At 39.3% G+C, this 57,671-nt stretch carries 49 protein-coding genes, 1 other RNA gene and 1 pseudogene (1 of these 51 running past the window's edge); 30 read left to right on the top strand and 21 right to left on the bottom strand.

Going from position 1 to position 57,671, the window contains the following annotated elements; translation table 11 throughout:
- Positions 1–436, top strand: the 3' portion of a protein-coding gene (gene cadC, locus AACV33_RS17275) for a lysine decarboxylation/transport transcriptional activator CadC (protein WP_065611553.1). Its footprint begins 1,193 nt before the window's first position; only the last 436 of its 1,629 coding nucleotides appear in the window; its start codon lies beyond the left edge, outside the window; its stop codon occupies positions 434–436.
- Positions 437–512: 76 nt separating this feature from the next.
- Here cadC and AACV33_RS17270 read toward each other — a convergent pair whose 3' ends face one another.
- On the bottom strand, positions 513–1,982 hold the full coding sequence (locus tag AACV33_RS17270; protein WP_065611554.1) for an alanine/glycine:cation symporter family protein: 1,470 nt from the start codon (positions 1,980–1,982) through the stop codon (positions 513–515).
- A 660-nt stretch (positions 1,983–2,642) separates the two neighbouring features.
- On the opposite strand from AACV33_RS17270, the gene cadB reads away from it, so the two are divergent.
- The 3 genes from cadB (at position 2,643) to pdxY (ending at position 7,192) form a co-directional block, all read left to right on the top strand.
- Positions 2,643–3,989, top strand: coding sequence for a cadaverine/lysine antiporter (gene cadB, locus AACV33_RS17265; RefSeq protein ID WP_017021310.1), 1,347 nt, complete (start codon positions 2,643–2,645; stop codon positions 3,987–3,989).
- A gap of 118 nt (positions 3,990–4,107) precedes the next feature.
- Positions 4,108–6,246 (top strand): lysine decarboxylase CadA, encoded by a 2,139-nt coding sequence (locus AACV33_RS17260; RefSeq protein WP_017021309.1) that lies wholly within the window; start codon positions 4,108–4,110, stop codon positions 6,244–6,246.
- Between the two features lie 76 nt (positions 6,247–6,322).
- On the top strand, positions 6,323–7,192 hold the full coding sequence (gene pdxY / locus AACV33_RS17255; RefSeq protein WP_182699459.1) for a pyridoxal kinase PdxY: 870 nt from the start codon (positions 6,323–6,325) through the stop codon (positions 7,190–7,192).
- A 71-nt stretch (positions 7,193–7,263) separates the two neighbouring features.
- Here pdxY and AACV33_RS17250 read toward each other — a convergent pair whose 3' ends face one another.
- Both AACV33_RS17250 and AACV33_RS17245 read right to left on the bottom strand, forming a co-directional pair.
- Positions 7,264–7,470 (bottom strand): hypothetical protein, encoded by a 207-nt coding sequence (locus AACV33_RS17250; protein WP_182699458.1) that lies wholly within the window; start codon positions 7,468–7,470, stop codon positions 7,264–7,266.
- Between the two features lie 75 nt (positions 7,471–7,545).
- Positions 7,546–7,923: a rhodanese-like domain-containing protein gene (locus AACV33_RS17245; protein ID WP_017021306.1), complete on the bottom strand. Its 378-nt coding sequence runs from the start codon at positions 7,921–7,923 to the stop codon at positions 7,546–7,548.
- 200 nt (positions 7,924–8,123) lie between these two features.
- On the opposite strand from AACV33_RS17245, the gene AACV33_RS17240 reads away from it, so the two are divergent.
- Entirely contained in the window at positions 8,124–9,302 is a 1,179-nt protein-coding gene (locus AACV33_RS17240) for a MalY/PatB family protein (RefSeq protein WP_182699457.1), read from the top strand.
- A gap of 131 nt (positions 9,303–9,433) precedes the next feature.
- On the opposite strand, the gene AACV33_RS17235 is transcribed toward AACV33_RS17240, so the two are convergent.
- The gene (locus tag AACV33_RS17235) at positions 9,434–10,753 is read right to left on the bottom strand and encodes a CoA-disulfide reductase (protein ID WP_182699456.1); all 1,320 of its coding nucleotides are present in this window, start codon (positions 10,751–10,753) and stop codon (positions 9,434–9,436) included.
- A 95-nt stretch (positions 10,754–10,848) separates the two neighbouring features.
- Complete coding sequence (locus AACV33_RS17230) at positions 10,849–12,261, bottom strand: cation:dicarboxylate symporter family transporter (protein ID WP_182699455.1); 1,413 nt, start codon at positions 12,259–12,261, stop codon at positions 10,849–10,851.
- 277 nt (positions 12,262–12,538) lie between these two features.
- Between AACV33_RS17230 and sigZ the strand changes: the two genes are divergently transcribed.
- The 6 genes from sigZ (at position 12,539) to AACV33_RS17200 (ending at position 21,686) form a co-directional block, all read left to right on the top strand.
- Positions 12,539–13,087, top strand: coding sequence for an RNA polymerase sigma factor SigZ (gene sigZ / locus AACV33_RS17225; RefSeq protein WP_017021302.1), 549 nt, complete (start codon positions 12,539–12,541; stop codon positions 13,085–13,087).
- A 155-nt stretch (positions 13,088–13,242) separates the two neighbouring features.
- Positions 13,243–14,841, top strand: coding sequence for a glutamate--cysteine ligase (gshA, locus tag AACV33_RS17220; RefSeq protein ID WP_182699454.1), 1,599 nt, complete (start codon positions 13,243–13,245; stop codon positions 14,839–14,841).
- A 4-nt stretch (positions 14,842–14,845) separates the two neighbouring features.
- On the top strand, positions 14,846–16,645 hold the full coding sequence (locus tag AACV33_RS17215) for an ABC transporter ATP-binding protein (protein WP_182699453.1): 1,800 nt from the start codon (positions 14,846–14,848) through the stop codon (positions 16,643–16,645).
- A complete protein-coding gene (locus AACV33_RS17210) occupies positions 16,638–18,455 on the top strand; it encodes an ABC transporter ATP-binding protein (RefSeq protein ID WP_182699452.1) in 1,818 nt (605 codons plus the stop codon). The genes AACV33_RS17215 and AACV33_RS17210 overlap by 8 nt, the downstream gene beginning before the upstream one ends.
- Positions 18,456–18,480: 25 nt before the next feature.
- Complete coding sequence (locus AACV33_RS17205) at positions 18,481–19,938, top strand: glutathione synthase (protein ID WP_182699451.1); 1,458 nt, start codon at positions 18,481–18,483, stop codon at positions 19,936–19,938.
- Positions 19,939–20,300: 362 nt separating this feature from the next.
- Complete coding sequence (locus AACV33_RS17200) at positions 20,301–21,686, top strand: cytochrome-c peroxidase (protein WP_182699450.1); 1,386 nt, start codon at positions 20,301–20,303, stop codon at positions 21,684–21,686.
- 41 nt (positions 21,687–21,727) lie between these two features.
- Here AACV33_RS17200 and AACV33_RS17195 read toward each other — a convergent pair whose 3' ends face one another.
- Positions 21,728–22,801, bottom strand: coding sequence for a hypothetical protein (locus tag AACV33_RS17195; protein ID WP_182699449.1), 1,074 nt, complete (start codon positions 22,799–22,801; stop codon positions 21,728–21,730).
- Positions 22,801–23,850, bottom strand: a complete 1,050-nt coding sequence (locus tag AACV33_RS17190; protein ID WP_017021294.1) for a hypothetical protein — start codon at positions 23,848–23,850, stop codon at positions 22,801–22,803. The genes AACV33_RS17195 and AACV33_RS17190 overlap by 1 nt, the downstream gene beginning before the upstream one ends.
- Before the next feature lie 404 nt (positions 23,851–24,254).
- On the opposite strand from AACV33_RS17190, the gene AACV33_RS17185 reads away from it, so the two are divergent.
- Both AACV33_RS17185 and AACV33_RS17180 read left to right on the top strand, forming a co-directional pair.
- Positions 24,255–24,884 (top strand): magnesium transporter, encoded by a 630-nt coding sequence (locus tag AACV33_RS17185; RefSeq protein WP_083199008.1) that lies wholly within the window; start codon positions 24,255–24,257, stop codon positions 24,882–24,884.
- A 178-nt stretch (positions 24,885–25,062) separates the two neighbouring features.
- A complete protein-coding gene (locus tag AACV33_RS17180) occupies positions 25,063–25,389 on the top strand; it encodes a winged helix-turn-helix transcriptional regulator (protein WP_182699448.1) in 327 nt (108 codons plus the stop codon).
- Positions 25,390–25,439: 50 nt separating this feature from the next.
- On the opposite strand, the gene AACV33_RS17175 is transcribed toward AACV33_RS17180, so the two are convergent.
- The gene (locus tag AACV33_RS17175) at positions 25,440–25,859 is read right to left on the bottom strand and encodes a DUF4437 domain-containing protein (protein ID WP_017021291.1); all 420 of its coding nucleotides are present in this window, start codon (positions 25,857–25,859) and stop codon (positions 25,440–25,442) included.
- A complete protein-coding gene (locus AACV33_RS17170) occupies positions 25,856–26,755 on the bottom strand; it encodes a haloalkane dehalogenase (RefSeq protein WP_182699447.1) in 900 nt (299 codons plus the stop codon). Before AACV33_RS17170 ends, AACV33_RS17175 begins: the two co-directional genes overlap by 4 nt.
- 172 nt (positions 26,756–26,927) lie before the next feature.
- Here AACV33_RS17170 and AACV33_RS17165 point away from each other — a divergent pair, with 172 nt between their 5' ends.
- Complete coding sequence (locus AACV33_RS17165) at positions 26,928–27,449, top strand: MarR family winged helix-turn-helix transcriptional regulator (protein ID WP_182699446.1); 522 nt, start codon at positions 26,928–26,930, stop codon at positions 27,447–27,449.
- A gap of 279 nt (positions 27,450–27,728) precedes the next feature.
- Here AACV33_RS17165 and ssrA read toward each other — a convergent pair.
- Both ssrA and smpB read right to left on the bottom strand, forming a co-directional pair.
- Positions 27,729–28,095, bottom strand: a transfer-messenger RNA (tmRNA) gene (ssrA, locus tag AACV33_RS17160).
- A 73-nt stretch (positions 28,096–28,168) separates the two neighbouring features.
- Positions 28,169–28,654, bottom strand: coding sequence for an SsrA-binding protein SmpB (gene smpB, locus AACV33_RS17155; RefSeq protein ID WP_012550958.1), 486 nt, complete (start codon positions 28,652–28,654; stop codon positions 28,169–28,171).
- Between the two features lie 101 nt (positions 28,655–28,755).
- On the opposite strand from smpB, the gene AACV33_RS17150 reads away from it, so the two are divergent.
- Together AACV33_RS17150 and AACV33_RS17145 are read left to right on the top strand one after the other, a co-directional pair.
- Complete coding sequence (locus tag AACV33_RS17150) at positions 28,756–29,193, top strand: SRPBCC family protein (RefSeq protein ID WP_012550957.1); 438 nt, start codon at positions 28,756–28,758, stop codon at positions 29,191–29,193.
- Entirely contained in the window at positions 29,180–29,491 is a 312-nt protein-coding gene (locus AACV33_RS17145; protein ID WP_017021288.1) for an RnfH family protein, read from the top strand. The genes AACV33_RS17150 and AACV33_RS17145 overlap by 14 nt, the downstream gene beginning before the upstream one ends.
- Before the next feature lie 87 nt (positions 29,492–29,578).
- Here the strand turns inward: AACV33_RS17145 and bamE are convergent, their stop codons facing one another.
- The 3 genes from bamE to nadK all read right to left on the bottom strand — a co-directional run bounded on the left by bamE (position 29,579) and on the right by nadK (position 32,866).
- Entirely contained in the window at positions 29,579–29,935 is a 357-nt protein-coding gene (gene bamE / locus AACV33_RS17140) for an outer membrane protein assembly factor BamE (RefSeq protein ID WP_012550955.1), read from the bottom strand.
- 251 nt (positions 29,936–30,186) lie between these two features.
- A complete protein-coding gene (gene recN, locus AACV33_RS17135) occupies positions 30,187–31,854 on the bottom strand; it encodes a DNA repair protein RecN (RefSeq protein WP_182699445.1) in 1,668 nt (555 codons plus the stop codon).
- A gap of 127 nt (positions 31,855–31,981) precedes the next feature.
- The gene (nadK, locus tag AACV33_RS17130) at positions 31,982–32,866 is read right to left on the bottom strand and encodes an NAD(+) kinase (protein WP_026025380.1); all 885 of its coding nucleotides are present in this window, start codon (positions 32,864–32,866) and stop codon (positions 31,982–31,984) included.
- A 174-nt stretch (positions 32,867–33,040) separates the two neighbouring features.
- On the opposite strand from nadK, the gene grpE reads away from it, so the two are divergent.
- The 4 genes from grpE to dnaJ all read left to right on the top strand — a co-directional run bounded on the left by grpE (position 33,041) and on the right by dnaJ (position 38,383).
- Complete coding sequence (grpE, locus tag AACV33_RS17125) at positions 33,041–33,625, top strand: nucleotide exchange factor GrpE (protein WP_026025379.1); 585 nt, start codon at positions 33,041–33,043, stop codon at positions 33,623–33,625.
- A 233-nt stretch (positions 33,626–33,858) separates the two neighbouring features.
- Entirely contained in the window at positions 33,859–34,794 is a 936-nt protein-coding gene (locus AACV33_RS17120; RefSeq protein ID WP_255458478.1) for a hypothetical protein, read from the top strand.
- 264 nt (positions 34,795–35,058) lie between these two features.
- Positions 35,059–36,960, top strand: a complete 1,902-nt coding sequence (gene dnaK / locus AACV33_RS17115; protein WP_012550950.1) for a molecular chaperone DnaK — start codon at positions 35,059–35,061, stop codon at positions 36,958–36,960.
- A 283-nt stretch (positions 36,961–37,243) separates the two neighbouring features.
- Complete coding sequence (dnaJ, locus tag AACV33_RS17110; protein ID WP_182699443.1) at positions 37,244–38,383, top strand: molecular chaperone DnaJ; 1,140 nt, start codon at positions 37,244–37,246, stop codon at positions 38,381–38,383.
- Between the two features lie 68 nt (positions 38,384–38,451).
- Here dnaJ and AACV33_RS17105 read toward each other — a convergent pair.
- Positions 38,452–38,853, bottom strand: a pseudogene (locus tag AACV33_RS17105) (carbohydrate porin); the annotation flags it as partial.
- A 140-nt stretch (positions 38,854–38,993) separates the two neighbouring features.
- On the opposite strand from AACV33_RS17105, the gene AACV33_RS17100 reads away from it, so the two are divergent.
- Complete coding sequence (locus AACV33_RS17100) at positions 38,994–40,055, top strand: DUF3541 domain-containing protein (protein WP_065611606.1); 1,062 nt, start codon at positions 38,994–38,996, stop codon at positions 40,053–40,055.
- Between the two features lie 85 nt (positions 40,056–40,140).
- Here the strand turns inward: AACV33_RS17100 and AACV33_RS17095 are convergent, their stop codons facing one another.
- The 5 genes from AACV33_RS17095 to AACV33_RS17075 form a co-directional block, all read right to left on the bottom strand.
- Complete coding sequence (locus tag AACV33_RS17095) at positions 40,141–40,395, bottom strand: YfhL family 4Fe-4S dicluster ferredoxin (protein WP_012550947.1); 255 nt, start codon at positions 40,393–40,395, stop codon at positions 40,141–40,143.
- 3 nt (positions 40,396–40,398) lie between these two features.
- The gene (gene trhP, locus AACV33_RS17090) at positions 40,399–41,787 is read right to left on the bottom strand and encodes a prephenate-dependent tRNA uridine(34) hydroxylase TrhP (RefSeq protein WP_017021256.1); all 1,389 of its coding nucleotides are present in this window, start codon (positions 41,785–41,787) and stop codon (positions 40,399–40,401) included.
- A gap of 150 nt (positions 41,788–41,937) precedes the next feature.
- Positions 41,938–42,948, bottom strand: coding sequence for a LacI family DNA-binding transcriptional regulator (locus AACV33_RS17085; protein ID WP_017021255.1), 1,011 nt, complete (start codon positions 42,946–42,948; stop codon positions 41,938–41,940).
- 167 nt (positions 42,949–43,115) lie between these two features.
- On the bottom strand, positions 43,116–44,132 hold the full coding sequence (locus tag AACV33_RS17080) for a nuclear transport factor 2 family protein (protein ID WP_017021254.1): 1,017 nt from the start codon (positions 44,130–44,132) through the stop codon (positions 43,116–43,118).
- A 71-nt stretch (positions 44,133–44,203) separates the two neighbouring features.
- The gene (locus AACV33_RS17075; protein ID WP_182699441.1) at positions 44,204–45,499 is read right to left on the bottom strand and encodes an MFS transporter; all 1,296 of its coding nucleotides are present in this window, start codon (positions 45,497–45,499) and stop codon (positions 44,204–44,206) included.
- Between the two features lie 327 nt (positions 45,500–45,826).
- On the opposite strand from AACV33_RS17075, the gene AACV33_RS17070 reads away from it, so the two are divergent.
- Positions 45,827–47,374 (top strand): sodium:solute symporter family transporter, encoded by a 1,548-nt coding sequence (locus AACV33_RS17070; RefSeq protein ID WP_182699440.1) that lies wholly within the window; start codon positions 45,827–45,829, stop codon positions 47,372–47,374.
- Between the two features lie 72 nt (positions 47,375–47,446).
- Here AACV33_RS17070 and rdgC read toward each other — a convergent pair whose 3' ends face one another.
- The gene (gene rdgC, locus AACV33_RS17065; protein ID WP_026025370.1) at positions 47,447–48,358 is read right to left on the bottom strand and encodes a recombination-associated protein RdgC; all 912 of its coding nucleotides are present in this window, start codon (positions 48,356–48,358) and stop codon (positions 47,447–47,449) included.
- Between the two features lie 216 nt (positions 48,359–48,574).
- On the opposite strand from rdgC, the gene phoB reads away from it, so the two are divergent.
- From phoB to AACV33_RS17025, 8 genes are all read left to right on the top strand, one after another.
- Positions 48,575–49,267 (top strand): phosphate regulon transcriptional regulator PhoB, encoded by a 693-nt coding sequence (phoB, locus tag AACV33_RS17060; protein ID WP_182699439.1) that lies wholly within the window; start codon positions 48,575–48,577, stop codon positions 49,265–49,267.
- Between the two features lie 30 nt (positions 49,268–49,297).
- Complete coding sequence (gene phoR / locus AACV33_RS17055) at positions 49,298–50,596, top strand: phosphate regulon sensor histidine kinase PhoR (RefSeq protein WP_012550940.1); 1,299 nt, start codon at positions 49,298–49,300, stop codon at positions 50,594–50,596.
- 6 nt (positions 50,597–50,602) lie between these two features.
- Positions 50,603–51,592: a PstS family phosphate ABC transporter substrate-binding protein gene (locus tag AACV33_RS17050; protein WP_017021250.1), complete on the top strand. Its 990-nt coding sequence runs from the start codon at positions 50,603–50,605 to the stop codon at positions 51,590–51,592.
- A 94-nt stretch (positions 51,593–51,686) separates the two neighbouring features.
- Positions 51,687–53,894 (top strand): ABC transporter permease subunit, encoded by a 2,208-nt coding sequence (locus tag AACV33_RS17045; RefSeq protein WP_182699438.1) that lies wholly within the window; start codon positions 51,687–51,689, stop codon positions 53,892–53,894.
- A gap of 10 nt (positions 53,895–53,904) precedes the next feature.
- On the top strand, positions 53,905–55,434 hold the full coding sequence (gene pstA, locus AACV33_RS17040) for a phosphate ABC transporter permease PstA (RefSeq protein WP_220488524.1): 1,530 nt from the start codon (positions 53,905–53,907) through the stop codon (positions 55,432–55,434).
- 4 nt (positions 55,435–55,438) lie between these two features.
- Positions 55,439–56,257: a phosphate ABC transporter ATP-binding protein PstB gene (gene pstB, locus AACV33_RS17035; protein WP_012550936.1), complete on the top strand. Its 819-nt coding sequence runs from the start codon at positions 55,439–55,441 to the stop codon at positions 56,255–56,257.
- 35 nt (positions 56,258–56,292) lie between these two features.
- Complete coding sequence (gene phoU / locus AACV33_RS17030; protein WP_017021247.1) at positions 56,293–56,991, top strand: phosphate signaling complex protein PhoU; 699 nt, start codon at positions 56,293–56,295, stop codon at positions 56,989–56,991.
- 167 nt (positions 56,992–57,158) lie between these two features.
- The coding region (locus tag AACV33_RS17025) for a VC2662 family protein (protein ID WP_182699437.1) at positions 57,159–57,671 on the top strand (513 nt) is incomplete at its 3' end.

The following is a 57,671-nucleotide window of genomic DNA, read 5'->3' as shown; positions in this document are numbered from 1 at the left end:
ATATATTGCTTATAATGCATTTTCAGCACTTAACCCTGAGCTTGAATTGAACGATAACACCATGAAAATTGATAATTTAAGTCAAGATTTGGTGGAAAAATACGGGGTTGCAACAGACGAAATATGGCCTGCGCGTATTTATGAAGCATTAGCAATGAATGCCATTAAACAAGATGATAAAGAAGCGGCTCAAAAATACCTTTCGCTTGCTTTTGCGCGCAGAGAGTCCGCTTTCTCATACATTCTTGAAGGAAAGCTTGCAGAGCTGAATGGGAATTTAGATAAAGCGGGGGACGCTTATAGTCGAGCGTTCTTTATGGATACGTCTCTAGAAACGTACATGTTAAGTGAGAACTTAGCGTTTTACAGTGATCTAGAAACCGTGGCTTATTTTATGTATAGAGCCGTAAAGCCGAGTGAAGTTCGTTTAATGTAAATGACAAATAATGGATAACAAAAAGCCCGTAGTACTCAGTACTACGGGCTTTTTTATTTACGAGAGAATAAAGTATTTACACCTTCTTTTTCTCTGGATGCCATGCTGTGTCGACGTTATCCAGTTGAGGAAACTTAGTGCGATCAAATTCAGGTATTTTACCTGCTTTTAATTGCGTTTCGTAATCTTTGATAACGTTAATTGCCAATTTAGACAAAAAGATGAGCGCGACAATATTGATTAATGCCATCATGCCCATTGATGCGTCAGCTAAGTTCCATACCACAGGTAAAGAAGCCACTGAGCCAAACATCACCATTGCTAATACACATAGGCGGAAACCAAATAGGCCTTTCTTAGAGTTACCGTTTAAGAACATTACGTTGGTTTCAGCGTAGCTGTAGTTCGCAATGATAGACGTAAAGCAGAACAATAAGATAGCAAGAGCCATGAAGTAACTTGTCCAGCTACCTAGCTCATTGGTTAGCGCTTGTTGTAGAAGGCTGATACCTGTTGCTGCATTTGGTTGATCCATTACGCCAGAAAGCATAATCATCGCCGCAGAAGCGGTACAGATAACAATCGTATCAACAAATACACCTAGCATTTGCACAAAACCTTGTGATGCAGGGTGGTTAGGGTTTGGCGTTGCACTTGCTGCGATGTTCGCTGCTGAACCCATACCCGCTTCGTTCGAGAATAAACCACGAGCGATACCAGATTGCATAGCTTGCGCGATAGTATAAGCAACACCACCTGCTGCGGCTTCTTGCCAACCGAATGCACTTTTAACGATAAGCGTTAATACTGCTGGAACTTCAGTGATGTTCATTACCACAACGATTAAAGCAATCGCAAGGTAACCAACCGCCATTACGGGTACGATTTTTGATGATGCCGTTGCAACACGACGTAAGCCGCCCATGATGAAGAACGCAGATACCGCTACGATAACCACACCCATGATCGTTTTATCAAAACCAAATGAATGACTAAGTGCATCGGTAATGGTGTTTGCTTGAACAGCATTGAAGACTAAACCAAAAGCGATGATTAAAAAGATAGAGAAAAGTGTACCCATCCAGCGTTGGCCTAGGCCTTTTTCCATGTAGTATGCTGGGCCGCCACGGTATTGACCATCAACATCTTTTACTTTGTAGACTTGAGCTAGAGTTGATTCGATGAATGCGGTTGCCATTCCAAATAAGGCGATAAGCCACATCCAGAAGATAGCACCAGGGCCACCAACGGTTAATGCCACTGCCACACCTGCCATGTTACCCGTTCCCACGCGAGCTGCCATAGAGGTACAAAATACTTGATAAGAGCTGATGCCGTTTTCGACTTCTTTGTCGTTACGTAGAATTTGAATTGAATGACCAAGTTGACGTATTTGAATGAAACCAAGACGTAGTGTGAAGTAAACACCAACACCAACCAGAAGATAGACGAGAACTTGTCCCCAAAGAATGCCGTTGATAGTGCCAATGACAGACATTAATGCCTCGTTCATTGACTCAATTAGCGTTGAATCTGTGCTTGTCATGAAATTTCCTTATTATTAATCGTTAATTTATCTTTCCTGAATTAAAGGGGAGCAAAAGCCACTCTTTAAGAAATATAAGTAACTTTGTTATAGAATTGTATAAAATATCGTTTGCTAAGGATTCGCGGCGATTAATATAGTGTAGGGAGCTTTGTTTAGTCAATAATAATGAAACAATACACCCATCTTTTTTTACTATTGAGGTTAAAGATTTACAAAAAAACGTTTGTATTTCGTCGTTAATTAACACCTTCTTTTTATATGGGTACTGTTTAATCCGCTGTCTCTCTTCTTACTCCTTTCGTATCTTCCTTATATCCGAACATTATCATTCTTGATGAATTTATATTTTTTATAAAACTCAAATTAAATATAAACAACACTTAATTAAGTTGTTGATTACAAATGCTTATAATGGTTTTTGTGTTTATGTAAAAAGATAAACTTCCTTATGTTTTCATCATTATTTTATTGATAATTTTATCCTGATTTTTTTTATTGTCTTTGGGCGTAATCTTCATCTCAACATTACAGCGAGATGTTGTTCTTATACCCAAATGAGTTTTTATAATTTGGTTTAAATAACGTCTCCTCTTTTTAATGAACATTTAAGTATAACGGGCACGAAAAAAGGCCCATTCGATAATCCCTGGAGATATGATGGAATCGAATACCAAAAAAATTGGCTTAATTGCCTGTACTGGCGTTGTTGCCGGCAACATGATGGGGAGCGGTATTGCACTATTACCTTCTTCATTAGCAGCTGTTGGCTCAATTTCAATTTTTAGTTGGATCATTTGTTTAGTTGGTGCGTTGAGTTTGGCATTTGTTTTTGCTCGCTTAGCAACAAAGAACCCACAAGAAGGTGGTCCAATCGCTTACGCTGGTGAAGTTGCTCCTGTGTTTGGTTTCCAAACTGGGGTTCTTTACTACCACGCAAACTGGATTGGTAACTTAGCCATCGCCATTACTGGTGTGTCTTATTTATCTGTTTTCTTCCCTGCTTTAAGTCATCCAATCCCTGCTGCAATAGCAACGGTTGCGTCTGTATGGATATTTACCTTTGTAAACTTACTCGGTGGTAGCTGGGTTAGTCGTCTTTGTACTCTAGGTCTAGGGCTTATCCTTATTCCGGTTGTTGGTACCGCTGTTGCTGGTTGGGGGCATTTTGATATGGCCATTTACAACCAAAACTGGAACGTATCATCAGGCACAAACAGTCATGCTGTTATCAGTGCGGTATTGATTTGTTTATGGTCATTTGTTGGTGTTGAATCAGCCGCTGTATCATCTGGTATGGTAAAAAATCCAAAACGCACGGTTCCTCTAGCAACCATGTTGGGTACAGCGATTGCGGGTATTATTTATATCCTATCGACTCAAGTTATTGGTGGTATGTTCCCTGCGTCTGAAGTAGCTGCATCAAGTGCACCTTTCGCACTGGCAACAACAGAAATCTTCGGTAGCTGGTCTGCTCCATTCGTTTCTGCATTTACTGCACTTGCGTGTTTCACTTCTCTTGGTTCTTGGATGATGTTAGTTGGTGAGGCCGGTAAACGTGCTGCTAACGATGGCAACTTCCCTAAAATCTATGGCGAAACTGATAAAAATGGCGTAGCGAAAAAAGGGCTTATCTTAGCATCGTTAAAAATGACAGCGCTAATGATTGTACTTACTGCGTTCAGTTCTCAATCTGCTCATACTGCTGACTTATTTAATCAGCTAACAACAGATGCCGTACTACTAACAATGCTTCCTTACTTCTACTCAAGCATTAACTTAATTCGCTTTGAAGGTATGACTACTCGTAGTGGCTTTACGATGATGTTCTCTGGCGTGGCTTGTGTGTTCTGTATGATTGCGCTTGCTGGTGCAGAAGGTGCAACACTGACTGCAACCTTTATCGTGTCACTGGTTATCCTTATGTTCTACGCAAAAAAAATGGGCTTGAAACAAGCAGAGCAAAATGCAGCAGCTGAAACAGAAGCCGCGATTGCAACCCATTAATGTCACTCGATAGCGTAACGATTTAACGCTACCAACTTACTTAATTTACCCCTATGGCGCTCCACTACCTCACCATCAAAAAGATGGGGAGCGCCTTGTTTCGTCTTGGAGATATAAAATGAATATTTTTGCTATCCTAAACCACTCAGGTGTTTTCTTTAAAGAAGAGCCAGTTCGCGAACTTCATGCTTCTTTAGAAAAAGCAGGCTACAAAGTTGTTTACCCAGTAGACGCACAAGATTTGTATAAAATGGTTGAAATGAACCCACGCATTTGTGGTGTGTTATTTGACTGGGATAAATACTCATTAGACCTATGTACTGAAATTAATGTCTTGAATGAAAAATTGCCTTTGTATGCCTTTGCAAACCAACATTCAACGTTAGATATTTCATTAACGGATTTACGTCTAAACCTTCATTTCTTCGAATATGCGTTAGGCATGGCCGATGATATCGCTCTGAAAATTAATCAAGCGACTGAAGAATACATAGATCAAATCATGCCTCCTTTTACTAAGGCACTATTCAAATACGTAGAAGAAGGTAAATATACGTTCTGTACTCCGGGTCACATGGGCGGTACTGCTTTCCAAAAAAGTCCAGCAGGCAGCATCTTTTATGATTTCTACGGTCCAAACGCATTTAAAGCGGATGTATCAATTTCAATGCCTGAACTAGGTTCATTGCTTGATCACTCTGGTCCTCATAAAGAAGCAGAAGAGTATATTGCTCGCACGTTTAATGCAGACAGCTCTTACATCGTAACGAACGGTACGTCTACTTCAAACAAAATTGTAGGTATGTTCTCTGCACCAGCAGGAAGCACAGTACTTGTTGACCGTAACTGTCACAAATCTTTGACTCATATGATGATGATGAGTGATGTAACACCTATCTACTTCCGTCCAACGCGTAACGCTTACGGTATTTTAGGTGGCATTCCTCAAAGTGAATTCACTCGTGAAGTGATTGAAGCAAAAGTAGCAGCAACACCAAACGCAACTATGCCTGGTTATGCGGTTATTACTAACTCTACTTACGATGGCTTGTTGTATAACACTCAATACATCAAAGAAACGCTAGACACTAAATTCATCCACTTCGACAGTGCTTGGGTTCCTTACACTAACTTCAACTCTATTTACGAAGGTAAATGTGGTATGAGTGGTGAAGCGATGCCGGGTAAAGTGTTCTATGAAACACAATCAACTCATAAATTATTGGCTGCGTTCTCTCAAGCATCAATGATCCATGTGAAAGGTGAGTTTGATAAAGAATCTTTCAACGAAGCCTTCATGATGCACACATCAACATCACCTCAATATGGTATTGTTGCATCAACAGAAATTGCTGCGGCGATGATGCGCGGTAATACAGGTAAGAAACTGATCCAAGACTCTATTGATCGTGCTATTCGTTTCCGTAAAGAGATCAAACGTCTAGAAAGTGAAAGTGACAGCTGGTTCTTTGATGTATGGCAACCAGAAAACATTGATACAACAGAATGTTGGAAACTGGATCCTAAAGATACATGGCATGGTTTTAAAGACATCGATGATGACCACATGTACCTTGATCCAATCAAAGTAACGCTATTAACTCCAGGAATGAACGAAAATAGCGAAATGAGTGAAACAGGTATCCCTGCTTCTATCGTTGCTAAATACTTAGATGAACACGGTATTGTAGTAGAGAAAACAGGTCCATATAACCTATTATTCTTGTTCTCTATCGGTATTGATAAATCAAAAGCAATGCAATTACTGCGTGCGTTAACTGACTTTAAACGTGGCTATGATCTAAACTTAACAGTGAAAAACTTCTTACCTTCACTGTACAACGAAGATCCAAGCTTCTACGAAGGCATGCGCATTCAAGAACTGGCACAAGGCATTCACGACCTTACTCGTAAATACCGTTTACCAGAATTGATGTTCAAAGCGTTTGATGTATTACCTGAACTAAAAGTAACGCCACACGCAGCATGGCAAGAAGAGCTACGCGGCAATGTGGAAGAAGTGAAACTGGAAGAAATAGTTGGTCGCGTAAGTGCCAATATGATCCTTCCTTATCCTCCAGGTGTTCCACTAGTACTTCCTGGTGAAATGGTAACAACAGAATCTCGTCCAGTACTTGATTTCTTAGAGATGCTATGTGCAATCGGCGCTCATTACCCAGGCTTTGAAACGGATATTCACGGTGTATATGCTCAAAAAGATGGCAGTTACACAGTGAAAGTATTAAAAGAAGATTAAGCCCTAGGGTTTTAAAGGATTATCGTTTATTTTAGGGCACGGAAGCCCTTACTCTATTTTAAATTATGGTGATGTTATGAAACGTATTCTTTCCATTCAGTCTCATGTGGTATTTGGTTGTGCAGGCAACAGTGCAGCGGTTTTTCCAATGCGAAGAATGGGAATGGAAGTGTGGCCAATTAACACGGTACAGTTTTCAAATCACACACAATATTTACAAGGCTGGAAAGGCATCGCTATGCCTGCGGGCCATATTTCAGAATTAGTTGATGGTCTATCAGCAATTGAAGCAACAAAAGTCTGTGATGCCGTATTAAGTGGTTACTTAGGATCAGCAGCACAAGGCCAAGAAATTATTACGGCTGTTAAAAAAATCAAACAAGACAATCCAAACGCGATTTACTTTTGTGATCCAGTAATGGGGCACCCTGAGAAAGGCTGTATTGTTGCACCAGAAGTCGAAGTATTTTTTAAAGAATCTGCATTAGCTTCAGCAGATATTATTGCACCAAATTTACTTGAGTTAGAAAGTTTATCTGGCATGTCTATTAATACCTTAGATCAAGTGATTGAAGCGAATAATCAACTGCTTGAAAAAGGCGTTAAGATGGTAGTGGTAAAACACTTGAGTCGTGCGGGAATTCAAAAAGATCGTTTTGAAATGCTATTAACCACCAAAGACGGCAGTTACCACGTTTCTCGTCCTTTATATGACTTTGATGCAAAGCGTCAGCCAGTAGGGGCAGGGGATTTAATCAGTGGTGTGATGCTGGCCAATTTGATGGCAGGCTATGCGCCAATTGAAGCATTTGAGCGTACCAATGCTGCGGTTGATTCTGTGATGAAAGAAACCTTCAATCGTGGAGCGTATGAGTTACAGCTTATAGCGTCACAAGAACAATTTAATGCGCCCAATATTACGGTAAAAGCGACGAAAGTAGCGTAATCCGTCATCTTCACAATGAATAGAAAATGCAAAGCCCTTTAATCTCTATCGTCAGTGATTAAAGGGCTTTTTTATTGTGTTGATTTCTTTTTAATTATTGAATAGATCAGATTGACCATAGAGGTGTGTAAATTCTTGTAGTGTTGAACCTGCATTATTTTTAATACAGCTCCCATGATTGCCGTATTACCTCGTTTATCTTGTAAGTATGCATTAGCGCCTTTTTTAACCGTAACTCGAGCAACAAAAAATGCCACGGATAGATTGAAACTAGACATTAAAAAAACCAACCTCTTTGTGATGTTGGGTTTTGTTTTATTAGGTGAATGATTATTTTTGTATTTAGATAACCGTTATTCTTCTTTTAACCAACCAAAGAACCCCTCAGTTAGATTTTTTACTGGTGATAACCCCATTTCAGAGGCCAGTTTTGCCGCATAAAGTGAGCGTAAACCATGAGCACAATAGAAAACATAGGTTTTATCTTGATTGAAAATCTTATTATGAGCAGGGCATTTCGGGTCAATTAAAAATTCTAACATTCCTCTTGGGCAAGTAAACGCCCCCGGGATCACGCCATGCTCTTCTCGTTCCGCGGCTTCTCGGACATCGACAAAGATATAGTTATCGTCTTGATATAATGCCTTAGCCTCTGCAATCGACATTTCTTCTACTGTTGAACGTGCTTCTTCATTTAACTCTTTAATGCCTTTTATTATTGTTTGTGACATGTTTTTTCTCTCTTAATTTCGCATTAATACAATGCTGTCATTAATGAATAGACGCAGTTAGTAAGAAAAAGATGCATTATTTTTTACTCTTTTTACGTAAATATTACGCTTTAAATAAGGGATAAAAAATAGTGCGTCTTTTTTTATGATTAAGCGTCTAAGTTATCGTAAAGATAAATTTTAATTGAGGATAACACCGCATGTTTACAGATACGCCTAAAAATAGTGACGCTCAGAATAAATTCATAAAATACGATTCTGATATGCTGAACCATATTTATAAAACAGAAGAAGTGACGCCATATTGGGTAGCGGATATGGACTTTCCTATTGCTAATCCCATCACGTTAGAATTACAACGTCTTGTTGATCGCGAAGTGTATGCGTATGAATTTAACTCATCTGCCGTGTTTAAGGCGATCTCAGATTGGAATAAGCGTCAGCACAATATCGAATTGAACCCTAAGACCTTTGTTCAAGTTCCTGGAGTGTTGAATGCCATTGCATTATTGATCCGTGAATGGTCAGAAGTAGGTGATGGAGTATTAATTCAAACCCCTGTTTATCATCAATTTAAGCGTTTAATTGAGTCGTCTGGTAGAAAAGCGATCAGCAATACGATGAAAATCGAAGGTGGTCACTATCGTATGGACTTTGATGATTTTGAAGAAAAATTACAAAGCGGTGATGTAAAAATGGTTCTGCTTTGTAACCCTCACAACCCAGTAGGGAGAGTATGGGAAAAGAGTGAATTACAACAATTAGTCGATATCGCTAAAAAATATGATGTCGTGATAATCAGTGATGAAATTCATGCGGATATCGTATTTTCGGGGCATAAATTTACCAGTATTGTTGAGTTTGGTTATGAAAAAAGTGTCTCGATTATCGGCTCACCAGCGAAAAATTTTGGCTTAAATAGTATCTCAAACGGGTATATTTATACTGACAATCAAGAGATGTTCGAGCAGATAAAAGCCACCGTCAATTCATTATCTTTAGATCATGGTAATGCGTTTACTACGTTTGCCACCATAGCGGCTTATGAAAAAGGACAAGCGTGGTTCGATGGCTTTTTAGCTTATACCGAAAATACCGTGAATTGGATTGTTAATTACCTTGAAGAGAATCTACATCAAGTACTGGCTTACAAACCAGAAGGGACAAACCAAATATGGTTTGATTTCTCAGGACTAAACTTGGAAGAAGAAGCATTAAAAACGCTTATCGTAAATAAAGCGAAGATGGGATTAACTCCGGGATCATGGTTTGGTGAGCCCGATGCAAATTTTTATCGAATGAATATCGCGTCTCCACTCGCTCAAATTCAAGCCTCTTTTATCTTATTGAAAAATGAAATCGATAAGTTAAATTCATAGAAAAAGCATTGATTTAGTATCTATAATAAAAACACTGAGCCAATAATGTTCGGTGTTTTTTTATGTAGTAATAAAATAAAAAAAACCACCAGTTTGACCTGATGGGGATATATAAAGGGATGTTAGTATCCCTATTTAGCTACGTTACCAGCAACATTGAGAGCATCCCACGTTCTTGCAAAAGGAGGCGCATAACTAAAGTCTAAATAGCCGAGTTGTTGTGTCGTCATTTTTGCGGTGATGGCCACCGCTAATGCATTTAGTCGACCAACTGCGCCTTTTTTACCGACTATCTCACCACCTAACAACACGTTTGATTCTGGGTGATAAACCAATTTAATCTTTATGTCTTCTTGACCCGGATAATAATCAGTTTGGTTTTTATCATTAATAACGGACGTATTCACTGATAAATGATGTTGCTTAGCTAGCCATTCAGATACTCCCGTACTCGCTAATTCGTAATCAAGTACCTTTAATGATGATGATCCTAAAAAGCCAGTTAAATAGGTTTCTTTACCAGATAATCTATCTGCCATCATGCGGGCTTGTTTATTTGCTGTTGTGGCTAAAGGAAGATAAACCGGCTTATCTAAGGAGAGGTGATGCACGCTAGCACAATCACCGACGGCGTAAATATTTGGATCTTGTGTTGCACCAAATTTATCGACCAATAAGGCACCGTTCCCAAGCTTTGGTAATTCAATAAATTCGGTATTTGGTTTGAATCCAAGTGCTAATATAATGATATCCGCGGTTATATCACCGTTATTAGTAGCAATGGTATAACTATTATGATTATCGCTAATGTAATTCACTTGAGTATTAAGTTGTAAGTTCGTACCTGTTTGTCGAATTGCTTCTTCTACGTTATGTATCATTTCTGGGCTGAATTGACGACTCAATATATGCTTTTCACGTTCAATTAAGGTGACGTTTTTTCCTAAGTCATGTGCTGCATCAAACATCTCTAAGCCAATAAACCCAGCACCGATAATTGTTATCTTCGGTTTGCTTAAATCTTGCATTGCTTTTTTTACAGCGATGCCATCTTCCATGCTCGTTAAGGTATAAACCTGTTTAGTATTGTATTGACCTAAATCTGGAATAATTGGTCGAGCGCCGGTGGCGATAATGAGTTGATCATAATGCAGTGATTGCTCTTTATTTTCGTGTCGCACAGTCACCATTTTATCGGTTTGGTTAAGGGCAATAACGTCAGTATTTAAACGAATATCTAAGCCAGATTCGATGGCTTGTTCAGGTGTTCGCGAGATCATTCGTTCAGTATCACTGAATTTGTTCGCGACAAAATAAGGTAAACCACAGGCACCGAAAGAGATATAGTCACGTTTTTCAACCACAATGACGTTGTCGTTGGGTTGATTTCTTTTGTATTTAGCCGCAAAGCTCATGCCGGCAGCACTGCCACCTAAAACAATAATATTCATGATTTTTTACCTGATTAAAATGTAAGGGCATTAAATTAAATGCCCTTATTGGTTAAGCGTTGAGTTGGTGAAAAAAGAGGAAGCGGTGGACGTGATTAGGCTGAAACTTCGCTTTCTTTCTGTATTGGTGTTGTGCTTTGAGCGTTATATTGCGTAGTGTTTAATGACCCATTACGTTTTGCTGTAATGACACCTGACAACATGGACCCCGAGATATTAAGTGCGGTTCTTGCCATATCTATAAGTGCTTCAATTGAGACAAGAATAGCAACAATCGTAATATCTAATCCCATAATGGTCAGTACTGCAACTGCTGCGAAAGTCGCGCCGCCGCCTACACCCGCAATACCAAAAGACGCAATTGCAATCACGGCAACAAGTTGAAGAATGAAGTTGAAGTCAACAGGGATCCCCATGACTTGAGCCGCCATAATTGCGAGCATGGCAGGGTAAATACCCGCACACCCATTTTGTCCAATACTGGTACCAAAAGTGGCAGACATATTTGCTGTTTCTTCATCGACACCAAGGCGCTGTGTTTGTGTTTCTACATTGAGTGGGATCGCCGCCATGCTTGAGCGAGATCCAAAACCAAAGACGAGAACTGGCCACGTTTTCTTCGCGAAGGTTTTTGGGGATAAACCAAATAAAGAAACCAACACGAGGTGAATACCAAACATAACAATAATAGCGCTATAACTTGCCAGTAAGAAACGACCCATTTCAGCTAAGGCAAACAGATCATTCGTCATCATAAAGGTGGTCATTAATGCGAACACACCATAAGGGGTGAGCTTTAGGATCTCTCGAACCATCGATAATACGACTTCTTTTGCTGCATTAATAAAATCGATAAAGCCTTGCACTTTTTCTGGTTTACGTTTCTTAACTTGAAGTACGCTAAAGCCTAGGAACATACCAAATAGCACGGTAGACAACGTTGACGTTTTTTCTGCACCAGTGAGCATTTCAAAAATGTTACTAGGAATAATAGATAGGAACAGTTCAGATAATCCATTATTGGTCATCAGCTCTTGAGTCGAAACCAAGTTATTATTTCGAGCTTCTATCGCGGAATTAGATCCCACGACACTAACCAAACTGTTTGCATCAATATTGAAGACATAGATGCTAGCGATACCTACTATGGCTGAAATAGCCACGGTAACAATGAGAACGCCAATGATTTTAGGCGCAATTTTTGATAATGATCCGTTTCCTTCAACATTCATAATTGAGGCGGTCATAGCAACAAAGACCAGTGGGATCACGATCATTTGCAGCAATTTAATGTAACCACTGCCAAAAATAGAAATGAGTTCAGAAAACTCTCCAGCAACCACGCTGTGATTGCCTAATGTAAGCTGAATCAGGCTACCAAAGACTAAGCCACCAATTAAGGCCGTTAATACTCGATAATTGAAACTCTTTTTGTGTTTTTTTAATTGGGATAGTAAGAAATAAAATCCTAAAAATGCAATGAATAATCCAATCAATGTAAGGCTCATATGAGACATCCTGATGTTTAATAAATAGATTTGGGTTACGATAATCAAAGTAACTGCGAATTATCAGTAACCGACGGGCCTATCGTAGAGAAAGCGTGAACAATAAATACTTTCTTTGCATGGCTAATATCAGAGAGACGCCGTGAAGAAAAAAAAGATGCAAAAAAATGGGTTAAAAAACAAAGATAAAAAATAATGTGAATTTATTGCGTCTTTTTACCTATTTCACCGTCTTACTCAAATCCCCCCAACTATTTTTTATTTGAGGTCTGTTTTTATGTTGTCAGAATGGCAAAATCACAAAGCACAATTGCGTAATTACGTTTACAAACGAGTGGATGATGCAAGTGCGGTAGATGACATTCTTCAAGATGTTTATATAAAAGCCAGCAGCAATTTACACCAGTTAAAATCGCAAGACAGTTTGAAAGGATGGCTATATAAAATTGCGTATAACACGATCATGGATTTTCATCGTAATAAACAACCTTTTGATGAGTTGCCGGATGATTTGGTCTCAGAAGACGAAGATACGGTAGAAGAGGCTCGAAAAGAGATGGCTGAATGTATACGCCCTTTAATTGATGAGCTTCCTGAAAAATACAGTACGCCTTTGCGTTTGGCTGAATTGGAGGGAGTTCCTCAACAAGAAATCGCTGATCAGTTAGGGCTTTCTTTATCTGGAGCAAAAAGCCGTATCCAACGTGGTCGTGTTAAATTTCGAGAGAACTTAATGACGTGTTGTGATTTTGAAATTAATGATGGGGGAACGGTCACTGGTTATTCTCCTAAAAAAGGAAAAAGTTGTTCTCCGCAATCAAAATAATGCGGTTCTTTTTTTTAAATAAATGGGAAATAACCACTCTATTTTCCGTTTATTTTCTCCTCTCTTTTTTATTCCTATTATTTGAAAAAATTTTGCGTCTTTTTTCCAGTTTTTACGTCTTTGAACCGTTAAAACTATTTTTATGAAGATCATAAATGAAAAATACTGATGTGAAATACCTAGAACCTAATACGCTTTCTTTTTTAAATAACGAAAATGCCATGAATACACTCCATGACATCCGACGTGGAATTGAAAGAGAGCTGATCCGCACCACTCCAAAAAGCTGCATTTCAAGCTTACCTCATCCAAAGGTGCTGGGATCGGCATTAACGCATCCTTATATCACGACTGATTTTGCAGAAGCGCAATTAGAGTTAGTGACACCGGCAATGACGAAAAGAAAAGCAATGTTTGATTCATTGGCTTCTTTGCATCACTTCGTCGCAGCGCATTTACCTGATAATGAAATCATGTGGGGCGCAAGCATGCCGCCGGCGCTACCAAGTGATGATGATATTGTGATTGCGACATACGGGACCTCTAACGCAGGACAACATAAAGTGCGTTACCGTAAAGGGTTGGCAAACCGTTATGGTAAACGAATGCAGTTAATCTCAGGTATTCATTATAATTTTTCATTCCCTGATTCGTTTTGGGCGACATTACATTCGCACATGAGCAGTGAGTTACCGTTAAGCGAATTTATTTCGGATCGTTATTTTCATTTGATCCGCAATGTTTTACGTAATGGTTGGATTATTCCTTATTTATTCGGCACATCGCCTGCGGTAGATAAAAGCTATGTAACGAATCAAGATCATCCTTTAGGTGTATTTGATGAAGATACGTATTACCTACCATGGGCGACGTCGTTACGCCTGAGTAACATGGGCTATAGCAGTAATGAGCAATCTCTTTATCCAGTGAGCTTTAATAATAAACAAGAATACTTGGCGGATTTGTGTCACGCACTAAGCACACCAAGCGTTCGCTATACCCACCTCAATGCAGACCAACAATTAAATGGGTCGGTATTACAGTTAGAAAATGAATTGTATGGTTCTGTAAGACCTAAAATCGTTAATGACCAATTGCGTCCTTTATATGCCATGTGTCATCACGGTATTCAATACATTGAGTTACGCAGTTTAGATAACAACCCATTTTTACCGCTAGGGATTAATGAAGAGCAAAGCCATTTTATCGATGCATTCCTTGCGTATAACGCATTAGCGCCAAGCCCAGAATTAACAGACGAGGAGCGATTATTAATTGCACGTCGCCAAGAATTAGTTGCAACCGAAGGGAGAAAAGAAGGGTTACTATTACCCACTACTGAAGGGGAGATAGAGCTTAAACATCTTGGTGTCGAATTATTATCTTCAATGGAACCAATAGCATGTTGGTTTGATAAGGTGTTTGCTACAGAAGGGCACAAGCAAAGTATAGATCGTGAACGTGCGAAATTTTTGGACAGTAAATTAACGCCATCGGCACAAATGCTCGCGCTCATGAAAAATGAAAACGTATCTTATAAGCGAGCAACACAGACATTATCTGAAACGTATTTTAAACAGCATAAAGACACAACGATTGATAAGGACGAAATGGGTAATCTAACCCATCTGGTCACCGAGTCTTTATTTAAACAGCAACAGATGGAAGCGAAACAAGACATGAGTTTTGATGAGTTTATTCAGAAAAAAAATTATTTGCAGTGTGATTGTGAAATAGCAGAAGGTGTAGCGTAGTTTAATGAATATTTTGTGGAAGTTGCGTGGTTACATCAAGATGTTTTCACGCCAATACATCATTGCCATCATTGCTTTACAGGTGGTGGCATTACTCAATTTAATCCCATCTTGGTTAATCGGACGTATCGTCGATAGCATCAGTAAAAATGAATTAACGATGACGTATTTGTTGACTCATATTGGAGGGATTATTGTGTCAGCCATTGCGATGTATGGGTTGCGCTATGTATGGCAAAGCCAATTGTATGGTGCATCTATTGGGATTGCGAAAGTACTTCGTCGAGATTTATTTCGAAAGTTTTCAATGTTATCACCGTCGTTTTATTCTCGTCGAAGTACGGGCGACTTAATGGCGCATGCCACCAATGATTTGAATGCGGTTGAAGAAGCCACTGGTATGGGGATCATGACGTTAGTTGATTCTTTCATTGCTGGTCTGACGGTTATCTTCGGCATGATATTTATTGTCAGTGGTGAATTAACGGCGGTTGCGCTGTTGCCATTTCCATTATTGGTGCTTATTACTCAGCGTTACGGCAGTAACTTGCATAAAACGTTTGGTCGAGCACAAGCCAGTTTTTCTAACTTAAATGAAGAGACGCGTGAAACCGTATCGGGTATTCGTGCGGTTCGATCTCACGGCATTGGTCAGCGTCAAGAACAACGCTTTGGTAAAACATTGGACGATACGTTAGAAGCGAACTTAGCTGTTGCGAAAGTGGACGCGGCTTTTGCCCCAACCATTCAACTTATTTACGGCTTATCGTTTGTTATTTCATTAGGTTATGGCGGATGGCTAATCAGCCATGGGCAGATTTCGGTGGGTTTATTTACTACGTTTACCTTGTACCTTGGGCAACTATTAGGGCCGTTTCTACAATTTGGTTGGCAGTTTAATGTTTTCCAGCGTGGAAGTACCTCATGGCAACGTTTAGAGGTGCTTTTTTCAGAAAAAGAAGAAGTGGTTGAGGGGACGGTGACATTACCTAAGGAGGCGAAAGCGGCATTGAATATTAATATCGCCTCATTCTCTTACCAAAATTCGAATCGACGAGCACTTGATAAAATTAACATGACGGTATCTGACGGTGGTTTTATTGGAATAACAGGCCCAACAGGCAGCGGTAAAAGTACTTTATTGCAATTGGTATTAAGACAGTTTCAGCTATCAAATGGATCAAGTATTAGTATTGATGGGCACTCGATTGACTCATTAACGTTTCATTCATTACGCAATAAGATGGCGTGGGTTCCACAAAAACCGTTCTTATTTTCAGGCACTATATCTGAAAATATCGCACTGGCTAAACCGGATGCAACAGACGAACAAATTAAACACGTTGCTAATATGGCTGGAATTAAAAATGAAATCGATGACATGCCTGATGGGTTTAATACTCAGCTTCGTGAAGGCGGAAATAATCTTTCTGGTGGGCAACGCCAACGATTAACGCTTGCCAGAGCCTTACTATCTGATGCGGATATTCTATTGTTAGATGATCCATTCAGTGCGCTAGACATTAAAACCGAAGTGATTGTACGCCAAAACTTAAAGGAAAATTATGGTGATAAAACCATGATATTAGTGACGCAACGGTTACCTAATTTAATCGAAGCGGATCGAATCTTTGTGTTAAATGAAGGGCAAATAGAAGAGCAAGGATCACATCATGAATTACTTGCGAATCAGGGGTGGTACTCAATGGTTTATCAAAGACAAAGTCAGTTAGGTACCGTTATTAAAGACATACCAAGTGATAACACCAAAGAGCAGAAACAAACAGGAGAGAGTCATGAGTGAAGATAAAGCACCGCAATCAAGTGACACTTCCTTATTTAAACGATTATTTTCCTATTCTCTGCCCCATAAAGCGCGATTTTTAATGGCATTTATGATGCTAACGGTTGCGATCAGTGCCGAAATGGCGATCCCATGGTTAGCGAAAACCATTATTGATGACGTTATCGTGCCACAACAATTTGAGTGGCAGCATCTGATTGTTCTTATTAGCTTAGTGATGATGTTCTATGTGATATCGGCGCTATTTACTTACTTGCAAGCGGTGTCATTTCGTCATAGTGCCTTATTGGTGATTAATGATGTGAGAAAGCAATTATTTAATCATGTGTTGAATTTCTCGATCAGTACCTTTGATAAATTGTCTGCGGGTAAGTTGGTTTCTTATATTACGAATGATACTGAATCGATGCGTGATATGTTTGTGTCGACCATTCCAACAATCATTCAAGGCAGCTTACGTATCATTGCGATATTTATAGCGATAGCAATATTGGATTGGCGTTTGATGCTATTGAGTCTGATATTGATCCCTGTGCTGCTGACGACAATGCATTTGTATCGAAAGATCTCTATGCCTGTATTTAATGGTATTCGAGAGCAAATTAGTAATATCAATGGACGCATTAATGAATCGCTACAAGGAATGGCGCTGATTCAAGCATTCAATCAAGAAAAAGCATTTAAAGAAAAGTTTGAACAAGAAAACCAACGTTGGTTTGAGTTTAGAACGAAATCAATAGCGATTGATAGTTTCATGCTTATTCCGTTAACGCGTTTAGTTTCCAATTTAACGGCGGCAGGAATTGTGGCGTGGTTTGCTTATGGATCATTAAGTTCCGCAGTTGAAGTGGGTACGTTATACGCATTTTTGAACTACATCGAACGTTTCTTTGACCCGTTCCGTCAACTTTCAATGGAGCTACGTAAATTGCAGGTGGCAACAGTTGCATCAAAACGTGTATTTGAGTTATTGGATGAGCAATCAGAGCAGAACCGATATCCGACAGAATGTGTTGAGTTGTCTACGCCGCATGATATTGAATTTCGTCATGTTGACCTAAGCTATGACGAAGGGAATGTAGTGTTATCTGATGTGAATTTTGTCGCTAAAGGCGGACAGTTTACTGCGATTGTGGGTCATACCGGCAGCGGTAAGAGCTCGGTCATTAATTTGCTTATGCGATTCTATCAACACCAACAAGGCTCTATTTTAATAGGAGGCCAGCCGATTGAATCATTACCCGAAGTGCAATTACGAAAAATGTTTGGCTTGGTCTCTCAAGACCCAACTATCTTTAGTGGTTCTATCGTTGAGAATATTGATTTATCACACTCGACACCAAATAAAGAAAAAGTCATTTCAGCGGCGCAGCAGGTAAAAGCCCACCGATTTATTAATCGATTAACTAATGGCTATGATCATCAACCGGGTCATGGTGGGTCATCTCTTTCTGTTGGTGAAAGACAGCTTTTAGCATTAGCTCGAGCGATTTCACACCAACCTAATGTTTTTCTATTAGATGAAGCAACGGCAAATATTGATAGTGAAACCGAAGAAGCAGTAAAAGAAGCATTAGAAAAAATTCAAGATGGCAGAACCGTAATTATGGTTGCTCACCGATTATCAACCATAAAAAATGCCGATAAAATATTAGTGATGAATAAAGGTAAAATGGTTCAAAGTGGTACGCACGATGAGCTTATTGTTCAAGCCGGGGATTATCGAGATTTGTATCTGGCACAAAAAGCACAAGAAGAAAATGAACATCAGAACAGCACGCTTGGTTTAGCTAACACTAACGTTGCTTGAGTTATTGAATTTAAGAGTAATTAAAATGAATACAGAAAAAAAATCGTTTGTTTCTCAGCAAGTCATTGAAGATGCCTGTGAATGGGCAATTATGCACGGTGTGGCATTTCGACAAGCAGATAATACGGCACGACACTGTCCATTTAGCATTGCACCAATGACCATTGAGCGTGAGGTTTATCAGCACTTATTAACCGTGACACCATTAATCACGAAGCTTATTAATAATGTGTCTGAAGATCATGGTTTTCTGCAAGCGTCATTGGGTCACATGGCCAAAGCGGATCCTTTTTTCGGTCGCTTAATGTCATTACACAGTACGCTACACAATGATGTGAATAACTACACCGCCGCCCGCCAGCCTTTGTTATTAATGCGTACAGATTTCATGGATGATCGCAATCATGGTGCAAAAGTGATTGAATTTAATGGGATTGCAGCAGGCATGGGGCCTTTTGGTCAACGTGCCACTGAGTTTCATTCGTTTATGAAAAATCAATGGCCGGATACCTATAACCAATGGATTGAAGACCCATCAGCCACGCCTGCTGAGAATCATGGTTTAGAGCAATTGGCCTACGGTATTGCTATTGCTGCAAGATCGGTGAGTTCGGATTTTAATGATCAAAGTAAACCCACGTTTTTGATGGTCGTTCAAAAGAACGAAGATAACGTATACGACCAACATTTGCTTGAAGTTGAGTTGCAAAAACAAGGTATACGGACGGTAAGACGTACATTTGAACAACTCAGCACCCAGCTGTCTAGTGGCGAAAATAAACGTCTGCTATTGGATAATGTAGGGGCTATTGATGTGGTGTATCTGCGTGCGGGTTATCAATATGAGGACTATTTCTCACCAGAACTGAATGAGCCAGAATGTTGCCATACGTTAAGCCAAACTCGGTTGCTTATTGAGCAGCATTACGTCGCCGTTAACGCAACCATTAGTCAACAATTAGCGACCAGTAAAACAATGCAAATGCTGTTAACTATGATGCCAGAAGCTGAATATGCGCGTTGGGGATTAACCCTCGAAGAGGCGACATTGGTAAAAAGTGTCTTAGCTGATATGAAGCCTGTTAATAACGAAACCATCACATGGTTTAACACAGAAGCAAAACAAGAAGAGTGGGTATTAAAAAACCAAGGTGAAGGTGGTGGTCATTGTGTCTTTGGGCTGGACATCAGTGAGAAATTAAGCCAATTAGAGCCAGAGGAACATGATGCATGGGCGTTGATGCAACGTTTGTATCCACACGAACGTGAAACGCCAACCATTGCGGTTCGTGATGGAGAACAGACAATCGTGAATGATTTAGTCAGTGAAATTGGATTATTTACGGCCTATTACAATGGAAATCCCGTAACAGAATTTGAAGGGTATGCTGGGTATTTAATTCGCAGTAAGCCAGCAAGTGAAAATGAAGGTGGGATCCACAGTGGAAAAGGGATTCTTGATTCTCTGGTGTTAATTGATTAATTAATAAGACAGTGCCGTAATACAAAGCCCAATATTATTGTGATGTTGGGCTTTTTTGTATGTCAGAGAAAGTCATACCCATTCTGTAATTTTTATGCGTAATTAGTCGCTCACCGAATAGATGTTATTGGTATCAGTCTGATTTATAAAATTGATCTTGGATAATAAATTGTTCGTTATTATTTTAACACTTTATTATCATACTGATGCCGAGTGTTATTTATCATTATGAAAAGTAAGGTTATTTGATTTTTTCATGTTCAGTTATCGATTAAAACGATGATTATCATGATATTTCTTCCTTGGAAAGCGTCATTTTTTCTCTCTATCGTGTGCGAACATTCATGTCGCAGGAAAGAGTTATGAAAAAATTAGGATTGATTATAGGGCTAGGGGCCGTTGCTTATTTAGGAACGGTTTATGTAGTGGACTCATCTGATCAAGTGTTGAGTCAAAGTAAGTTGACACAATCCACCATCAAGCGGGATCCGGTTTCTTCTGCTGCTTTTAAAGTACTCACCGAGAATGGGTGTGGTTACTGCCATACTGATAATAGCGAAATGCCTTTTTATGCCAATCTTCCTATCGCTAAACAATTGATGCAAAAAGACGTTGAGAGTGGGTTACGTCATTTTCAATTTGATGACGTGTTAAACAGTTTTGAAGGTGACAATGAAATCTCCGATGTGGCTTTAGCCAAAATCAGTGGAGTGCTAGACGATGAATCTATGCCACCTAAAGCGTACTTGTCCATGCATTGGCGTTCAAATCTATCCGCTCAAGAGAAGCAAACGTTACGAGTATGGATAAAGCAAGAGCGAGATAATAAGCAATCATTAGCGAGCAAAAAATTCCAATACGAATCGATACAACCCATTAATGATGCGATTAATGTGGATGATAATAAAGTGGCCTTAGGTGAAGTGCTTTATCACGATACGCGTTTATCTGGTGATAACACGGTAGCCTGTTCAAGCTGTCATTCGCTTTCTACAGGGGGCGTTGATAGATTAACGACCTCTACGGGGATTAATGGTTCTAAAGGGCCGATAAACGCGCCTACGGTATTTAATGCGTCTTATAACATTCATCAATTCTGGGATGGTCGAGCGAGTGATCTACAAGCACAAGCTGGTGGCCCACCGATGAACCCTATTGAAATGGGCTCATCGTCTTGGGAGCAAATTACCCAAAAGCTAGATTTGGATGAAGGAATGAAAACGGCTTTTGCTAAGATCTATCCTGATGGAATTACGGGAAATAACATTACAGATGCCATTGCCGAGTTTGAAAAAACCTTAGTGACGCCAAACAGTCGTTTTGACCAGTTTTTAAAAGGAAATACGCTTGCGTTGAATGAGCAAGAGAAAAAAGGGTATGAATTATTTAAAGATAACAAATGTTCAACCTGTCATGCAGGTCAAGCGATGGGAGGGCAAACCTTTGAAGTCATGGGATTAAAAGCCGATTATTTTTCTCATCGAGGTAATGTATCAGAGGTTGATAATGGTCGTTTTAATGTGACGAATAAACCGGATGACATGAATCGCTTTAAAGTACCAACCTTGCGAAATATTGCGTTAACGGCCCCTTACTTTCATGATGGCAGTGTAGAGACGTTGGATGATGCGGTCGCCACGATGGCAGTATATCAAGTTGGAGTAACGCTAACAAAAAATGAAATTGCGGATATTAGCGCGTACTTGAGAACTCTAACCGGCGACTACAATGGTAAAACGTTGAATTAATTATTCATATGAAAATAAAAGGAGATCACCCTGTCTCCTTTTTATTCGTTTTGTTGAGCTATATCGTTTAAAAACTGAAGACGTTCTTTGTCTTGCTCCGGTATTTCGTAAGGTTCATCACTTAACCCGGATAGATCAAAAGAGGGAATTGGAAATACCGCTTCTTTACTTGCTCCATACCGTGTCTTCTCTCCGGGGAAATCTGACATTTTTTCTACTGTAATATTGCGTAACTCCAACTCTCCTTGTATCCCTTTTAATACGGAGTGATGAGCCTTTAATTCAAATATAGAGTTACCTGTTGAGAGCTTTGTTTTATGCGTTAGTGATGCAATGGGTTTGCCATTTACGAGGTACAAATTGGCTCGAATACGGTAGTTACCCGGCTGTTTTGTGTTCACATTTAATGGGAGAATCATGTTACTGCCAGCGGAATAAGGTGCATTTATTGATTCGACATAAGCCACCGGATTTGAAAATTGAATATCAGTAGTAATGATGTCTTTCCCATTTAAAAATGTGATCGTGGCTTTTATTCTGATCTCTTGAGGCCACTCTTTTTTGGCTGTAAAACGGGTGGTTAATTCTTGAGTGTATTGAGTCGTTAATGACTTTCGTGTTTCTGGATTTAATAGCTCATATTCAATGTGGTCAACAGCAAGATCTGAATTAAGAGTGACAACGATAGGTTCAGGGTAATCAAAACGATATTTTTTTAGAGAAAGAGACGCGGTATGAGTTCCATCCAACACTGGGATATTAACGACACTGAAATGGTTTGGTTCTAGATAATTAAGATCACCGGAAAGCAAAGGCATAGAATAAGAAGGGTAGGCGATATCATTGGCATACGCTTTAGATAATAACGAAAATTGTGTACTTAACTCTTGTGGAATATCTTGTCGTCGCTGACTTTCTGGTTTCTTTTGTGAATCAATATTTTTCTTAAAAACGGTTTTTAGTGGCGATATAGGATCTTGTTTCGGCGACGGATGACTTTTTTTAAGGGGGAAAGTGGAGACAATCTTCGATGAGGTATTGTCTCGCATTATCCAATGAAAGGTAACGGCTGAAACCATTAATAGTCCGCAAATAAATAAGGTGTTTTTATTCATTATAGTAAATCGCTGGCTAATTCTGACATGGTTTTTGTGTTGGATTTATCGACATAACGATAAGTCGTTCCTGTTAACGGGTAGGTCACAAATTTTATTTTCACTTCAATCAAAGTGCCATCAAGCAGCTCTTTATTTTGGTTAGCAGCAACGACTTTTCCTTCTATTTCAGTGCCAATTAAATCACTGTGACTGTAATCGTCTCCCATTAATAGAGGATAGTGATATGGCATAAAACGGGTGACTGCCTGTGATTGAGGAGTAACTCGGCCATTAAATCCTATGTTTGATGAACAACTGAAGAATTTGCCGGATTGACTGGCTCCACATGATGAATGACTAGAAACAACCCCATCATCTTTACCGGGTAAAAATTGACTGGTTGAACCAAAATAATCGCTTCCTTTACCGACAAAACGAATACGTGGAATTCGGTTATCAGGCAAAGGGGCGAGCTGACGAGCATTCGCCACCTTCAGATCATTCAGGATCCCAGTATTATTTATATTTGGGGTTTCACCTAGCCATAATGACATGGCGTATTTTAAAGGTGCATTTAATACACCACTGCCTTCTGAAATGTTAATCGCTAGATCGCCAAGCTCTGATCCTCCGCCGGCGCCTGCAAAATCAAACGTAGCAATGATATTCAAAGGCGTTAAACCTGCATTGGTTAGCCAGTTTTCTTGATTATCCAATAAGTATCGTGCAACTAAGTCACCAGTAGAGTGGGTCACTAAAATACAGCCATTTGCACAGGTATTATTTTCAGATAATTTTTTAAGTTTTGGCCATATATAATCACTTGAAATCTTACCGACAATGCGTTCTTGTGATGGCCAATCAATACGTTCGTCCGCTTTATCTAACCAATAACTTTGCCAATAGTTTTTACCATCAGTCACGACGGCATCGTACTGAGGTTTTGTTTGCAGTTGGCCCGCTTGAAAACCATGAATAAGAATGATGGGATGCTCACCAAGTGCGGCAATGCTGGTTATTGGAGTGGTAATGCTGGCGAGCAACAATAAACGTGAAAGTAATTTCATGAGTTCTCATTCTTTTTTAATAATTATCTTTATAGAGTAAAGCACTGTCTTTTTTTAGCAAATAGGGATATCGATTGCGTTCTCATTTATGAGCCAACAGGTATCATTTGTTTGTTATTTCATCGATTTTTTATTTAATAAATGATTTTTTAATTGAGGGTTATATTAATAAAGACATTGTTTGCAATAGATCCTTACACACAGTAATGGCATATCTTAGGCTTATTGGGTAAAGTCCGCCCGTCTTTCAAATGCAGCTACGTTGCTGTCCATCAGATCACTCTTGTTCATACAAGGATAAAAATCATGAAATCAAATAAACAGGAACCCCCAAGTTGGAGGTTTAACTCTTTTCGTACATGATGATCTGAAGGCGGGTACGTTTTCAGATCTGGAGACGTATTATGGAACTCGTACAACAAAAAAATCACACCGAACATATTGATACAATAGAGTCGGCACATAAAGGCGTTCATATTGAGAGCACTGGTATTAGCATCAAAAATGCTTCTATTGGTTTGCTCTATAAAAAGCGCGTATTTTGGTTAGTGTTACTCGTATTTGGGAACGTATTCTCAGGGGCTGGTATTGCTTATTTTGAAGAAATTATTACCTCGTATGTAGCACTTGTTTTCTTCTTACCTTTATTAATTGATAGCGGCGGAAACGCAGGTTCTCAATCTGCGACGTTAATGGTCAGAGCGTTAGCAACCGGTGATGTAAAACCGAACGATTGGGCGAAAATGCTAGGAAGAGAAGTTTTTGTCGCGTTAGGTCTCGGTTTAAGTATGGCAGCGGCGGTATACCTGCTAGGGCTATATCGTGGTGGTTATGATATTGCGATGGTTGTTGGTTTAAGCATGATAGCCATTGTTCTCATTGGTAGCTTAATCGGAACCGTTTTGCCTTTTGGTTTACATAAGCTCAAATTAGACCCTGCATCAGCCAGTGCCCCATTGATCACCTCTATCGCTGATATTTCAGGGGTACTCATTTATTTTGCTATCGCATCTGCATTATTAGATATCGGTTAATAACCTAAAGACAATTGATGGACACAAAGCCCAACTTCATTTTGACGTTGGGCTTTTTTATTTTAGTGGTTTACAATAGTAACCACTAGATGAGGATGACTTGTGTATTTTTCGTTATGACGTAGGCGGATTAATTGTGGGAAATGAGAGTAAAGTGAACGATAAAGAAGGCAAACTAATGATAAACCCGTCACATGAGCCATGCGCGATAGAAAAAGGCATGCGTTTGATTGGTGGTAAATGGAAGGGATCCATCATTTATCATTTGAAAGATGAACCAGTACGTTTTAATGATTTAGCCCGTAGGCTTGGTGGTGCAAGTAAAAAGATGATTGATCAACGACTAAAAGAACTAGAAACAGAAGGGATGGTTATTCGAAAAGTGATCAGCGATCGCCCTATTGCGGTCAGTTATGAGTTAACTGATTTTGGTCGAACCGCATTAAAAATATTAGATGATCTACGCGTGTGGTCTCAAACTAATCACATTGAATTGCGTAAATAGTTAATAATAAATGGATAGGTAAATGCCTCTATCCATTTATTAGTGTTACTTTATTTTTTCACATCAAAATCAAATGATTGATTTGAATAAACAAAAAATTCACAAGGGATATCTGAGATACACGCTGTTGTATGAATATCTCCCGCTTTTACTGACCAAAACGATCCCGGAGATAAAATTGGCGGGTTTTGATCATGGTTAAAAGGATTTGTCATTGTTCCTTTAATGACGATCGCATTATACCCATGAGAATGAACATGACTAGGCGTTTCAAAGTTGGCAGGAAATAAACCAAATCGTCCATAATCCCCTGAATTCGCATCACCATAAGCATTTGCAAATTGGATCGGATCCATCACGGTTGTAAATTCTTTATCTTTATTTATAAGAGTCTCTGACACGATATTATCTTGAGAATAAACAGTGCCGCTTAATGTTAGCAATATAGCGAGGGAAATTATTTTTTTCATTTTACATTCCTTTTTGTTACCCATGAAGATAACGCTTCTCCAATTTCATGTGGGGAATCTTCTTGAATAAAATGAGACCCTTTAACGGTAATTTCTTCAAGATTAGGCCAGGTACGAACAAAATCACGAGCATAGCCAACTAAAAATGCCCCCGGTTCGGCATTAATAAATAGTTTAGGTACATTATTCGAGTGAGCTAAATACTCGGCATAAGAGTTAATTAAAGTCACTGTTTCTGCTGGAGTTTCAGCAATTGGAAGTTGACGAGGCCCAGCTAACGTTGCTCGGCGATCTTCGCCTGAATTTATAAATGGACGACGATATTCTGCATGCTCTTTTTTTGTCAATTCTCTTAAAATGGCATTTTGAAGTAATGTTTCAATAAAAAAATTGTCTTCAAGAACCATTTTATCGCCTTCAGGAGATCGTAGCATACCGATTGGTTCATGCAGCTCATGGTTAAACTCTTCCCAAGTTGGAAAGGTGGTAACAATGGCCTCCATAAAAGCAATTGCTTTTATTTTTTCTTGGTTATGATTAGCCCAATTAAAACCTACACCCGATCCCCAATCATGTAAGACCAATGTGACATTCTTATCAACCCCCAATTCTTCCAATAACGCTGAAGTGTATCGCGTATTTTCTTTTAATGAATAACTGCCATCTTTGGTGTTATCAAGTTTGTCTGAATCTCCCATACCAATCATATCAATGGCAATTAAACGTCCTTGACCTTCAAGGTGTGGAATAATATTTCGCCATAAAAATATAGAGGTCGGATTACCATGTAAAAATACGATTGGATCGCCAGCACCGTGTTCTATATAGGCCATTTTTTTGCCTAAAACTGTTTTAAATTTTTTTTCATAATATAGGACTTCAGTATCAATTTTCATTATTAGCTCGTTATATCAATAAAAAATAGTGTTGATGACGCTTGGAGTGTCATTAACGTACAAACATTAATTTATGCATTTGTATGCGCGGCTCATGTATATTTCGAGAGTATTGCAGGGTATTTATTTTTTGTCTATAGTTTTTTATGACTGACTCACATATAATGCAGATATGACTGATGATAATTATTTAAAGAATCTACTTGGTGCATTCGCCACAACGATAGCTTCTAACATAGAAATGGAAGTCGCAGAACTTGATGGGCGTAGCCTTAGTCACGAAACGGCTTTAGTTGCCATTAATAACCATCCAAATGATGGTATTGAGATGCTAAGTAAAGTGCTTGGGTTGACTCATTCAGGATCTGTTCGGCTTGTGAATAATCTTGTACATGATGGGCTTGTTGATCGACATCGCAGTAAAATAGACGCTAGAGCCGTTGTTTTATGCGTTACTGATGCAGGACGAGAGCGTGCAAATAAAATACTTTTAGCTCGTGAAAAAATAACAAGTGGTGTTCTTGATTTCCTTGGTGAGCGAGAGAAAGAAACGATTGTTCCTATATTAGAAACGATTCTTTCTGCGATGACTGGTAATGTTGTTGAAGCAAGACGTATTTGCCGTTTTTGTGATGAAGGGGTATGCAGAAAAGCAGGGTGTCCTGTTGAGGTTGCAACGATAGCTAAGACATAAAATAGAGTACTAATCAGAGGGAGTGATGATTTTCTGATTTATTCCCATTTACCTTATAAAATGACAATCTATACACGAAGAATCCTAGTATCCAAAGATATTGGGATTTTTTTATAGCATGATATTATGATTAGCTGAATCTTTAGCTTATTTTTGAGTTTTTGTAATTTATTGTTTTATATTGATAATTATGGTTTTTCTATGTGGTTAGGCATAGATACATAACTTACAAATACAAAAAAGCCCAACCTCTTTCGAAGTTGGGCTTTTCCAAACGTTTGGTGGAGCTGGGGGGATTTGAACCCCCGTCCGAGAACCGTTCACCGTTGGCGCTACATGTTTAGTCGATCTTTAATTTCACCGTAAAACTGCGAACCGACACGCTATCTTATGGCTAACCTGAATTATAATTCAAACTTCATCTCTCAGGTGGGAGAATCCATTCTAGTTCGTTTGGGTTTGATCCCCTGTTATTCCCCGTCTTACAAACGGAAGCTAGGGCAGGAGAGCACCGAGTAGGTTATTAAGCTGCTAGTGCGTAGTTTTCGTCGTTTGCGACTATTTTTTTGCGGCTTTTTACGTGGCCAACCGCCCCACGACATGCTCCTAGGGTTTCAAAATTCCCGTCGAATCCTGAATCAGCCCCAAAGATTTGGTACTTGATGATACTAACAGAAAAACAGCGTCTGTCTAGTTAGTATCAGTCTAACTGGTTGAAATTAACGCAAACTACTCTTCATAATTCGAGCTTTATCTCTGTTCCAGTCTTTTTCTTTTGAATCTGTACGTTTATCGTGCAGTTTCTTACCTTTTGCTACACCAACTTTTATTTTCGCCCAAGAGCGAACCCAGTACATGGTAGTAGCAACAAGTGTCATACCTTCACGGTTAACACGACCGATTAGATTATCAATTTCTTTACGGCTCATTAAAAGTTTACGAACACGAGTAGGGTTCGCAACAACATGAGTCGATGCTGCTTGCAGTGGTGTTATGTTCATACCACTAATGAAAATTTCGCCATCGCGAACATATACGTAGCTTTCCGCGATATTTACTTTACCAGAACGAAGAGATTTAACTTCCCAGCCTTGGAGTTCGACCCCAGCTTCGATTTCATCTTCAATGAAATATTCGTGGCGAGCTTGCTTGTTCATAGCAATGGTATTACTGCCCGCTTTATCTTTTGATTTCTTCTTTGCCATAATGCCCACATTATACGTTATTAGTTGAGAATAGGGGAAGTAGTTTGGCTCTTAACATCAAGATGGTATGATGCAACCCTCTATTATGTAAAGGAGAATTTATGCCTCAGGTTAGCCGTTCTGCATTAGTACCTTTCAGTGCAAAGCAGATGTATGATTTAGTCAATGATGTTGCGTCTTATCCTCAGTTCTTACCCGGGTGCTCTGGTTCTAAGATCATAGAACAAACAGAATGTTCTATGATAGCGTCGGTCGATGTAGCAAAAGCAGGCATAAAGAAGACGTTTATTACCGAAAATACGTTAGTTGATGCTCAAATCATAGGAATGAACTTGGTTGATGGGCCTTTTAAATCATTAACGGGTGGATGGCATTTTACTGAATTAGATGAAACGGCGTGTAAAGTAGAACTAAAATTAGATTTTGAATTTACCAACGCGTTAGTTGCAATGGCATTTGGTAAGGTTTTTCAAGAGCTTACTAATAATATGGTGAATTCATTTACCCAGCGAGCGAAGCAGATTTATGTCAATAATTAACGAGATGATACATGTTGAAGTGGTGTATGCCTTGCCAACAGAGCAAGTGGTTTTTAAACTTGCCGTAAAAGCAGATCAAACCGTTCAAGAGATCATTGAGCAATCTGGTGTATTAGAACGTTATCCTGATATTGATTTAGTGGTAAATAAAGTCGGTGTATTTAGCCGTAACGTAAAGTTAGATGCGACAATCAGAGATAAAGATCGTATAGAAATTTATCGACCATTACTTGCTGATCCAAAAGAGATTCGACGAAAAAGAGCGGCACAAGCAAAAAAAGAAGCCGCTAAAAAATAGAGCAGTATCGGAAAATAAAAAACCGGAAGTCGTTTAACGATTTCCGGTTTTTTGTGTTTGAACGTAGTTTTTCTTTTGTAAGGAAAATTACATTTTTTCGAAGAAGCTATCGCTCATAGGGAAATATCCCTCAATACTGGTTAGATTACCATTATCATCAAACTGAGCAATCATGTCCTTTTGAACTGATTTCTCGTGTCCATGAGTAAATAGATAAATGTAATACCAAGTATTTGGGTAGCCTGATTCAACAAGCATTGGAGAACCCATAACAAACTGTACTTGTTGTTTTGTCATGCCAAATCGCAGTTTATCGACGGCTTCCTGTTCGACGTAGTTACCTTGGCTAATATCGATTCGATATACCAATGGTTCTACTAGCGAGCAACCACCCAATAGTCCAGCAGCAAGGGGTAGAGCAATGATCCATTTTTTGAATTGCATAGTTCGTACAGCTTTAGCCTTTTAAATAATTAAATAGATGATAAACAAGCTGACTTGATAAGTAAAAAGGTTAAGCCTGTTCTGGTGTATTTTGACCCTAAATTTTGAATCTAGTTGCATCTATTGTGTTTTTTTCGTCGTAAATTGCCGATAAAGTGAAATAAAAAAGCCAATACAATGGTTGTACTGGCTTCGTTTATCTTAGTCTTATGTATTTATCTGCTTACATCGATGTAAGTAGATAAGGCTATTTAAGCTGCGTCTAACAATTCTTTGGCATTAGCTAAGGTATGTGCTGTAATTTTAGTTCCGCCAAGTAAACGAGCTAATTCTTCTACGCGTTCTTGTGTGTTAAGTGGGCGCATTTGTGTTTCTGTTTTTCCTGACGTTGTTTGTTTTTCAACAAATAATTGGTTATGCCCACAGCCTGCAACTTGAGGCAGGTGGGTAACACACAGTACTTGGGTTGATTCACCTAAAGTGCGAAGCATTTTTCCTACAACGGCTGCAGTTGGTCCACTGATACCGACGTCAACTTCATCAAAAATCAAACTTGGTGTTTCTATTTTTTGCGCCGTAATAACTTGTATAGCCAGAGAAATTCGAGATAGCTCACCACCAGAAGCAACTTTAGCGATAGGGTGTAAAGGCTGCCCCGGGTTGGTTGATACTTTGAAACATAAAGTATCAATGCCTAGTGGTGAAATTTTAGTGGCGGCATCACTTTCTATTTGAATATCAAAAACGGCTTTTTCCATGCTTAATGTCTGCATGCTTTCCGTGATTTTATTGTTTAGCTCTTTTGCGTAACGTTGACGACTTTTAGTGAGCTTATGTGCAGACTCTAAGAAGTGTTGTTTTAATTCTTCTACTTCTTGTTCGCGTAGTTCTCGTTTTTCATCGGAGCAATCTAAACGTTCATATTCAGCTAAGAGTTGTTGATGATGTTCATATAATTCATCAGCGATGACATGGTGCTTTTTAGCCATTGACATGACTTTACTGAAGCGCTCTTCGACATAAGCGATTTGAGAAGGGTCAACATCGATAGTATCTAAATAATGCTTAAGCTCATGGTTTGCTTCTTCTACTTGAATCATCGCGTCATTTAACATTTCAGTTAATGGGGCCAATTGCGGGTCAAGCTGACTTAATTGTTGAATATGATTATTTGCATGTTGAAGAAGTTGAAGTGCATTCACATCATCGTTTTCATACAACAGAGAGACGGCTTGTTGGCAGTAATCAACTAATTCACTCGAATTTGAAAGACGTTTATGATCTTCCTCAAGGGTTGCGAATTCTTCTTCACCTAATGCTAATTCATTCAATTCTTTTATTTGGTATTCAATCAGTTGTTTTTGCGCTTCGTTTTGTAGACTGTTTTTGATTAATTGTTTCAATGAATTATCACATTGGCGCCATGCTTGATAACGACTGCGTGTTTTATTTAATAGAGAAAGATGTCCAGCGTATTGGTCTAACATATTGAGCTGATATTCAGGTTTCATTAATTCATGATGAGCATGTTGACCATGAATATTAATTAATAAGTGACCTAGTGTTTTTAGCTGTGTTGCAGGTACAGGGCTGCCATTAATAAAGCCACGAGAGCGCCCTTCTTTAGTGATTACACGGCGTAGAATACAATCATTGCCATCGTATAATTCGTTATCTTCTAACCATCGCTTAGCATTAATATTGTTCTCTAAAGTAAAGAGAACTGTGATCTCTGCTTTTTCTTCGCCTTGGCGAACCATTGACGCTTCAGCTCGATCACCTAGACATAAACCAAGAGCATCAATCGCGATAGATTTACCGGCACCAGTTTCACCAGTAATGGTGGTCATGCCTTTGGTAAGATCTAATTCTAGCGATTTCACGATTGCGAAATGAGTAATTTTAATATGTGCCAACATAAGCCATTCTCTACGAAATTTAAATAACACTAAAATACTGTATAAAGAAACAGTATATACTGTTTCTTTATACAGTAAAGTTTATTTGAATTTTTTGTGAATCGCTTATGATTTAAGATTATGGTTTTTAGAAAAGCTTACTAGACCAGCCTAACTTATTTCTAAGTACATGATAGTAGCTATAATCTTTGGGGTGGATAAGTTGCAACTTGCCTGGGCTTTGGAAAATATGAACTTCGTCACCTGGGCTAACTGGTAAAGAGACTTGTCCATCACAACTGACTTCAAGTGAACTGCGATTATCTGGGGAAACTAATAATTTAATATGGCGGCCTCCCTCAACGACTAAAGGTCGACTTGAAAGCGTATGTGGAAACATAGGAACAATTGAAATGGCATTTAAATTAGGAGAAAGGATCGGACCACCACCAGACAAAGAATAAGCGGTTGATCCTGTTGGGGTTGAAATAATCAAGCCATCAGAGCGTTGAGAGAACGCAAAGCTATCATCAATATAGACTTCAAATTCAATCATATGTGCCACTTGTCCAGGGTGAAGGACAACTTCATTAAACGCTGAATTGTGACTTTTTAATTGTCCATGACGGTGAACTTCAGATTCAAGTAAGAAACGTTCTTCTTTTATGAATTCTCCATTTAATACTTCAGTTAATGGCTCTTTAAAATTATCAGGGTCAAGATCAGTTAAGAACCCAAGATTCCCTCTATTTACGCCAATAACGGAAATATCAAAGCGTGATAATACACGTGCCGCGCCGAGCATGTTCCCATCACCACCAACAACAATTGCAAGATCGGCTAACTCACCAAGTTTAGGAAGATGATTAAAGCATTCATCAGGTATAGTAGGGAGAGCTTCACGTAAACGCTCATCCAATAAAACCGTATAATTTAGCTCAGTAAGCCAATCGTATAAGGCTAAATGCGTTTTTATGGCATTAGGATCTCTAGGTTTACCAATGATTGCTATAACGTTAAAAGCTGTTTTCATATCCATCATCCATCATTAAATGGGGAACAAATGTTACAATTAATACTATTATGCTTGAATCGCTTTATTTAGTCCCCATAATAATGACAAAGTTTTAATTTGCTTGTAGAGCGTCGCCTTGGTTTGTATTAAGATCGCTTTATGGCTAATCAGCAGTCTTCTGGAGAAGCAGAAATGAATAACGAAGAAAAAAAAGTAAACGAAGAAATCGTAGTTGAAGATCAAATCGAAGCTATTGGTACTGAAGCCGATGTTGAGTGGAACGAATCTATGGAAGAAAGCCAAGACGCTAAAATTGCAGAATTAGAAGCGGCATTACTTGTAAGCCAAGCGCAACTTAAAGAGCAACAAGATGCGGTTTTACGAGCGAAAGCTGAAGAGCAAAATGTTCGTCGTCGTGCTGAAGGTGATATTGATAAAGCGCGTAAATACGCACTGAAGAAATTTGCTGGTGAACTATTGCCTGTTATCGACAATCTAGAGCGTGCTCTAGAAAGCGGAGATAAAGAAAACGAAGCGGCAAAAGTGTTGCTTGAAGGTGTTGAACTTACATTACAAACGTTTATTTCAACAATCGAAAAGTTTGGTCTAACAGTGATTAACCCAGTGGGTGAAACCTTTAATCCTGAGCACCACCAAGCCATTGGTATGCAAGCAAGTCCAGATCATGAATCAAACACCGTAATGGTTGTAATGCAAAAAGGCTACTCATTAAATGAGCAAGTTATTCGTCCTGCAATGGTTATGGTTGCTCAATAATCAATTTTTTTTGATTTATTAAGTTAATTTAAATTAAGCGGTATCAGCGATGGTACCGCTTTTTTTTGTCTCTGGTTTAAGATGTGAAGTCTTTGTTTTGGGAATGGGTCTTATAAATAAGGAACGAACGTCAAAACTTGAGATGTAGCCCTTATGGAGAGTCGTTATTTATTTTGTTTTTTACTACATTTTAATCATCATGGATGTAATGAGTTTCGTTAATGGAAGTAAATATGAAATTAAAATCACTGTCGCTATTTTGTAGCGCCTTATGCTTGTATGCCCCTTTTAGTCTGGCTGCACATGTTGTCGCTTCTGAAACGTACGCTTCAATGGCACTGCCTAATGATGCGTTGTTATATGATGCTCCTTTAACGTCTGCTTGGGCTCATGGAGCTACGATTGTACAAGGGGTTCCTAGAGGGAATGCGGCGCCATCTTATTGGGCTAATGAAATCGTAGATAAAAGTATCACGACGTCTGATTATTGGAGTGGGATGACTCAATGGTTTACGGTATTTGAAGCGCAAGAGAATAAGGCGACAAATGTTCGTATCGCGATCGGTGATACTGACATTTGGTTATTACGTTCGGTTGATGGAAGTATGAATCCATCTACTGCGGAATGGGTAAATGCCACTGAGGATAAACAGCCTATTTCTTGGGCGGCTTATTATTCTCATAATATAATTAAATACATAGAAGATGTTCCGTATCGTCGTTCTGATTCTGGTATCAAAGAATACAAGATTCATCGTAAGCATTACCCACTTCATGGGGGAACAAGTAAAGTATCTATCGATGGTGAAAATGTTGTTGCTGCTTTTGTTCGAATCCAAGCTTGGTTGGTTACAGATAATGAAAACAACAAAAAAGACAGTGAAGAGGCAAAAATATTAATAAGCACGGGTGCTGATTATTATCCAACGGTAAATACGTCAGTATCACATGGTGATTTATCAAACGCTAATTATCTACCAGGTGCAGGAGGAAGTCGTTTTCAGTATTTAACAACGACGCCGACTTGGTATTATATGGGGACCGTGGCTCCAGAAAATTTGTCAATTGTTGATAAGAATAGCCCTTATGTGAAAGCCGGAGGGAAAACCTATTTAACAAAAGATGAATGGTATGAGAATCCGCCTCCTGTGAGTTTTTATGATCATTAAAATAAAATGAGTCTTGATTCTTTTGTAAGAGAGCGTTCTTTTTAAAGAAGAGCTAATAAGAATATTGATTTCGAATAAGAGCCTAGCCTAATTGCTAGGCTTTTTTGTTTATTTTTAAAATAAATGACACTTTTTTTATTTTTTCCCTTGAATTGTGATTTCACGCCCTTATTTATTAGTCATAGAATGAATTATGGGATTCAGTCCCAACCTTTACTCAAGTTGTTTTGAGTAAGTTTAAATAGATAAATTGGAGATAACCTGATGGGTAAGATCATTGGTATTGACTTAGGTACTACTAACTCTTGTGTTGCTGTTCTAGATGGCGATACGCCACGTATTTTAGAGAATGCAGAAGGCGAACGCACAACTGCATCGGTAGTTGCATACACTGATGGCGAAACTCTTGTAGGTCAGCCAGCTAAGCGTCAAGCAATTACTAACCCACAAAATACATTATTTGCGATTAAGCGTCTGATCGGTCGTCGTTTTGAAGACGAAGAAGTTCAACGTGATATCGAAATTATGCCATACAAAATTATCAAAGCTGATAATGGCGATGCATGGGTTGAAGCACGAGGCCAAAAAATGGCTGCTCCTCAAGTGTCTGCTGAAATTCTTAAGAAAATGAAGAAAACAGCTGAAGATTTCCTAGGCGAAGAAGTGACTGGCGCAGTAGTAACTGTACCTGCTTACTTTAACGATGCTCAACGTCAAGCAACGAAAGATGCGGGTCGTATTGCGGGTCTTGATGTTAAACGTATCATCAATGAACCAACAGCAGCAGCGCTAGCTTACGGTCTTGATAAGAAAGGCGGCGATCGCACTATCGCAGTATACGACCTTGGTGGTGGTACATTCGATATTTCAATTATTGAAATCGACAACGTTGATGGCGAGCAAACTTTCGAAGTTCTTGCTACAAACGGCGATACTCACCTAGGTGGTGAAGATTTCGATAACCGTATGATCAATTTCTTAGTTGACGAGTTCAAAAAAGAACAAGGTATTAACCTTAAAACTGATCCACTTGCTATGCAACGTGTTAAAGAAGCAGCAGAAAAAGCGAAGATTGAATTATCTTCAGCTCAACAAACTGACGTAAACCTTCCTTACGTTACTGCTGATGCAACTGGTCCTAAGCACATGAACGTTAAAGTAACACGTGCAAAACTAGAATCTTTAGTTGAAGACTTAGTTGTTCGTACTCTTGAGCCTCTTAAAGTTGCTCTAGCGGATGCAGATTTATCTGTAAACGAAATCACTGACGTTATCCTAGTTGGTGGCCAAACGCGTATGCCTATGGTTCAAGCTAAAGTTGCTGAGTTCTTCGGTAAAGAAGCTCGCCGTGACGTTAACCCTGATGAAGCAGTAGCAATGGGTGCTGCAGTTCAAGGTGGCGTATTGTCTGGTGATGTTAAAGATGTACTTCTTCTAGATGTAACTCCTCTGTCTTTCGGTATCGAAACGATGGGTGGTGTTATGACTAAACTAATCGAGAAGAATACAACGATCCCAACAAAAGCGGATCAAACGTTCTCTACAGCTGAAGATAACCAAAGTGCGGTAACTATCCACGTACTTCAAGGTGAGCGTAAGCAAGCGACATACAACAAATCTCTAGGTCAATTTAACCTAGAAGGTATTCAAGCAGCACCACGTGGCATGCCACAAATCGAAGTAACTTTCGATCTAGATGCTGATGGTATCCTAAACGTATCTGCGAAAGATAAATCTACTGGTAAAGAGCAGAAGATCACTATCCAAGCATCAGGTGGTTTAACTCCTGAAGAAATCGAAGCAATGGTACAAGAAGCAGAAGCGAATAAAGACGCGGACAAAAAGTTCGAAGAATTAGTTGTTGCTCGTAACCAAGCTGACCAAATGATTCACGGTACTAAGAAACAAATTGAAGAAGCAGGCGATGCACTTCCAGCTGACGAGAAAGAAAAAATCGAAGCAGCAATCAAAGCTCTAGAAGACGTTAAGTCAGGCGATGATAAAGAAGTAATCGATGCGAAAACTCAAGAGCTAATGCAAGCAGCACAAAAGCTAATGGAAATCGCTCAACAGAAAGCGCAAGCACAAGGTGCTGACGCAGGTGAGCAACCTAAGCAAGAAGATGATGTAGTAGACGCTGAGTTCGAAGAAGTTAAGGATAAATAATTCCTGTCGTTTTAAGCCGCTATTTCGGCGTTAAAAGTACTCATTTACTAACGTAAACTCCGTGCTTTTTCCTTGAACTAGCGACTTATAACTTAATGAATTAATTATCGGTTTCTCGATAGAAAATATATTGCGGGCGTTGGAGTTTTCTCTACCGCCCGCAAATTCGTAATTAATAGGTCAATCTAGATAATCATTCTCGAACGTTGAACCTGATTATCTAGATTGAACTCATACTGACGGTGTCACTGCCGGCAGTATCAAAAGAATTGGTGACCAAAGCATGTCTAAACGTGATTTTTATGAAGTATTAGGTGTGAGCCGTGATGCTTCTGAGCGTGATATAAAGAAAGCCTATAAACGTCTAGCAATGAAATTCCATCCAGACCGTAATCAGGGTGATGAAACTGCGCCAGAAAAGTTTAAAGAAGTAAAAGTTGCGTATGAAATCCTAACTGATGCTCAAAAGCGTGCGGCATATGATCAATACGGTCATGCGGCTTTTGAACAAGGTGGTATGGGTGGCGGCGGCTTTGGCGGCGGTCAAGGTGACTTTGGCGATATTTTTGGCGATGTGTTTGGTGATATTTTTGGTGGTGGCCGTCGTGGCGGTCAGCAACGTGCACAACGTGGTTCAGATTTACGTTACAACATGGAACTTACGCTAGAAGAAGCGGTTCGTGGTTGTGAGAAAGACATTGAAATTCCAACGTTAGCGGCCTGTGAACCATGTGATGGAACGGGCGCTAAAAAAGGGACTTCTTCAACAACTTGTAGCACGTGTCATGGTCAAGGCCAAGTTCAAATGCGTCAAGGCTTCTTTGCTGTGCAGCAGGCATGTCCTACTTGTCATGGTAAAGGTAAGATCATTAAAGACCCATGTAATTCTTGTCATGGCGATGGTCGAGTACAAAAGACAAAAACACTTAACGTTAAGATTCCTTCTGGTGTAGATACGGGCGATCGCATTCGTTTATCTGGTGAAGGCGAAGCCGGAGAGCACGGCGCTCCAGCTGGCGATCTATACGTACAAGTTCATGTAAAAGAGCACAATATCTTTGATCGTGATGGTAACAACTTATACTGTGAGGTGCCAGTAAGCTTTACAATGGCGGCACTGGGTGGTGAAGTTGAAGTCCCTACACTTGATGGGCGTGTAAGCCTAAAAGTACCACTAGAAACACAAACGGGCCGTATGTTCCGTATGCGTGGTAAAGGCGTTAAAGGTGTTCGTACTCATAGTGCGGGTGATTTAATCGTTAAATTAATTGTTGAAACTCCAGTTAAATTAACGAAACGCCAAAGAGAGCTGCTTAAAGAGTTCCAAGAATCATTTGATGGGAAAGATGCGAAGAAGCACAATCCTAAATCAGAAGGTTTCTTATCTGGTGTTAAGAACTTCTTTGATGATTTAACTAAATAAGTGAATCGTTAAATAAAAATAGCCATCACGCGTGATGGCTATTTTTTTGTCTTTTTTATACGTCTAAATTAAATAATAACTCTGGCTCTTAAGCCGATGACCCATGTACTGCTTTCATTTGAAAATGCCGGATCTTTAATATATTGAAGATCAGGGGTTATCTGAATAAATTCATTTACCGCGATATTGTAATAAATTTCTGATGTAATTTGGTCTGTTTGTTTAACGCCAAACTCACCTAACAAATCTTCGCTTACCTCACTCCAATTTAACGCAAAACCGAGTGTATTCTTGTCATTCAGTAAACCAAAATAACCAACCCCTGCGGTAAGTGATTTATCATATAAGGCGACATCACCTTCAGATATACCACCTCGTAAGAAAGGCATTATCAGTGGTGTTGCAAAATAACTGGCAGAGAAGTTTACACCTTGTGCACCTTCTATTCTCGTCAATAAATCACGTCCATCTGACTTTCTCATGACGGTTCATTAAATTGAAGTTATTATTATGTAAATAGGTGCACTTATAATGCCTATGAAATTATAAGACATGAAAAATAATTGGCGGAGATAATATGTTTGCGTGTAGATTGAAAACGTTGCTATTCATGGTTTCATTTTTTATTGTGCCACTTTCTCAAGCTGAAATTATGGAAGGTGGGAGAACAACGCCCAGTTTTGAGCAAGATGCCGCCTCTATTCGCCATACTTATGAAAGCCAACTCTATACGTTGCCAGCATTTAAAGCGGGTCATTATGGATTGCGTATGTATCGTCAAACGATGGATCCGAAATACTCATCCGCTATATGGTCAGATATGGCGAGAGTGGCCAGTCGTTTGAATCAGTTTTCAACTGAGGTGCATACAAAAAAACAAATAGAAGCCTACGCTAATAAGCGGTTAAATAGTTATATTGATGAGAGCGATAGTCGCAGTATCCTTCGTTATCAAGCAACGAAAACGATGCCTGAGTATCTATATCTTGGTATTGATCTTTTAGGATCGATGGCAAGAGCGGATGAATATGGCTTAAAACATCGTAATGATAAAGAGCTGCGAGAAATCATTCGTCATTATGACTTTAAGAAGTACGCAACGAACGAAGCAATGATAAAGGCGTGGGCAGCGCAACTTGCTAATCAAGTGTATTGGTTGCGCCAGTTAGGCGAGCAAGATGTGGTTGATGAATTTATTGAGGCATTTAAATTAGCGTATCCAGATGATAAAGACGCCGGATTATCTCAACAGCAATTTGGCAATAAAATTTACGGTTTAACTCATATACTGTTGGCGGATTCAAAGTACTATCAACTTCCTTTAAAAGAATCGGATCATCAATGGATATACGATTATCTTAGAAATAACATCGATATAATTTTAGAACGTTCGAAAGAAGATATTATTTCAGAGGTTGGAATTACGTTTTTATTGGCCGGATTAGAGAATGATCCTGTTGTTTATAAAACACAAAAACACATTCAAGATGATATTAATCGCCAAAAAAACATGGTGCCATCAACGACTGAAGGTACAGATTTGACGGATGGTGAACATCGGAATGTATTGGCGATAATGTTACTCGATTGGCAGACACCACATGCCGCTCCCACTATTCAAAATGAACCGAACATATTTATTGGTAAGCCGTATGGACTTATCAAGAAATAAGAAACACACCGTTAAGATACAAAAATGCCCAATGACATTTAACGGTCATTGGGCATTTTTAGTGAAACAAGAAGAGCAGTAAAAACTAGGCGAGACCTTGAAGTTTCACAAATTTTTCTAATAGCTGATCATCCGTTTCTATGTTGTTTGGATCAGAAATAACGCAATTGTTAATCGGGCAAACTGACTGACACGTAGGGACTTCGTAATGTCCCTTACATTCAGTACAAAGATCGGGATTGATTTCGTAGATCTTGTCGCCCATGGTGATCGCTTCGTTTGGACACTCAGGCTCACACATATCACAGTTAATGCATTTTTTATTGATCAATAACGCCATTACTTACTTACCGTGTGGGTTACGAGTGTCTTCACCCGTGTGTAAGTTACGCATTAATAGACCGTATTCTAAATCTACGTTTGCAGGAACAGGGATGAACACAAAGTGGCCATTTCCTTTCGCTGAATCAACGGCTTCACTCTTACGGTTTTCCATCATTTCTAGCGTGAAGGTTAAGTTACCTTGTGGCGTCATGATCTCAACAGAGTCGCCCACTAGGAATTTGTTTTTAACATCAACTTCCGCTAAATCACCACGACGTTTACCCGTAAATTCACCAACGAATTGTTGAGAATCAGAGATAGAGTAACCGTAATCGTAGTTTTGGTATGTATCATGTGTATGACGACGTAAGAAACCTTCTGTGTAACCACGGTGAGCTAGGCTCTCTAGTGTCCCCATTAGGCTTTCATCAAATGGCTTACCAGCAACCGCATCATCAATCGCCTTGCGATATACTTGAGCAGTACGCGCACAGTAATAGAAAGACTTAGTACGACCTTCGATTTTAAGCGAGTGAACGCCCATCTTGGTTAGACGCTCTACGTGTTGGATAGCACGAAGATCTTTAGAGTTCATGATGTAAGTACCATGCTCATCTTCAAATGCAGCCATTTTCTCTTCAGGGCGGTGTGCTTCAGAAAGAAGAACCACTTCGTCAGTTGGTTTGCCTAAACCTAATGTATTGTCAGGACGTTCTTCTTGAACTTCCACGTCTTGAATCTCAACACCGGTAGGATTAGCTTCAACGATTTGACCGTTTTCGTCTTCTTTTGCTTCTTCAGCTTTGTATTCCCAACGACATGCATTTGTACATGTGCCTTGGTTTGGATCGCGCTTGTTCATGTAGCCAGAAAGTAAGCATCGACCAGAGTACGCCATGCATAATGCACCGTGTACAAAAATTTCTAATTCGGTATCAGGACAGTTTTCACGGATCTCTTCAATTTCTTCTAGTGATAATTCACGAGATAAGATCACACGCTCAACACCTTGAGTTGACCAGAACTTCACGGTTGCCCAGTTAACTGCGTTAGCTTGAACTGATAGGTGAATAACAACCTCAGGGAAAGCTTCACGAACCATCATGATTAAACCAGGATCAGACATGATTAAGGCATCAGGGCCCATTGCTACGATAGGGGTTAAATCACGAATAAAGGTTTTTAACTTTGAGTTATGTGGTTGGATATTACATACCACATACAGTTTTTTACCTTGCGCATGCGCTTCGTTAATACCGATCTCTAGGTTTTCATGGTTGAATTCGTTGTTACGAACACGAAGGCTGTAACGTGGTTGGCCTGCATAGACAGCATCAGCACCGTAAGCAAACGCGTAACGCATATTTTTAAGGCTGCCAGCTGGCGAAAGTAGTTCTGGTTTAAACATGATTGCTTCCCAATGTTGTATTCTGATCTCAGGTCAGGTCATATCTCATGGATATGAAGGAGGCCGGATTTTACATGGAAAGGAAGGGAAGTGCTAGAGATATGATCTTTAGTGTTTATAAAGGCCTTATCTCTTTTTGATGTGATTCAATTAACTTTGTATTGTCGTTTTTCGTTCAACAAAAGCGACAGGTATCATTAATCTTACTAGGTTTGTATTTTTGTTTTCTATCTGATCTACAATGATCTTAACGGATTCACGTGCTAAACGTTGAAAATCTTGTTTAAAGGTCGTGAGTTGATAATTTAGCCACTCGGTTTGAGGAATATTATCGAATCCAATTACTTGAAGATCTTTTGGTATGCGTAAGCCGCACTCTAAACGAGCCACATCCATGACTGCCATCGCTAAATTATCCGTCGCGCAAAAGATAGCTTCAGGTCGATGAGGTTGAGAAAATAATTGTCGAATAGTATCGATTGAATCAGAATAATCATAAGTTGCTTCGACTACTTGAGCTTTATTCCCAGTTAATTCTTCGAAAGTCGTGCAAAAACCAAATTTACGTTCGTCGTTAGTAAATGTAGGTACTTCACCAGTTAAATATAATGCCGATTTCACATTGCTTTTATGAAAATGTTGAGCAGCTATTTGACCTGCGGTGTAGTTATCACTAATGACATAACTGCTTTTTGTTCCTTCGACTACTCGGGCGTATTGAATAATAGGAATATTGAATTCTTCACATTCTTCGTATAACGATTTGTTGAGCGTTGCTGAAGCGGCAATGACACCATCAACTCGGTACTGAAAGATATTAGGAATTGAATGTTGTTTATCTTCATCTATTTGCCATGGGATCAATACGGCTGAAAATCCTTTTTTCTGTAATTCATTAGAGATTAATTGCAGTGTTTTCATGTGGATTGGATAGTCGGCATCAGGAAAAACTAAACCAATAAGTTTCGATTCATTGGTCGTTAAACTACGGGCAAATGCATTCGGTCGGTAGTTTAGGGTTTTTGCTGCTTCAAATACCTTTTGCTTTGTTTTTTCTGATGCGGAGCTACCAGGAATAAAAACACGAGAAACCGTAGATTGAGAAACTCCGGCAAGTTTTGCTACATCTTTAGACGTTATCATTGATTTTGGAAGAGTCATATTTTATTGATTATCAGTCAATTAAGTTGCTTAGAGTCTACCATAGAATAAAATGGTATTCATAAACTCAGCGTCTAAACGGTGATGGGAAAGTGCCTCATTTATGACAAGGCACACACCGGATAAGGTTGCGATAATCTAAAAGATTATTCGTTATTTTGGGTATATTACAGCTCAGGATTCATGATTGTTTGAGTTCGTTCAAAAACATCTAAGCCTTGTTGTTTTAGCCAATAAGGGAGATCGATTAATACCCAGTTTTCAGACAGTTTATCGTTATCTCGGTAATACACATCGACGACTTGCATATCAGCACGCACTTCGCCGCCAGTCATACCCAAGAAACCACCTGTTGGCGTATTTGATAGATTTGGCCATCCGAAGAAACACGAAAAATTTCCCTCAGCAAAGCGACAGACGTGACCATTGAATTTTTTATCTTTTAAGTTATTACGGAATGGTAATTGATGTTGTTGTTGGTAGCGAGGGATGGTGTAAGAGGCACCGATACCACAAGGACCATACCAAATCATATCTTTAGACCAGCTTTTTGCTAAGACTTCAGGAGGGCATCCCATTGCACCACTGTCATTAAGGGCTGAAAGGTCATCGACCATTTTATTCACCAATGCCAGCGTTGCAATTCCTTCTTCTGGTGCTGCATCTTCAAACAACAGACCATCATGGTTGCGTGGTCCAGGATAAACAAAATGCTTACCGGTTGAAGGGGGTAATGGATAGCAACCAGCTTGGTCCATCATGCCTAAAAGATCTAAGAAAAGACCTGTTTTCGTTATTTTTCCATTTTGAACGCAGTTAAATTCAGCATAACGAACATTCATTATTTTTCCGGTAGGGCGCATACCTAAAAATTCAGCATCGAATAGACCCATAAAGTGGCCCATACTCATTACCCAAATTTCATCTGGATTAATTTCGTTATTACCACCGATGAAGATATCTTGACGACGTTGCATGCGTGTCATTGATTTTAGTATCGGCGACCAAAAAGTATCTGCAGCAGCTTGTGCCCCTTTTTGTTCACGAAATGGATAAACACTGCGCCATAAATAATCGTCAGAAGTGTGTTCTTTTAGTATGTCGGATACATTTTCGTGAGTTGCGTTTTCTATCGCATCAAAATATGCACGAACGATTCGTTTTGCTTCTTGATATTTAGACATCTTATTTCTCTCTTAATATTGGCGAGCTTAATGAAGCTCGCTTATTTTGATTGTGAGTAACTTATTTTGAATTAGGCTTGTGCTGTTTTTCGCTTTTTATTTCTATCAAAAATGCCATCTTTCAACGTTTCAGGTAGTGATAACCACAGCAGACCCGCTAAGATCCAGATGATTGGAGACCCCCACATTGCAGTTTCAAGGCTTGAACGCTCTTGAATAAAAACAAGAACCATTGGAGCCCACATTCCGATAATACGACCACCATGAAAGAGTGCAGCACCGTAGCTGCGCAGATGAGCGGGAAACAGTTCAGAAAAATATCCTCCCCATACGGCAGATGCAGAAAGTCCAAAGTTGTATATAAGCCCTAATAGAGCGAGCATATTTAAACTACCAATCATGACGTCACTTGGCGCAATAAAGAAAATTGACACCATAATTCCGGCAAGAATGAAGCCGAAAGCATTTACTTTACGGCCATATTTATCAGCGACGGCTCCCCATATCCAAGCACCAAATAATGAACCAAATGCAGATATTGAGAAAATCATACCAATGGTTGCACCGTCAAATTGGCGAACGTCGCGTAAGTAAGTTGTTACAAAGCCACTAAAAAATTGATATCCATAAAAGTTCAGGCCAGCCAGTAATAAACAAGTAATGGTAATTGTGCGATAAGGCTTACTTAGCATCTCGCCCCAGGTCCCTTTTTTCACTGGAGTGTCATTATTTGTTGCGTCGTTTTCGCTTTCTTCACCATAAGCAATGATCTTTTTATCGTTTGGTAGAATAAAAATCATAATGGCAGCGGCGACTAACGGAGGAATACCACCAACCCACATTAGGCTCTGCCAAGGAGCATCAATACTGGTAATGAAGGCCGCGTAAGCGCCCATGACCATTAGAGCGACAGAGAACATTGAAGAAGCGAATGCGGTTAATTTTCCTCGTACCGTTGGTGTGAAAAGGCCAATCATTAAACTCACCGCAACAGTGAAGTAGCCACCAAGTGAAATACCGATGATGAATCGCATTAGTGCCCACATGGTGTAATCGGTAAACATCATATTGAGAATTGTTGCGCCACCATTGAGAGCGGTGATCACGATTAATGTCGATTTTTTACCAAAGTTGGAAGCAACCCAAGCACAACTCAACGCACCAATAAGAGCCCCAACTGATTGCCAAGTATAGAATTGTGCGGTGTCAGCAAGGCTAATACCATCGTAGGCCTCTACGATATAAGGGCGAACATAATCAATAATTACAAAGTTATAGCAGTAGAAAAAATAGCCAACAAGAATGGCTAAATAGGCTGTTATTCTTTGGGCTATTGGGACTTCACTCATGTGTTTTTTGGTAGTCATCTTTATCAAACCTTATTTAATCCATTAGTTAGTTTTATTTCAGCACTGATAGAACGGTGCGTTTTGATGATTTACTTTTAGGGTGAATCATAGTTTTTTTAGAGATCAAAGATCGTGATCCAAGTCGAGTTTGAAATGGGTGCGTACCCATTTTTTCTTTTTTAGAGATCATGATCTCATTATGGCTATGTCTTATCGTTACTGTGTGCTTTTTCAGCACTTGTTAGTGATTTTTATCACGTTTGTTATTGTGGTTTGATTAAATTGGATGAATTTTAAGTAATATTGGTGCTGATCATTTTCTCAGGAAGACAGGAATAATTATAAATGGTTACGTATTCAAGTTTTGTGGTGGTGGCGATCTATGTGTTTTCGACCATGTTCATCAGTTATCTTGTGAATAAACGCCATAGTAAAGCAGGGGACTTCTCCACTGGGGGGAAGCAGTTTGGCTGGTTTACCGCGGGTGTTTCGATACTGGCAACTTACATTAGTACAATGACATTTGTGGGCATGCCCGGGTGGGTTTATAGCTCTGGAATGGAAGTGATGAGTATTCATCTTAACTATCCCATTGTTATCTTTTTTACGGTGATTTTTTTTGTTCCTGTGTTTTATAAACTTGGATTAACGTCGATCTATGAATATTTAGAGCTTCGTTTTGGCGTGTATGCTAGAACCATCAATTCAATGGTGTTCATTTTAGTTCAATGTATCTCATCAGGGATTGTTCTTTATGCGGTCGCGTTGATTTTGGTGCAAGTTTTGCCGATTAATATTTCGGAAGCAATCATCGCGATGAGTGTATTTACGGCGGTGTATACGTATTTCGGTGGCATCTCTACGGTTATTTGGACTGATGTATTGCAGTCTGCCGTTTTACTTGTGGGCAGTCTTTGTATTTTTGTATTTCTATTGATAGAAATTAATACGCCGAGCGCAGTGTCTCGCGAACATCTTAATATTATTAATCTTGAGTTTAATTTTGGGGTAGACACAACATTATGGGCAGGTGTGATTGCCGTGAGCTTTCTACATTTAAGCGTATATGGAACGAATCAACTGATTATTCAGCGTACGTTGGCAACAAAATGTGAAAAGACAGCTCAAAAATCCATGTTACTTTGTGGGTATGGTGCTTTTTTTGTGTATTTATTCTTTGCCATTATTGGCGCTTTGTTAAGTGTGTTTTATCAAGACCAACATTTCACAAACAGCAATGAAGTTATTTTGGATTTTGTGTTTAATCATACAAATCCTATTGTTGTCGGCCTTATTATTTCTGCGTTGGCTGCGGCTGCGATGTCGACATTAGATTCGACCTATAACTCGATGGCAACGGTCGCTACGTTTGATCTGTATAAGCGTTTTTTTAAACCTAATGAATCGTCGGTTCATTATGAATTAATTGCACGAAGAATGAGCTTATTGGCGGCCACCTCTGTTGTTATCCCGGCATTATTTGCGGTATCTAATGAATCGGTATTAAAAGCCATTGCTGGTTTCACATCGATTTTTGTTGGTATCCGGCTCGGTTCATTTGTTCTTGGATTGTTTTTTAAAAAGGCAAACGAGAAGGGGGTTATCGTAGGTAGCTTAGGGAGTATTCTTTCTGTTTTAGGTACAATGTCGATGGAAATATCATGGCCTTGGTATGCGCCGATTGGAACGTGTGTTTTTCTTGTTTTAGGCGTGTTCGTCAGTCGTTGTTGGGGAAGTATTAGTGCTGAACAGAAGGTGTTTATTGATGGTCAAAAGCAGTTATTTTCGAAACCGTTGCCAAGTCATTATGGCTTATTAGTTTTTGCTGTATTTACTATTGCTGCTTGTGCGGTTATTCCTGATTGGATTTATTCTGCCCTTTCTCATGAATGATGATATACATGAGTATCGAGGAGAAAAAGGTGGCTTGATTATGATGTCAAACCACCCTTTTTTATTCTAAAGTTACTCTTTCTCTTCAATGCCACCAAGTGCTTTGAAAAGATCAGGCAGTAGAGCGTCAAGCTCTGAACTCATTAGAGAGAAATCAGCATCAAAACGAGCGGCTTTATCTTCAAAACCAATATCTTCGTTTTGATCTTTTACATCATCGCTGAATTTAAGGCGTTTTAGCGATAAATCATCCGCAAGGATAAACTCTAAACGGTCTTGCCATGTTAGCGCTAATTTAGTCACAACTTTGTTAGCATCAATATGAGCGTGAATTTCATCACACACTAATTCTTGTTGTTTACAACGGATCACGCCGCCGTCTTCTAAAATCGCTTTTAATTCTGCTTCTTCACCCATCTCAAAACCTTGAGGAGTGACGCCTGTTTTAACCCATTCGGTTAATGCATTCTCAATCGGTTGAGTGGCCGTTAGGGGAACAACAGGTAAGCTGCCAATAGATTTACGCAGTAATGCTAATAAATCTTCTGCTTTTTTGTAGCTGCCAGCATCAACAATAATAAAACCAGATTCAGGAAGAATTAACGCATACGTTTGTTGGTGCTTGCTGAATGCACGAGGCAGTAAATCAATCACGATGTCATCTTTGATTGAGTCTTTCTCTTTTTTCTTAAGAGGACGACCTTGTTCAAGTTCCATCGCATCAATTTTTGCGTTCATTGATTCTTTGATTACAGAAGCCGGAAGCATTTTTTCTTCTTTCTTAACACAGATAAGAATGTTGTTGCTTGCTACGTGAGTCAGCATATCGCCATGACGTCCCATTGCTGTTACCCAGCCAAATTTTTGCATATCTTGGCTGCCACAAGGTGTGAAACGGAAATCGTTCAGTTGTTTTTCAAGTTGCTCAGGATTGATATCAATCTCTTTAGTAAAACGATAAATTAAACAATTTTTAAACCACATCATCATGCTGCTGAATTCCTGTCTTTTTTAAGTCCGCTTATGATAGGAGATTTTGACGCATTATGCTTGTAGAGTTTTCGGGATTTTAAGGAAATGGCCACAAGGTTGAAATTCAATGATGAAATTATGAACTTTTCTTTTCAATAGTCACAAAAGTGTCATAATTACCTTTAATAATAGCGTTATAAATTTTGTTGGTTAAATTAGGTAAAGATAATGTCTAGAAGGATACTTGTCGTAGAAGATGAAGCGCCAATTCGTGAGATGCTGTGCTTTGTATTAGAGCAGAAAGGATACGAACCAATTGAAGCGGAAGATTATGATACTGCGCTTGCTTTACTCTGCGAACCCTACCCAGATTTAATTTTGTTGGATTGGATGTTACCTGGTGGCTCTGGCATTAATTTAATCAAACATCTTAAGCGTGATGAATTTACGAAAAAGATCCCTGTTGTGATGTTAACCGCTCGGGGTGAAGAAGAAGATAAAGTGCGTGGCCTTGAAGTGGGGGCGGATGACTACATAACAAAACCATTCTCACCAAAAGAATTAATGGCGCGTTTAAAAGCGGTAATTCGTCGTGTTTCACCGACTTCTGTTGAAGAATTAATTGATGTTCAAGGATTAAAACTTGATCCGGTTTCTCATCGAGTGACGGCAAATGATAAGCCGTTAGACATGGGACCAACAGAATTTAAAATGCTGCATTTCTTTATGACGCATCAAGAACGTGTATATAGCCGTGAACAGTTATTGAATAATGTATGGGGCACTAACGTTTATGTTGAAGATCGCACTGTTGATGTTCATATTCGTCGTCTTCGTAAAGCGCTAGAAACAGAAGGGCATGATCGTTTGGTTCAAACGGTTCGTGGTGCTGGCTACCGTTTTTCTGTGCAATGCGCATAACAGTCAATAATTAACGTAAAGGTAGGCTAAATGGTTGAGCGTCTGTCATGGAAAAAGCTAGTTGGAGAATTGGCTTTTTTCTATGTCCCTTGGATTATTGTAGGGTACTTATTTGATGCCTTATGGCCATTGTTGTTTCTCGCGTCGTTTATTTTATTGATTTGGCATTTGCACAATCAAATTAAAATGTCTCGTTGGTTACATGAAGGACGAAAAGCGACCCCACCCTCTGCTTCTGGCAGTTGGGAGCCTATTTTTGATGAAACTTATCGTTTACAAAAGCGTCATAAAAAACGCCGTAAAGAGTTATCTGTTTTAATTCGACGATTTCGACAAGGGGCAGAAGCATTGCCTGATGCCGTGGTGGTATTTCGTCATGAAGGTAACATTGTGTGGTGTAATTCTTTAGCGCAATCGCTATTGGGTTTTCGTTGGCCTGAAGATTCGGGTCATCCGATAACGAATTTAATTAGACCCCCTGATTTTGTTCAGTATTTATTGGCGCAGCAATTTGATATTCCATTGGATATGCCATCGCCAATTAATTCAGATAAAACGTTAGAAATACGTATCGCACCTTACAGCGAAGGTGAGTACTTGATGGTGGTACGTGATGTTACTCAAATCAAGCAACTCGAAGGCATGCGCCGTAATTTCTTTGCCAATGTATCGCATGAGCTACGTACACCAATGACGGTGCTTCGTGGTTATTTAGAAATGTCAGAAGATCCAGACATGCTTGTTGGCCCTATGTGGAATAGAGCGCATGGAGTCATGACTGAACAATTAACTCGGATGGAAGGGTTGGTTGAGCAACTATTAACGCTTTCTAAAATTGAAGCCGCCGCAACATCGATGCTAGAAGATGAAGTTGATGTACCGGCAATGCTTGATATTTTAGAGAAAGAAGCACAGGCGTTAAGTGGTGATAGAAACCATAACATTACGTTTAATATTGATCGCTTGCTTAAAGTTCAAGGCGATGAAGATCAATTACGAAGCGCGATTTCTAATTTGGTATACAACGCGGTTAAGCATACAACCGATGGTGCAAATATCGTCATTGATTGGCGTCTTTCTTCTGCGGGAGCGAAACTTAAAGTTACAGACAGCGGACAAGGGATTGAAGCGCAACATATTCATCGTTTAACGGAGCGTTTTTATCGAGTAGATAAAGCACGCTCAAGAGAAACTGGTGGCAGTGGTTTAGGATTAGCTATTGTAAAACATGCGCTTAGCCATCATGATTCGCAATTAGAAATACAAAGCAAGCTGGGTAAAGGGAGCACTTTCTCGTTTGTATTACCGAAAAAACTCATTCTAAAGTAGATAATAATGAACGGATTTTATAGCACGAAGCGTAAGTGGTATCAGGTATTCACCCCTGTGGCACTGCTTTGGCTATGCGTTATTAATAATGGTATGGCTTATGATGGGAAATTGGCTCATTACGAGAGAGTATCTGGTGTCTCGGGGAATTTATCGTCGATAGGATCTGATACTTTAGCGAACATGATGACATTATGGGCAGAAGATTTTCAACGTATTTACCCTCGCGTTAATATTCAAATTCAAGCATCTGGCTCATCTACTGCACCGCCAGCCTTAATCGAAAGCACCGCACAATTTGGTCCTATGAGCAGAAAAATGCGGCAAAGTGAAAAAGCGGCTTTTGAAAGACAATTTGGTTACCCTCCCACTGAAATCCGAGTCGCTATTGATGCTCTCGGAATTTTTGTTCATCAAGATAACCCAATTCAAGGGCTTAATTTTACCCAACTCGACGCCATTTTTTCAGCTACGTTACGTTGCGGAGCCGTAAAACCGATTAATCGTTGGCAAGATCTTGGATTAACAACAAGTTGGGCAAAACATAGAATTCAATTGTTTGGTCGAAACTCAGTGTCAGGCACTTACGGTTATTTTAAAAATAACGCCTTATGTGATGGCGATTTCAAGGTTAATGTTAACGAACAACCCGGTTCTGCGTCTGTGGTTCAAGGGGTTTCAGCCTCACTGAATGGCATTGGTTATTCTGGGGTGGGATATAAAATGTCTGGCGTTAAATTGATACCAATCAGTCGAGATGGAACCGATTATATTAATCCTACGACCGATAATATTATTAATGGTCAATATCCGTTAGCTCGATTTTTATATTTATACATAAATAAGCCGCCTACGGCTAAATTACCGAAACTTGATGCTGAATTTATTCGTTATATGCTGTCAGAAGAAGGGCAACTAAGAGTAGAACAAGACGGATATATTGCGCTTTCTGAACGGTTTGTTTTGCAAGAATTATCGAAATTGGACTTACATTAAGTAAATTAAAGAATCAGGAATGATGAGCGTTTATTGTCATTCAGTTGTCACCCATATTTATTAATATCAATAAGAAAACAGAGGTTAACCCATCATGGCATACGCCAAACCTAATCAGATCACTAGAGATAAACAACGTCGTATTGTTGATCTGATTATACGTGTTTGGGTGAAATCCAGTGGCGTAGGGATCATTGCGGCACTTATGCTTATCTGTTTTTATTTACTTGCTGTTATTGCCCCCATTTTTACGCCAGTCTCTGTTGAACCGTCTCATCAATATGCAGCTCAATACTCGAATGCGACGTTAGCGATTGGCTCTGATGAACAAGGTAAAATGGTTTATCGTATTGATGACAGTGGTAAGGTGCAATTTATTGATTTAACCAATAACGAATTTGTTAGCGAACAACAAATTGTTGAACATCCAACCACATTTACGGCCACTATCGAAAGCCAAGATTGGTTTGCTTTTGGTGACGATAAAGGGAAAGTGACATTTTCTCAGATAGGTTTTCAGACCAACTATAAAAATGGTAAGCGACAACTTATCCCCTTTGTTGAGAAGTTTACGCCTTTTCCATCAATTCAAGTGGATGATAAAAAACAACCACTGACACAATTAGCGTTAAGTTTAACCCCCATTGAAGGTGTTATTTTAGCCAAAACTCAAGATGAACGATTTTTGGGTGTGGAGCTAGATGGTTCTGTAAATAAAATGACAGGGGAAACTATTTGGAAAGCACAAGCGATTGAATTTAAAGCGATGGGCAGTACCAAAGGATTGCTTTCTATGGTCATTACACCAAATAACGATTTCATTTATTTATTGTTTGAGCATGAACTCCAAGTATGGACATTAAAAAATCATAACGCAGAATTGCGAGAGAGGATTACTCTTAATGGCGTCGCGCAAAAATTAACATTGTTAGCTGGGGCAAACTCGGTATTAATCCAGTTTTCCGATGGTAGTGTGTCTCAATGGTTTGATACGATTAATAATGAAAAACGCTCATTAACGTCTATTCGTTCGTTCTCGTTTGATGCTCCAATAGCACAATTAGCCCCTGAAGTTTACCGAAAAGGGGTGAGCGTGATTGATACTGAAGGTCAGTTATCCATTATTCATACGACGACAGAAAAAACATTATTCAGCCAACATCTGTTTAATAATAAAGTACTAGCTGTTACTCAACCACCGAACGCCGAGAAATTAATTGTTTTAACGGACAAGGGATGGGAATGCTTTAGTGTGACCAACCCTCATCCTGAAGTGAGCGTACAATCATTGTTTGGGAAAATGTGGTACGAAGGATATCCTGAGCCAACGTATACTTGGCAATCAACCGCAGCTAATGATGATTTTGAATCTAAATTCAGTTTAATGCCACTGGCTTTTGGTACGTTAAAAGCCGCATTTTATGCGTTGATATTTGCGGGTCCAATTGCGATTGGTAGCGCAATTTATACTGCGTATTTTATGTCAGCGAATGTACGTCGTTATGTTAAACCTACCATTGAAATTATGGAGGCTTTACCAACTGTTATTATTGGTTTGCTCGCGGGAATTTGGCTAGCACCTATCATCGAAAATAACTTAACCGCCGTATTTAGCCTATTTATACTTTTTCCCTTAAGCATGATGATTATTGCCTTTATCTGGCATATTTTACCTGCTCATATAATGAGAAGGCTGCCTCGTGGTCAGCATGCCATTTTATTGATCCCTGCTCTGATTGGTGTCGGTTATCTTACATTTAACTATGGTTATGTTATTGAAGGGTGGTTTTTTGCCGGGGATTTAAGAAATTACCTTGGTGATAAAGGGCTAGGTTACGATCAACGTAATGCATTGGTCGTTGGTTTAGCCATGGGAGCGGCTATTATTCCTACTATTTATACCATTGCAGAAGACGCGATCTTCTCTGTTCCTAAGCATTTATCTGAAGGGTCATTAGCACTCGGTGCCACTCAATGGCAGACGTTAACTAAAGTGGTGTTATTAACTGCAAGTCCGGGTATCTTTTCTGCCGTGATGATGGGATTAGGGCGTGCCGTAGGCGAAACGATGATCGTATTAATGGCGACAGGCAATACACCAATCATGGACGGAAACATTCTAGAGGGCATGAGAACACTGGCTGCGAATATCGCGATTGAAATGCCTGAATCTGAAATGGGAAGTACACACTTTAGAATGCTCTTTTTAGCGGCCTTTTTATTATTTGTTTTCACTTTCTTTGTGAACTCGTTGGCGGAGTGGGTTCGCCAAGGGTTACGCGAAAAATATCGTAGTTTGTAGGCTGATTTAAATGAAAATAAAGCATTGGATTAAATCAGGATCACCTTGGATATGGTTAACGGCTGGCTCAGTAAGCATCAGTATGATCACCGTGCTTGGGATCTTATTGCTTATCGGTTGGAAAGGGTTATCTTATTTTTGGCCTACGTCTTTGCAAGAATGGAAGACTGTAGAAGGTAATGTTGTTATTGGGCAACTTTATGACGTGCAAAAAATCCACAGTAATAATACGGAGAAAAAAGAACGTTTAGTGATTAAAGTCGGCAACAGAGACGTCAATGGTTTTGACTTTATTAGCTTAGACAGAGACCAAATAGCATCGGTGAGCAAACCAAAAGACTTAGTGGTGGTCGATAGAGTTCAGCACGGTAAGTTTTTTGGGACAATAATTAAAGCCTCAAGTGGTTTAGAACTTACTCGCCAACAAGTCGAATCTTGGGTGAAAAGTGAAAAAGCAAAAATAGATTTATTAGAGCAAGAACAACACAAGTTATATAAATTATTGGACGATCTTCCTGCGTTAAATTTGTCGAATGATGAATTTACACAAAAAGAGAAAACATTAACGGAAGAGCTAACGTCGATTTCAAATCAGCTAACTCAAAGTTATTTAGTGTTAAAAGACAGCCAAAATAAATCTTATTTATTAAGCAGCGATAATGTCGTTAATATTTGGTACCCAAACGCAATGACCTTAAGTGAACAGCTTTCTCATTGGGTAAATACATTATATGACTTTTTATCTGAGCCTCCACGTGAAGCGAATTCTGAAGGCGGTGTTTTTCCTGCTATTTTTGGTACCATTTTATTGGTGTTATTGATGTCAATTATCGTGATGCCATTAGGGGTGATCGCGGCTATTTATTTACATGAGTATGCAAAGCCAAATATATTAACTCGGTTAGTTCGGATTGCCGTTATCAATTTAGCGGGTGTTCCTTCTATTGTTTATGGTGTTTTTGGGTTGGGATTTTTTGTTTATGTTGTTGGTGGAACGATTGACCAATTATTTTACTCAAACCAATTACCTACACCAACGTTTGGTACTCCTGGTCTATTATGGTCAGCACTTACGTTGGCGATTCTCACATTGCCCGTTGTTATTGTTGCTACAGAAGAGGGCTTAAGTCGTATCCCTAATTCAGTTCGTCATGGTTCGTTAGCGCTTGGGGCAACTCAATTTGAAACCTTATGGAAAATTGTGTTACCGATGGCCAGTCCTGCGATAATGACGGGATTAATTCTAGCAGTAGCAAGGGCAGCAGGAGAGGTTGCCCCATTAATGTTGGTCGGGGTGGTAAAGCTTGCACCATCATTGCCGATTGATAGCGTTGCGCCTTATTTGCATTTAGACCGAAAATTCATGCACCTTGGCTATCATATTTATGACGTTGGTTTTCAAAGCCCAAATGTAGAAGCTGCTCGACCAATTGTGTATGCCACGGCCTTTTTATTAGTGACTGTGATTATTGGTTTGAACTTAACCGCTATCGCGATTCGTAATAATTTACGAGAAAAATACAGAACGTTGGAGTTGTAGTTATATGTATTCATTATCACCAGATCTGTCTTTTTTATCATCAATGGATGTCAATGATTTAGCTGATGAAAGTACAGCGATAGAGATCAATAATCTGAGTTTGTCTTACGACAAAGCATCGGCGCTTTCAAATATTGATATGCGTATACCAAAAGGCCAAGTAACGGCATTTATTGGTCCATCAGGTTGTGGTAAATCAACTCTGTTACGCTGCATTAATCGAATGAATGATTTAGTCGATAATTGTAAGATTAGTGGCTCAATTAAATTGTTTGGTGATGATATTTATCAACCAAATACTGACATCCCATCGTTACGTCGTCGTGTTGGAATGGTGTTTCAACGGCCAAATCCGTTTCCTAAGTCTATTTATGAGAACGTAGTTTATGGTTTACGTTTACAAGGGATTAAAGAAGCGCGAGTATTAGATGAAGCGGTAGAAGAAGCCTTAAAAGCTGCTGCATTATGGGACGAAGTAAAACATCGTTTGCATGAGAATGCATTTGGATTATCCGGTGGTCAACAACAGCGTTTAGTTATTGCCAGAGCGATTGCTATTGAACCTGAAGTTTTGTTATTAGATGAACCAACTTCAGCATTGGATCCTATTTCAACTTTGACGATTGAAGAGCTTATTTACGAATTGAAAAGTAAATATACGGTAGTTATTGTAACGCATAACATGCAACAAGCGGCTAGAGTTAGTGATCACACCGCTTTTATTAACCAAGGTAAATTGGTTGAATATGGTAATGCGAATACAATTTTCACCTCTCCAAAACACAAACAAACTGAAGATTACATTACAGGTCGTTACGGCTAAACGTTTCGATTTACTTACCTTAATAAGGACATTCCATGCAACTTGGTCGACATATTTCAGGCCAATTTAACACCGAGCTTGAAGCCATTAGAACCCATGTATTAACCATGGGGGGAATGGTAGAGCAACAGCTTATCTACGCACTTGAAGCGTTGCATAATCACGATGCCGAGCTGGCAAAGCGGGTAATGCATGAAGATCACAAAGTGAATGCCATGGAAGTGGCGATTGATGAAGCTTGTACTAGAATTATAGCTAAGCGCCAACCTACCGCGAGTGACTTGCGTTTGGTCATGGCAATTATTAAAACCATCACTGATCTTGAGCGTATTGGCGATGTGGCCTCTCAAATAGCCAAAGTTTCATTAGAAAATTTTACGAATAAACAGCATTCATTATTAGTATCACTCGAAGCTCTTGGTCGACAATCAGTCAAAATGATGCACTCGGTACTTGATGCATATGCTCGTATGGATGTAAAAGCCGCAACAGAAGCGTACAAGTTTGATGATAAAATTGATGAAGAATATGAAGCCGTAATACGTCAATTAATTAAATATATGATGGAAGACCCAAGTTCGATTCCAAGTGTCATGAAAGTGATGTGGGCTGCAAGAGCAATTGAACGAGTTGGCGATCGTTGTCAGAATATTTGTGAATACATTATTTACTTTGTAAAAGGTAAAGATGTTCGTCATATCGGCAATCAAAATATTGATGATGTTATAAATTAAGTGATTGACTTAAATATAATAATCCAATAGATATTTTGAATGAGAACCTTTATTTATCATTCGAACAGAGTATATTATGAACTATTGCATAAACTTTATGCGATGCATGATACATATAAATCGAATAAATAGATCTTAGTAATCCTAAAATAATGAAGGGAAATATTATGAATAAAGTTTTAGTTGGTACGTGTGCTGCATTATCGTTAATGTCATCAGCAGTAATGGCTGATAGTACGCCTGTGATGTTCTCATCATTAAATGGCTTTAATGCCCCTGCAGCAAGTGAAGTTAAAGGTGTTCGCCTTGCCGCTTTACATGGCAAAACGGGTGATGTAACTGGTGTCGATTTCGCATTAGGTATGTCTGAAAGTGATAATTTAACTGGTGTAAACTTCCCTCTGTTTATTGGTGCAAACAAAGTTAATGGCAACATGACTGGGGCATCTTTTGGCTTATTCAATTGGCATAAAGGCGAAGATGTTGGTGCTAACTTAGGTTTTGTTAACATTACGAACGATGTGACTGGTGCTAACCTTTCTGCAGTAAACTACTCAGAAGGTTACACAATGGTTGATGTTGGTGTTGCAAACCTTTCAAATGATTCACATGTTCAAGTTGGTTTATTTAATATGACATCTGACATTAAAGGTGTTCAGATCGGTCTTATCAACTGTGCG

The sequence above is a fragment of the Aliivibrio sp. SR45-2 genome (assembly GCF_963890165.1).
Taxonomy (GTDB): domain Bacteria; phylum Pseudomonadota; class Gammaproteobacteria; order Enterobacterales; family Vibrionaceae; genus Aliivibrio; species Aliivibrio salmonicida.
The sequence above is the reverse complement of the archived record's forward strand: the minus strand, read 5'-3'. Positions and strand labels throughout refer to the sequence as shown.

Bases quoted from the DNA above. Each gene is read 5' to 3' on its own strand.
- pdxY (WP_182699459.1), top strand. From the start codon at position 6,323: ATGAAACGTATTCTTTCCATTCAGTCTCATGTGGTATTTGGTTGTGCA.
- AACV33_RS17180 (WP_182699448.1), top strand. From the start codon at position 25,063: ATGATAAACCCGTCACATGAGCCATGCGCGATAGAAAAAGGCATGCGT.
- AACV33_RS17240 (WP_182699457.1), top strand. From the start codon at position 8,124: ATGTTTACAGATACGCCTAAAAATAGTGACGCTCAGAATAAATTCATA.
- pstB (WP_012550936.1), top strand. From the start codon at position 55,439: ATGTATTCATTATCACCAGATCTGTCTTTTTTATCATCAATGGATGTC.
- gshA (WP_182699454.1), top strand. From the start codon at position 13,243: ATGAAAAATACTGATGTGAAATACCTAGAACCTAATACGCTTTCTTTT.
- AACV33_RS17050 (WP_017021250.1), top strand. From the start codon at position 50,603: ATGAACGGATTTTATAGCACGAAGCGTAAGTGGTATCAGGTATTCACC.
- phoR (WP_012550940.1), top strand. From the start codon at position 49,298: ATGGTTGAGCGTCTGTCATGGAAAAAGCTAGTTGGAGAATTGGCTTTT.
- AACV33_RS17200 (WP_182699450.1), top strand. From the start codon at position 20,301: ATGAAAAAATTAGGATTGATTATAGGGCTAGGGGCCGTTGCTTATTTA.
- AACV33_RS17230 (WP_182699455.1), bottom strand. From the start codon at position 12,261: ATGAGCCTTACATTGATTGGATTATTCATTGCATTTTTAGGATTTTAT.
- AACV33_RS17245 (WP_017021306.1), bottom strand. From the start codon at position 7,923: ATGTCACAAACAATAATAAAAGGCATTAAAGAGTTAAATGAAGAAGCA.
- AACV33_RS17100 (WP_065611606.1), top strand. From the start codon at position 38,994: ATGGTTTCATTTTTTATTGTGCCACTTTCTCAAGCTGAAATTATGGAA.
- phoU (WP_017021247.1), top strand. From the start codon at position 56,293: ATGCAACTTGGTCGACATATTTCAGGCCAATTTAACACCGAGCTTGAA.
- AACV33_RS17080 (WP_017021254.1), bottom strand. From the start codon at position 44,132: ATGTCTAAATATCAAGAAGCAAAACGAATCGTTCGTGCATATTTTGAT.
- trhP (WP_017021256.1), bottom strand. From the start codon at position 41,787: ATGTTTAAACCAGAACTACTTTCGCCAGCTGGCAGCCTTAAAAATATG.
- AACV33_RS17260 (WP_017021309.1), top strand. From the start codon at position 4,108: ATGAATATTTTTGCTATCCTAAACCACTCAGGTGTTTTCTTTAAAGAA.
- sigZ (WP_017021302.1), top strand. From the start codon at position 12,539: ATGTTGTCAGAATGGCAAAATCACAAAGCACAATTGCGTAATTACGTT.
- AACV33_RS17210 (WP_182699452.1), top strand. From the start codon at position 16,638: ATGAGTGAAGATAAAGCACCGCAATCAAGTGACACTTCCTTATTTAAA.
- AACV33_RS17045 (WP_182699438.1), top strand. From the start codon at position 51,687: ATGGCATACGCCAAACCTAATCAGATCACTAGAGATAAACAACGTCGT.
- AACV33_RS17085 (WP_017021255.1), bottom strand. From the start codon at position 42,948: ATGACTCTTCCAAAATCAATGATAACGTCTAAAGATGTAGCAAAACTT.
- AACV33_RS17095 (WP_012550947.1), bottom strand. From the start codon at position 40,395: ATGGCGTTATTGATCAATAAAAAATGCATTAACTGTGATATGTGTGAG.
- cadB (WP_017021310.1), top strand. From the start codon at position 2,643: ATGGAATCGAATACCAAAAAAATTGGCTTAATTGCCTGTACTGGCGTT.
- AACV33_RS17195 (WP_182699449.1), bottom strand. From the start codon at position 22,801: ATGAATAAAAACACCTTATTTATTTGCGGACTATTAATGGTTTCAGCC.
- AACV33_RS17120 (WP_255458478.1), top strand. From the start codon at position 33,859: ATGAAATTAAAATCACTGTCGCTATTTTGTAGCGCCTTATGCTTGTAT.
- AACV33_RS17145 (WP_017021288.1), top strand. From the start codon at position 29,180: ATGTCAATAATTAACGAGATGATACATGTTGAAGTGGTGTATGCCTTG.
- AACV33_RS17150 (WP_012550957.1), top strand. From the start codon at position 28,756: ATGCCTCAGGTTAGCCGTTCTGCATTAGTACCTTTCAGTGCAAAGCAG.
- grpE (WP_026025379.1), top strand. From the start codon at position 33,041: ATGAATAACGAAGAAAAAAAAGTAAACGAAGAAATCGTAGTTGAAGAT.
- phoB (WP_182699439.1), top strand. From the start codon at position 48,575: ATGTCTAGAAGGATACTTGTCGTAGAAGATGAAGCGCCAATTCGTGAG.
- AACV33_RS17175 (WP_017021291.1), bottom strand. From the start codon at position 25,859: ATGAAAAAAATAATTTCCCTCGCTATATTGCTAACATTAAGCGGCACT.
- rdgC (WP_026025370.1), bottom strand. From the start codon at position 48,358: ATGTGGTTTAAAAATTGTTTAATTTATCGTTTTACTAAAGAGATTGAT.
- AACV33_RS17185 (WP_083199008.1), top strand. From the start codon at position 24,255: ATGGAACTCGTACAACAAAAAAATCACACCGAACATATTGATACAATA.
- AACV33_RS17190 (WP_017021294.1), bottom strand. From the start codon at position 23,850: ATGAAATTACTTTCACGTTTATTGTTGCTCGCCAGCATTACCACTCCA.
- AACV33_RS17215 (WP_182699453.1), top strand. From the start codon at position 14,846: ATGAATATTTTGTGGAAGTTGCGTGGTTACATCAAGATGTTTTCACGC.
- AACV33_RS17270 (WP_065611554.1), bottom strand. From the start codon at position 1,982: ATGACAAGCACAGATTCAACGCTAATTGAGTCAATGAACGAGGCATTA.
- dnaJ (WP_182699443.1), top strand. From the start codon at position 37,244: ATGTCTAAACGTGATTTTTATGAAGTATTAGGTGTGAGCCGTGATGCT.
- bamE (WP_012550955.1), bottom strand. From the start codon at position 29,935: ATGCAATTCAAAAAATGGATCATTGCTCTACCCCTTGCTGCTGGACTA.
- AACV33_RS17075 (WP_182699441.1), bottom strand. From the start codon at position 45,499: ATGACTACCAAAAAACACATGAGTGAAGTCCCAATAGCCCAAAGAATA.
- AACV33_RS17235 (WP_182699456.1), bottom strand. From the start codon at position 10,753: ATGAATATTATTGTTTTAGGTGGCAGTGCTGCCGGCATGAGCTTTGCG.
- AACV33_RS17070 (WP_182699440.1), top strand. From the start codon at position 45,827: ATGGTTACGTATTCAAGTTTTGTGGTGGTGGCGATCTATGTGTTTTCG.
- AACV33_RS17250 (WP_182699458.1), bottom strand. From the start codon at position 7,470: ATGTCTAGTTTCAATCTATCCGTGGCATTTTTTGTTGCTCGAGTTACG.
- dnaK (WP_012550950.1), top strand. From the start codon at position 35,059: ATGGGTAAGATCATTGGTATTGACTTAGGTACTACTAACTCTTGTGTT.
- smpB (WP_012550958.1), bottom strand. From the start codon at position 28,654: ATGGCAAAGAAGAAATCAAAAGATAAAGCGGGCAGTAATACCATTGCT.
- recN (WP_182699445.1), bottom strand. From the start codon at position 31,854: ATGTTGGCACATATTAAAATTACTCATTTCGCAATCGTGAAATCGCTA.
- AACV33_RS17170 (WP_182699447.1), bottom strand. From the start codon at position 26,755: ATGAAAATTGATACTGAAGTCCTATATTATGAAAAAAAATTTAAAACA.
- AACV33_RS17205 (WP_182699451.1), top strand. From the start codon at position 18,481: ATGAATACAGAAAAAAAATCGTTTGTTTCTCAGCAAGTCATTGAAGAT.
- pstA (WP_220488524.1), top strand. From the start codon at position 53,905: ATGAAAATAAAGCATTGGATTAAATCAGGATCACCTTGGATATGGTTA.
- nadK (WP_026025380.1), bottom strand. From the start codon at position 32,866: ATGAAAACAGCTTTTAACGTTATAGCAATCATTGGTAAACCTAGAGAT.
- AACV33_RS17165 (WP_182699446.1), top strand. From the start codon at position 26,928: ATGACTGATGATAATTATTTAAAGAATCTACTTGGTGCATTCGCCACA.